Below are 57,671 nucleotides of genomic sequence, written 5' to 3'. Positions count from 1 at the left end.
AATTGGTAACTGCATTGTTGATGTACGACATGAAGTAATTGGCTGCTGGCGATTGGCTTTTGGCTTATTGCTTACCATTCGAAGCGAAAAATTGAAATATAATATTTCCTCAAAATTATTAATAGTTTTGAGGATTTTTTTTATCATGAAATTTTTATTTAAATTAAAATCTTCGTGGTCTTTGCCAAGTAGAACGCCTTAGCGAACTTAAAAACAGTTAGTAGTCAAAAAATCTTCGAACTTTGCGTTAAAATATACAACCAAGATCAAAATTTAAAATACTTACTTAATTTTTCTTTATTTTTATGCACCGAAAAGAAAAGGTCAGTACAATGAAAAAAATTCTGCTCATCATATTTCCACTCTTTTTGAGTGGATTTTTATTTTCTCAAAAGAAGCCAGTCAAAAAGCCGAAGCCGATTCCGAAATTTAATTATATCGATGAGTTTAAGAAAATTTCAGATGAAATCATGACCAACGGAACTGCGTACGATAATCTTGGCGAATTGACAAAAGGTGTCGGACCTCGTTTCAGCGCAACTCCTGGTTATGCAAAAGCGACCGAATGGGCAGAAAAAAACCTCAAGGAAGCTGGTGCAGAAAACATCTGGAAACAGGAAGTTAGGGTTCCCATCTGGATTAGAGGCAGAGAATCTCTACAGATTAAAGCCGGAAATGGTGAGTGGAAAAACATCCGTATGGTTTCTTTCGGAAATTCTGAAGGTACGGGTGGGAAAGATATGATTTACGATATTCTTTTGGTAAATGATGTTCAGGAGTTGGTTAATCTTACGAGTGCGCAGGTAAAAGATAAAATTATTTTTGTAAACTATCCTATCGACCAAAAATTGATCAGCACGGTAGATTCTTATCTAATTGCTGCTAAATCTAAATTGCTTTCCGCTTCTGTGATTGGTAAAAAAGGAGCAAGAGGTTTGATTATAAGATCACTTACAACTGCTTCAGACGATATTCCTCATGCAAAACAAATCTATTACGAACCAGACGATAAAGTAAAAATTCCGGCTTTAACAATTGGAGTAAAATCTGCAGACGAGTTAGAAAAACTTTTAAAAAAGCAAAACGTAAAAGCAAAACTGAACATGACTGCCGAATCAAAAGGCGAAACCATCAACCATAATATCATTGGAGAAATTCCCGGAAAAAAAGATGCCAAAGTTATTGTTTTAGGTGCTCAACTCGATTCATGGGATTTTGCAGAAGGCGCTCACGATGACGGTTCGGGAGTTGTTCAATGTCTGGAAGTTTTAAGAGCATTTAAAGCTTTAGGTTACGATAATAATCACACCATACGAGTTGTTTTGTATGCGAACAGTGAAAATGGCGGACAAGGAAGAGAAACATACGCAGCGCAGGTTAAAAAGAAAGAAGAAAAACATATCATTGCTTTGGGTTCAGATTCCGGAGGATATTCTCCGAGAGGTTTTTCTCTTGATATGTCACCACAAAGACGCCGTTTGATTTTCCCTTGGAAAGAGTATTTTCTTCCTTACGGAGTTTACGATTTCGACCAAACCTATGCCATTCAGGATATTGCACCATTGAAAAAACTGGATATTCCATTAATGGAACTGGTAGTCGACACCCAAAGATATTTTGATTATCATCATTCGGAAAAAGATACTTTCGACAAAGTCAACAAAAGAGAGTTGCTTTTGGGTGCAGTTGTTATGACGCAGATGGTTTTTATGATTGATAAGAATTGGTAAATTAATTAAAATCAAACCAAATTTTGGCTATATATAAATCTTTTGAAGAAGTAAATAATTATCAAGCTTGTTAATCTCTTTCTATTATATTTTAACATCAAAACAAAATGGAAATCACGCAATTAAATTTAAATTCAGATAAGATAAATAATCAGAAACTTACAAGTATCTATGCTCAATTTGAAGAACTTTTAGAGAAAATTAAGCAAAAGAAAATTTCTGAGCAGACAATAAACTTTATCAACAGAGAAATTGATCAGGCAAATTCAACAGCTCTGAGAGATACAGCTTTGTTTAAATTGTTGAAGGACAAACAAAATATCATTATCAAACATCTGGAAAAAGAATATAAAATTGTTCCCAAAAACTATTATAGAAATCTATGGTTAGCCATTGGCATGACTGCTTTCGGCCTGCCTATCGGAACTTTGTTTGGCATAATTTCAGGAAATATGGGTCTTCTCGCCATCGGTTTACCTATCGGTTTGGGCATTGGAGTTGCAGCTGGAACATCAATGGATAAAAAAGCACTGCAAGAAGGCAGACAGCTTGATATTGAAATAAAATATTAAGTAAATCTATTTCAATTTTATGAAAAAAATTCTAGCAACAGCTATACTACTTCTAAGCCTAAACTTGTTCTCCCAAACCCAGGAAGACTCCATCCAGTTCAGCAGAATTTCAACGGAAATTTTAAATAAGGGGAAAGCGTACAATGAACTCAGAGATTTAACGAAAAACATCGGTCACCGTTTAAGCGGCTCCGAAGCGTATGAAAAATCGGTTCAGTGGGCAGCGCAGAAACTTCGTGATGCCGGAGCAGATAAGGTGTGGCTTCAGGAGGTAATGATCCCGGTTTGGGAAAGAGGTAAAGAATCTTTACAGATTAAAACCGGCAATGGTAAATGGACGAAGCTCAAAATGCTGTCGCTTGGAAATTCTGAAGGTACCAAAGGAAAAGACGTTTTAGGTGAAATCATTATGGTAAAATCTTTTGCTGAATACGAAAAGCTTCCTGCTGAAAAAGTAAAGGATAAGATTATCTTCTTCAACTACCCTTTCAATCAGTCGTATATTGAAACGTTTAAAGGCTACGGCGATGCATCTGCATACCGTTCAACTGCCGCAATGTTGACCGCACAAAAAGGTGGAAAGTTTGCCATCGTGAGATCGTTGTCTTCTGCTTTTGATGACGTTCCCCACACCGGAGCGATGAGATATAAGGACGATTTGGCGAAGATTCCGGCTGTAGCGATTGGAACTACAACAGCTGATGAACTTGAAAGTCTTTTAAAATCACAAAAGATTACCGCAAAACTCAATTCAAACTGTGGGATGAAAGACGAGAAACTCTCCCACTCTGTTATTGGTGAGATCACAGGGCACAAAGATAAAAGTGTGATTGTGGTTGGCGGACATTTAGATTCCTGGGATGTGGGCGAAGGTGCTCATGACGACGGAGCAGGAATTGTTCAAAGTATTGAAGTTTTAAGAACATTTAAAAATTTAGGTATTAAAAATAATCATACCATAAGAGTTGTCTGCTTTGCCAATGAAGAAAACGGAGTAAAAGGCGGACAGCAGTATGGAAAAAGCGTTAAGGAGAAAGGTGAAAAACATCTTTTTGCCTTAGAATCTGATGCGGGCGGATTTTCTCCCCGCGGTGTTGCTTTGGAAATGGATGATGCTAAAAGAAACCAGATTAAAAGCTGGTCGCCTCTTTTTCTGCCTTATGGCGCTTACGACTTTGAAGGCAGATATTCCGGGACAGATATTTATCCGCTGAAAGATATGGGAGTTCCAACAGCCGAACTAGCTCCCGATTCCCAAAGATATTTTGACATTCATCACACCGAAGAAGATACTTTTGAAAAGGTTAACCGAAGAGAATTATTGCTTGGAGCGACGGTCATGACACAGATGATCTATATGATTGATAAGAATTGGTAGATGTAATTGTAGTCATATGAAAACTTTGTATTTTTTAATAATTATTCTTTCAGTTCAATATTTTAATGCTCAAGAGAAAATTTTTGGTGAGTATAAAAACGAGTTTGGTGAAAAATTAATTTTAAATTCAGATCATACATTAGAATATTATTGGAATTTCGATCTTGCATCAAGCTGGAATATTGGTACATGGAAAATTGAAGGTGGTAAGTATATTTATTTAAAGTTAAATGAAATAAAAGATACTTTAAAATCAGAAAACAAAGTTGAAATGGTTTTATCTTCAGATAAAATATCAAATGAGATAACCAATAATGAATATGCATTAAATGTAATTTCTGGTGGTATTCAGAGTCGGAATTTACCTCCAAAAAAACTCTTATTTAAAGACAATAAACTATTTACTTTTTCTAAAACAGGAAAAATTCAAAATAAAAAAATTAAATCACTAATGAGCCCAATTGTTAATTCAAAACCTTGGTTTGAAAAATAATTAGTGTAGAATCATAAAGATTCTCGATACGGTTTTCTTCTAAAACCTACTCGAATTGACAGGGTGTAAACATTTTTCTCAATTCAAATAGTCCTTCTTATCAAGAGTAAAATCCAGAATCTTACCATCTCTTTTTACTTTTACTTTAATCGAGTTAGTATTCTTTTCAACTCTATTTAAAAGATATTCACACGAAGATATTTCATTTAAATTTTCAAAACTTGTTTCATTGATGCTTAAAATTTCATCATCAATTTGAATGGGAAAATCTTTTTGCCGGAAAACCAAAACTACTTTTGCTTTAAGGTTAACAAAACGATATGCAAAACCAAAAGATTGCATTTTTGAAGGAGTATCTATAATGCGGTGCAGATAAATTTTATTATTTTCCCAATCGATGATAAATTTAAATTTCTTTAAAAATTCGTTTCCAAGAAGGCTTGAATTTCCTGTCGTTACAATTTCATTTTGAAATTTATGTTGAGCTAATTCCAGTTCTTTTGGTCTAAAATGATACGAAGAAACCGGTTTACCTGTACCAAAAGCTCCTACAGAATTTACCCCAAAAAACTCTATAGACTTTACAGTTGCATTTTTAGAATTGTATTCACTATCCGAAATCTTTATACTACCAGTAAATCCTGTATCAAAAGTGAGATTGATTTTTTTGTCTAAAATTTTAGATTCTATAATAGGTGTTTTCTGAGACAGCGAGAAAAATTTAAAAACCGTTTCATAATCTTCAATCCGGAAATTTTTCAAATCTGTCGTTGCTTCCAATGTATTTTCAGAATAATTGATTCTCCAAAACAGTTTTGCCATTTGACTTGCACCAATGACACCGTCAATTTTCAGACATCCAAACTCGTGACCTTGAAGATCCATCACCATTGCACCAATATTTTTAAAAACAACCTGATCAATTGTCATTTCGGGCAACTCAGTAAAAATCTGTTCCTGCTTATTTTTCTGTGAATCTCCTACTTTGCTTTTATGCTTTTTCTTAAGATTCATTTCGTTATAAACAGCATAAGAAATTACCGTAGGCGCACCGGTATCAAATAGAAACTGATAAGATTTTCCGTTAATGATTACACTGACTAATGGTAATTCATTCTCAAATTTCAGATTAATTTTTTCTACGGGGCTTTTGAGAACAGCCTCGCCCTTTTCAAAAAACTTTTTCCCCTGTGCAGAAAATGTGGTGATATAGAATATAAAAATGAGAAGTAAACTTTTCTTCATGCTGATAATTTGTACTAAAATAGGGATTTTTTCTAATACTTACTGCCAAACCCCTTTCTAAGAATACTTCGGTGAGTTCCGGACTACCGTTTAGATTTACGATTAACTTGAATCTGCTTTAAAATTTTTAAAAATAAATACTCCACCAATTAAAAATTTTAATATTTTTGAATAACACAAAAAAACAAAATACGATGAAAAAATGCAACATTTCCTTCCCTGAATTTGGGTTTGCCTTAAATGGTAGCCATCTGAGCATAACCGAAATCAGAACACACCAATTCAACATCCAATTTCTTTCCCCGAAAATCGATTCACTTTAAACGGCCGTCAGATGCTTCCCCCGAAAATTGGGTTGCATCAATCGACCATTATTATATCCACACAATTTAAAATAACAATTTAAAACACAAAATTATGAGCACAGCAAAATTGATCCCAATAGATCAGGCAGCACTGCACAACGCAGAATTTGGTCAGTTAATCGTAAGATTCTTTGAAGATTTCAACGGTTCATCTCTGGATGTCAAAGCTGATTTAGATTTTAAAAAGTTGTATGATGCTTTACAATTGCAGATTCCGACGTATAATGCTGCGCTGGATCAGGTGAGAGCAAGTGAAGAATCGAAACAGATTGCAGAATTTGACCGTATGAGGGATCTCGACGTGAAGGCTTTGCGCAATTCTTTAAGACCATATCGAAATTCAAGAATTCAGTCTGAAATTGATGCTCATGCAGTCTTAAATCTGCTTGTATCCGAGTACAAAGACGTAGAAAATGAGTCTTACGAATCTGAAACCAATAAGCTCAATTCATTGGTGGCAAGATTGCAGTCTTCCGACTACACTTCTCATGTAGCAACGATGGGAATTGTGAAATTCATCAATCAGCTCGCAGATTCTAACATGGCTTTCAACGACCTGTTTGCTCAACGGTCTTATAAAACATCGCAAAAAATAGTTTTGGATGTCAAAATTTTAAGAAAATCTCTCGCAGCCGATTACAGAAAAATGACCGGCTACATCGCAGCTCTCGCGTCAGTAAAAGACGATGCATATTACAAAGACATTCTTGCAATCATCAATAACGGAAGAAGTTATTTCTCGAATGTGGTGTTGGCAAGACGAACCGGAAATAAGAGTAATGTGGAGAAGCTTTAAATGAGAACCGCCCGGTGAAGGGCGGTTTTTTACTGACTTTGCGTAAATTTAAAAAAAGATAATAATGAAAATCGAATTATATTTAGATATTATTAATAAATTGAATCCTCTTGAGGAATCAGAGTTCGCCTACAATGTCAACACATGGAGTAAATTGAATTTAGCATTAAAAAGTAATCTAACTGCTTTTGAAAATCAATCTATTAAGAGGAGGATGATAATTGATAGTTTTAAAGATTATTACGATGGTAAAATTCATTTCTCAATTCCTTTTGGACTTACAATGATTTGGGGATTTGCAGATACTGGTTACGGTACATATAGGACTAACAGCTTCTACGATTCTCCGGAAAAACATTCACTTATTGAAAATTCATTTAAATTTGTTTTAAACAATAATATTGAGAATGCATACAAAGAGTTGCAGAAAATTAAGGGGCTAAATATTAGTTACATTTCAAAACTTCTGTATTTTTCAAGCAAGGCATGTAGTTACGACAATTATTGTTTAATCTACGATATACGAGTTGCAAAATCATTGGTAAAATTAACTTGCCCAGCAGAGATTTATGAGATTTTAGACATTAAGCCATCTAACAAATATATACATTATAACAAGTACAATTCATTAATTCATAAAATTTCAAACGAAAATATGGTTTCTCCAGAAGCTTTAGAAATGTTTCTATTTAAGCAAGAATTTTAAACAATGCTAGCCATCTTAACAAAAAAAAGCGACTCTCACGAATCGCTTTTTCAGTTTATATCTTATCCAAAATCTTCTTTGGAAGAATCTTCTTCAGCTGAGATTTATATTCTTTCTCGGCTAATATAAGCTTCCATGATTTTCTATCTTTCGAAATAACAACCGCTTTCATGGGTGCATTGATGATATAAGAACCTTCTTTGGCATTATACTTCACACTACCCTTGCCATATTTTGCAATCAACATTTCTCCGATCTTATTTTTCATCTCATCACTCATGGAGCTAACGTCACCTTTAAGTTTTAAATAATAACTGGTCAAAGAAAAATATTCGCCATCGATGAGTTCGGGTTTTCCTACGGAGGCAAATTTCATATCCTGCACATCAATCTTTACAAATGGATTATTGTACGTCATATTCAGAAGCTGGGTAACCTGATCTTTAGGAACGACTGTGAAAAATTTAGGATAGATACAGCCGACGGTCTGGTCTAATTTCTTGTATTTAATCGTGTTGGCGAAATAAACTACAGACTTTCTGATTGCCTGATCATCGGTAATCACCTTTGTCTGAGCAAAAGAAATGTAAGAAAATATAATGAATGCTAATGTAAGAAATCTTGTCTTGTACATCATGATTTTTAAAGATTGATTGATAAATTTTACCCTGTAATAAGGCTTTCAAATATATGTAATTTTAAAACTTTAATTCTCATAATTCTTATGCTCTAAATCTATTTTTATACCATCCTCTATCCGATTTATATCTGTAATTTTGCAGGCAGTTATTTTTAAGAATGAAAACATTATTACGTTATTTAAAACCTCACAAGTGGTTGATGATTTTGTCATTGGTTTTGGCGACCATCAATCAGGTTTTTTCTTTATTTAGTCCGGCAATTACGGGAAACATTCTCGATCAGTTGGTGACGCATCCCAATCATTTTGATAAAGAAAAGGTTGTATCCAGAAGCTTAGATGAATATTTATACGGAACCGATATTTACCACGGAGCATTTTACTTTTTAGGATTACTGATAGGAACTGCAATGATCAGCAGAATTGCTAAAGCTTTTCAGGATTATGTGGTGAATGTGATTACCCAAAAGTTTGGAGCTAATATTTTCACTGACGGATTGCAGCATTCGATGGCATTGCCTTATCAGGAATTTGAAGACCAGCGAAGTGGTGAAACGCTTTCAATTCTGACGAAAGTAAGAGAAGATTCTGTGAAGTTCATTACCAATTTCATTAATATCTTTTTTGGAATTTTGGTGAGTATTATTTTCGTTTCTGTGTATGCCATTCGTCTCCACTGGTCAATTATGCCGGTGTATGTGGTGGGAATTTTCCTGATTGCTTTTATTACGAATTTGCTGAGTAAAAGGATTAAAAACATTCAGAAAACAATCGTTACTGAAACTACAGGTTTGGCAGGAAGCACAACAGAAAGTCTTCGTAATATAGAGATTGTTAAAAGTTTAGGTTTAACGAAACAGGAAGTAAAACGTCTGAATAACAACACCTACAAAATCTTAGGGCTTGAACTTAAAAAGGTGAAAAGCATCCGTTCTTTAAGTTTTATTCAGGGGACGATGGTGAATTTTCTACAGCAGTTGATTACCCTTACTTTATTGTATTTAATATTTAAAAATATTGTTACTCCGGGGCAATATTTATCATTGATGTTCTACGGGTTTTTTATTTTTGGACCAATGCAGGAAATCGGAAATATCATTATCTCCTATCGTGAAGCTGAAGCATCGCTGCATAACTTCGATAATTTAATGAAAAAGCAGGTGGAGGAAAAACCACATACTCCTAAACAGATTGGTGCGGTTCAGAAATTAGAGTTTAATCATGTAGCTTTTCAGCATCAAAGTGCTTCTTATAAAGCTTTGAATGATATTTCATTTGAAGTAAAAAATGGAGAAACCATCGCATTTGTCGGCCCAAGTGGTTCAGGAAAAAGTACCTTGGTAAAATTATTAGTCGGATTATACAGACCCAAAGAAGGATCAATTTTTTATAATGGAATTAATGGGAAAGAATTTGATTTTGATGAATTGAGAAATCAGATTGGTTTTGTAACGCAGGACACACAGCTTTTTGCGGGAACAATCAAAGAAAATTTATTGTTCGTAAACCCCAATGCTACCGATGGAGATCTAGATTTAGCTTTAAATAAATCAAGTGCTAAAACATTAATTGAAAGAGCGGAAAACGGAATTGACACCGTCATCGGCGAAGGCGGACTGAAACTGAGTGGTGGTGAAAAACAGAGAATTGCCATTGCCAGAGCTCTATTGAGAAAACCTAATTTATTGATTTTTGATGAAGCAACTTCCGCTTTAGACAGCATCACCGAAGAGGAAATCACTTCAACCATCAAAGAAATTTCTGAAGAAAAAGAGCAAATTACTGTATTGATTGCCCACCGATTGAGCACAATTATGCACGCAGACAGAATTTATGTTTTGGAGCGTGGGAAAGTAATTGAAACAGGATCACATGAGAATCTTCTGGATTTAAAAGGATTGTATTATGCGATGTGGAGACAGCAGATTGGGGAAAGAAAGGTGATTAAACCTGGTGTTTAATATTTAAACTAATATGATATATAGCGTTCCTACGGAACGCTTTTTTTTGCAATTAAAAATTCTCAACAAAAAAGCCGTCTCTTGCGAGACGGCTTTCCTATTTTATATCAATTCGATTAAGGAACTTTTACCAATTCCACATCGAAGATTAACCATGCATTTGCTGGGATAACTCCTCCTGCACCTCTTTCTCCGTAAGCCATTGCCGGCGGAATCAAAAGTGTAGCAGTTTCTCCTTCTTTTAACAAAAGAATTCCTTCGTCCCAGCCTTTGATTACTCTTCCTGTTCCTACAGGAAATTCAAGAGGCTCACCTCTTTTGAAAGATGAATCAAACTCAGTTCCGTCAACTAGTTTACCTGCATAATGTACAGAAATATTATCACCAGCCTTGGGAGCTTTACCTTCAGTTTTCTTAGTGATTTTATAGTAAAGACCAGATTCAGTTACCTGCATTCCTGCTTTTGCATCATCAACCATTTTCTGCTGATTTGCTTTGAACTCTTCTTCTTTTTTCTTCTTTTCGGCCTCTTCCTTAGCGATGAAAGCTTTGTTGTTTTCAGCGATTTTAGCTTTACCTTCAGTGAAAGTTTTTGCAGCATCATAACCTTTGTACTCATCGCCTTTGCTGAAAATGCTTACTTTCTCAAGTACGATATCCGTTTTTGGTTTATCCTGAGCACCTTTTTCAACAGCAGCAATTGCATCAATCACATCGTCACCTTTTACAACTTCTCCGAAAATCGTGTGTCTACCGTCTAACCAAGGAGTAGCGATTTCTGTAATGAAGAACTGAGAACCGTTAGTGTTTGGTCCTGAGTTAGCCATTGACAAAATACCTTTTCCTGTATGTTTAAGGTCGTTTTTCTCGTCTTCAAATTTGTATCCTGGATCTCCCATTCCTGTTCCCTGAGGATCTCCTCCTTGGATCATGAAATCTTTAATTACTCTGTGGAAGATAGTTCCGTCATAGAAAGGAACACCTTTTGCTTTCGCTTTGTTATCAATTTTACCTTCTGCAAGACCAACAAAGTTAGCCACAGTCACTGGTGATTTTTTGTCTTCAAACTTTACAATCAAGTTACCTTTTGTAGTTTGTAGATTAGCATAAAGTCCGTCTTTAAGCCCTTCGTAAGTTTCTTTGTCTACGTTCATTTTCTTATAAATTGGTGTACAACTTAGCAGCGAAACACTTGCTGCTGCCAGAATTATATTTTTGTTAAACAATTTCATTCTATAGAACTTTTAATTTTATAATTAAAGGAATATCGTTATCTATTTTATTTTCGTCTCCGAAAGTTCCGTACGCTAATGTTGATGGTACAAGAAGCGTTACTTCTTCGCCGTCATTCATATATCTCAATGCATTTTCTACCGCTTTCAACTCGTCAAAATGCCCGAATCTCGCATCGTTTCTCTGAATAGATTTGTCATAAATTTTAGTCTGATCAAAATCATACAGATCATAAGAATACGAAATCGGAGAATCATCCGGTCTTCTTTGTCTTTTGTCAAAACCTTCTACGGTCGTCCAGTAATTAAGCTGAGTAGGATAAAATTTAATATCCTGACCATTCACCCAATCCTGAATCTGCTGTCTTTCTAAAGTATTCAGATTTTTCATTCTGTTTCTGGAAACATCAAGATCACTCTGGCTCAATACACCACCCACCGGAGGATGCACCTGTGGAGTATTTCTTTTACAGCTTAAAAGTCCTAATACGGAGATGAGAAGTATTTTTTTCATAAAACTTTTGCGAAAATACGCATTTCGGGAATGATTAACAAAACTTGAGGAATTTATTAAAATAAAGTTTGAATATTTCTTTGAAATTTTAAAATGTCGAATGTTTTTAAATATCAAAAATAAATGTGAACTAATAAAAACATTCTTTGCTTCTCGCTGATTTTGTAGATTACATAGATCAATGCGCTTGAAAAAAAATCTGCTAAATCGGGTTTGATCTGCGAGCGAATAAATTTAAACTTTAAATTAAAAACAAAAAAAGCCAAGAAAAATCTTGGCTGATATAATATAAAATTGATTGAAATTAAGCTGTTTCTAAAACATCTTTTTCAACCAAAACTCTCCATCCGAAAGGATCTTCTGAGTGGTTGGTTTGTAAATTAACTAAATCATTTTTAAGTGTTACTGCAAAGCTTTCTTCGTCTGAAAGTCTTGGTAATTCTAACTTATCACCGTTGTAGCCTAAAGCCTGGAAAACTGTAGTAACAACCGCTGTACCTACTCCCCACACTTCTTTTAAAGTTCCATTTTTCTGAGCTTCAACAACATCTTTTACTTTAATAGGTTCTACTTTTATTTCAAGACCTCTTTTCTTAGCCAACTGAATGAAACTGTCTCTGGTAACTCCGTCTAAGATTTTTTCCGAAGTAGGAGGCGTAAAAATCGTATCGTTGATTCTTACGAAAACATTCATCGTTCCGCTTTCTTCGAAGTATTCGTGAGTAGCATCATCTGTCCAGATTATTTGATCATAACCTTCTTCAATCGCCAGCTGAGTCGGGTAGAAAGAAGCAGCGTAGTTTCCTGCTGCTTTTGCTGAACCTACTCCACCGCTTGCTGCTCTTGAGTAATGATCAGAAATTTTCACAGATACAGGTTCTGTATAGTACATTTTTGCAGGTGTTGCCACAATTGCAAACATATATTTATTCGCAACTCTTGCTTTTAAAGCTTCTTCTGTAGCAAAAATTAGCGGTCTTATATATAAAGAATTACCTTCACCTTGAGGGATCCATTCTCTATCGATATTTACTAATGCTTTAAGACCATCCAAAAATATTTCTTCAGTAACTTCCGGCATTGCAAGACGTTTTGCAGATTTATTGATACGCTCAAAATTCTTTTCGGGCCTGAAAAGGAAAACCTGTCCGTCGTTGTCTTTGTAAGCTTTCATACCTTCAAAGCAAGCCTGTCCGTAATTTACCCCCATCATTGCAGGCGTAAACAGCAAAGGACCGTAAGGAACCAATTTCACATCGCCCCATTTACCGTCTTCATATTCACAGATAATCATGTGATCACTGAAAGTATTTCCAAACGAAAAATTATTGGGATCGAAAGTAGAAATTCTAGAGTTTTCTGTTTTTTGAATTATCATTTCTTAAAATTTTTATGATGTTCTACAAATTTAACATAATTTTTCAAATATAAAAATTTTACATTAAATTTGAAAAAAAATACTTTGGAAAGAGAAATCAGAACCACAAACGACGGTAGTAAAACATTGTTTATCAATGAATTAAACGAAAACTATCATTCACACCATGGTGCGTTACAAGAAGCCGAACACGTGTTTATTAAAAACGGATTAAATCTGATAAATGATTGCGAAATTAACATTTTAGAACTCGGTTTTGGAACAGGTTTAAACGTTTTGGTAACAATTAATGAATATTTAAAAACTGACAAAAATCATATTATCAACTATTTTACACTTGAAAAATACCCGATAAATGAATCTGAAATCGAAAATTTAGCCTACTTCGACCTTTTTGACAACCCAGAATTAAAAAATATTTATCAAAAAATTCATCAAACTGAATGGGAGAAATCAGAAGAAATCATTAAGGGTTTTCATTTAAAAAAGATACAATGTGACTTTTTTGACCTGAAAAACATTGATTTACCGAAGATTAACCTGGTTTATTACGATTGTTTCGGTGCGCGAGTACAGCCCGATCTTTGGGAAAAGCCTTTATTCGAGATGGTTTCAGATAAAATGAGTGTCAACGGATTGTTAACGACCTACTCCTCAAAAGGAAGCGTAAGAAGAATTCTGAAAGAACTCAATTTTAATGTGGAAAAAAAGCAAGGTCCACCCGGAAAAAGGGAAATGATCAATGCTGTTAAGTTAGAAGATTTGAAGCAGGAAGCTGAAAGTTAATTGTAATATAGAATCAGACTCATTCTTCCGATAGAAATTCTTAAATTAGCTTTACAAAATATTAAATATGATTGATAAGATTAACGTGAGAGTTTATGCCTGTGCAGTAAAAGATAATAAAGTTCTCACGCTTTTTGAAGAACATGCAGGACAGCCTTTATTGAAATTTCCCGGTGGCGGATTAGAATTTGGAGAAGGATTAACTGAATGTCTTCACCGTGAGTTTGACGAAGAGCTCAACGTAAAAATAGATATAGTAGAACATCTTTACACGCAGGAAGATTTTTTAGTTTCAAGATTCAGAGAAAATGAGCAACTCCTTACTATATATTATATAGTGAAAATTACCAATGAAGAAGATTTTCTGATTCTCGACCCTTGCATAGAAAAAACAGAATGGCTTCCTATAGATACAGAAGTAAATCCTTTTACGTTACCTGTAGATATTATCGTTTTTGAAAAATTAAAAGAAAAATTCCTGTAAAATATTTTTACAGGAATTTTTATTATTTGGAAACTTTAAAATCTCTTGCTCCGGGATAAGGTTGCAAATAACCTGAATTCCAATTGGATTGTAGTAAAGATTCTAAAAACTCATCGGTTCTATTTTTATGTGGATTGTATCGGTCTTTTAAATCGATATCTGCCAATTTACCTTTTACGTTCCACCAGAAGGCACTCCAGCCACCACGCATTTCTTTAATGATTTCGAAAACATTTTTCCCTGTCGCTCTGTTCATTAATTTTGCAAAAACCTGACCTTCTGTTGTCGTTAAATCTCTCAGTTGCTTTTCATATTGATCTGCAAGCATATTTTGACGGTCTTTGATATATTTCCTTTTGGCAGCGGTATCCATAATCTTCATTTCAACCTGAATATCTCTGTATTGCTGCAATGCCGTTAGAAATAAAGGATATACTCTGTACAATTTTTTATTGAGGAAGAAATAATAATTCTTATCTAGTTGATTATTAAACTTAGGTTTATTAAGCAAAACCAATTCATCCATCACTACTACAGTCTCACCATTAATCTCATAGATTTTAGCCTTTTGTCTTTCATCATAATAATATTTATTGCCAAATTCATCAGTTTTCAGTTGATCTTGAGGATATTGGCTTAAAGGTTTAGCAATAATAGAATCCCTTTGCTGCCCGAGTGCAACAACACCAAAAAAGAACAGAAAAAGAAAGGTGATTTTATGAAATTTCATTATTTTTACACGTATTATAACGAAACTTAACTACAAAAATCATTCCTTAAATATGAAATTCGAGAAGAAATCTTTGAAATTTTTAGAAAAATATTTAAACACTTCATCACCAACCGGATACGAACACAAAGGCCAGGAAGTGTGGATGGATTACATCACTCCATACGTTGACAAAATCGAGGTTGATCACTACGGAACCTGTTACGGAATCATTAATCCCGAAGCCGAATTCAAAGTGGTGATTGAAGCTCACGCTGATGAAATTTCTTGGTACGTCAATTACATTACAGATGACGGATTGATTTATGTTATCAGAAACGGAGGTTCTGATCAAACGATTGCCCCTTCAAAAATCGTCCATATTCATGGTGAAAAAGGAATTGTAAAAGGTGTTTTCGGCTGGCCTGCGATTCACACAAGAAGCGCAAACCAAAACGAACCTACCCCAAAAATTGAAAATATATTCATTGATTGTGGAGCAACTACAAAACAGGAAGTTGAAGATTTAGGAATTTTCGTTGGATGTATGATTACTTATCCAGATGAGTTTTTCGAAATGAATGACCGTTATTTTGTCTGCAGAGCTTTAGACAACAGAATCGGCGGATTTATGATTGCTGAAGTTGCAAGACTTTTAAAAGAGAATAAAAAACAACTTCCCTTTGGCTTATATATTACCAATTCTGTTCAGGAAGAAGTTGGCTTGTATGGCGCAGATATGATTGCTGACACCATCAAGCCAAATATTGCCATCGTAACAGACGTTACGCATGACACCACAACTCCAATGATTGAAAAGAAAAAAGAAGGAGATCAAAAATGTGGTGATGGCCCGGTAGTTTTCTTTGCACCAAGTGTTCACCATGTGATCAGAGAATTGATTATTGACACTGCAAAAAAGAAAGAAATTCCTTTCCAAAGAGCTGCCGCAAGCAGAGCGACAGGAACAGACACTGACGCGTTTGCACATTCAAACGGAGGCGTACCAAGCGCATTGATTTCATTGCCTTTAAGATACATGCATACAACAGTAGAAATGGTTTCAAAAGAAGATGTCGGAAATGTGATTCAATTAATTTACGAAACACTATTGAAGATTACACCAGAAATGAAACTGAAGTATCATTAAGATGAAAAGTTTTTTCAGTCATTTAATACGAAAGCCAACTTTTATATCAGTTATAGTGACATTATTTTTCGCTTACGTATTATTTTTAATGATATATAAAATTTTTAATCCTCCAAAAATAGGATCTGCCTACAATATGATTCTTGAAACACTATTAATTATAAGTATTTTTCCACTAATATTGTTTGTTATTGATAGATTATTGGTAATGAAAATAAATAATATTAAGCTAGCAATTATAGAAGCGATATTGATTGTAGGCATATTTTCGTATTATTTTCTATTTGTCAATCCATTTTAAAAAAATAAAAGAAATATAAGTAAAAATGAAAACTAAACTCATCGCTCCTTCCCTATTATCAGCAGACTTCGGGAATCTACAAAGAGATATTGAAATGCTCAACAATTCTCAAGCCGATTGGCTACATGTTGATGTAATGGATGGAAGATTTGTTCCCAATATATCTTTTGGTTTTCCGGTTATGAAAACTATTCAGCAGCACGCAAAAAAATTCGTGGATGTGCATTTGATGATTTTAGAACCAGAAAAGTATGTTGAAGAATTTATTGAGTACGGAGCTGATTTAGTTTCTATACATTACGAAGCGTGTACACATCTTCACAGAACCATTAATTTGATTCAAAGCAAAGGTGCAAAAGCTGGTGTTGTACTTAATCCTTCTACGCCTGTTTTAATGCTTGAAGATATTATTGCCGATGTAGATTTGGTTTTATTGATGAGTGTAAACCCGGGATTTGGTGGTCAGAAATTTATCGAAAATACCTACAAGAAGATTGCAGAGACTAAAGATTTAATTTTAAGCAATAATTCTACAGCTTTAATCGAAATTGACGGCGGTGTAAATTTAGATAACGCTTCCAAATTATTTGAAGCAGGTGCTGATGTTTTAGTTGCTGGTAATGCAGTTTTTTCTGCTGAAAGTCCGGAAAGAACAATAGAGCTTCTAAAAGTATAATCAGTCTCTGTTTTTGATATTAATTTATAGATGCAAAGCTCTGATTTTTTTAAATTAAAGCCATCGATGGAAACACGGAATTTTTCACAATAACAATATATTCACGCCAACTAAATAATTATATCAAAACATATTTGCGAAATTGACAATGTAATTTTAATTATTTATTCTTATTTTTAATTAAAGTTATAATAATATTAATGATTGATTGAGATATCTTCAGTGACGAAATGGCAGATAAATTTCAATTAATCACTTAAAAACGAAAAAATCCGGAAATTATCCGGATTTTTTTATTTCTAAGAGTTTTGATTAGAAAATCTCTCTTCCTGCAAAATGAAATTGTGCTTCAATAAGAGCATTCTCATCAGAGTCAGATCCGTGCACAGCATTCTCTCCGATGCTTCTAGCAAACATTTTTCTGATAGTTCCTTCAGCAGCATCAGCAGGATTTGTAGAACCAATTAAAGTTCTGAAATCTTCAACAGCATTATCTTTTTCCAAAACAGCAGCAACAATTGGCCCTGAACTCATAAAGTCAACCAATTCTCCATAAAATGGTCTTTCAGCGTGAACTTCATAGAATTTCTTAGCATCAGCAACAGTAAGCTGAGTTAATTTTAAAGCTTTAATTTTGAAACCTCCTTCTGAAATTTTCCCTAAAATAGCTCCGATGTGCCCATCAGTAACTGCATCAGGCTTAATCATAGTAAATGTAATGTTAGACATAAATGTATATTTTTTTTAATGCTGCAAAATTACGAAAAATATCTAAATATATTTTCAAATTAATTTTAACACAAAATAACATTTATTAAGAAATATGACATGTGTTTTTGGCACACAAATTGCAATTATAAATTCGATTCTCATGTTTAATTTGAGTTTTCATGGTTATTAGTTTTTACCCAGCTTCGGCTGGGTTTTGTATTTACAATAATCTAATGATTTTATTATATATTTCGCAATAAGAAAATATAAATATTAAGACGCAAATAAATTATCTATTCAATTTGAATCAATAAAGCAAACCAACGATGAATTTTTAAAACAGTAAAATTTAGTTTTGAGAATTTTCTTCAGCCTCTTCCATCAGTTTGATGTACGTAGAATATCGTGAATGTTGAATTTCTCCCGTCTCTAAAGAATCAAGAACGGCACATTTTGGCTCATTGATATGCATGCAATTATGAAATTTACACTCTTTTCTCTTTCTGAATATTTCAGGAAAATAATGCTGAACTTCTTCTTTTTCAATATCAATCATGGCAAACTCCCTCACACCGGGAGTATCAATTACATTTCCACCGAAATGCCAAAAATGCATCTGAGCAAAAGTAGTTGTATGTTTACCCTTAAGATGAGTGTCTGAAATTTCTGATGTACGTAGATTCAGGTCAGGCTGCAATGCGTTAACCAAAGTAGATTTTCCACATCCGGAATGCCCGAAAAATACAGAAGTCTGATCTTTTAAAAGATCTTGTAAACCTTCAAGATTAAGTTTAGAATAAGATGAAATTTCTAAACTGTCATATCCAATTTCCTGATACAAAAACTGAATATCTTTTACCACTTCTATTTCTTCCTCATTCAAAACATCCATTTTATTGAAAAGAATAAGTGGTTTGATGTTGTAAGCTTCACAACAAGCAAGAAAACGGTCGAGAAAACCAAAAGATGTTTCAGGATGTTTTAGTGTAAAAATAAAACAAGCAATATCAATGTTTGAAGCAATGATATGCGCTTCTTTAGAAAGGTTGACGGCTTTTCTGATCAGGTAATTCCTACGTGGATCAATCTTTGTAATCCATGCAATATCATCCTGCTCCAATTGAAATTCGACAAAATCACCCACAGCAAGAGGATTGGTCAGTCTGGTTTTGATCAGCTTGAATTTTCCACGAATTCTCGCCTCAAAAATTTTATCGGTTCCTGTTTCCAAAACCTGATACCAGCTTCCTGTAGATTTAATGATTTTTCCTTTCATATATATGACTGCAAATATAAGGAATTAGGATTTAGGTAAAAGGATTTAGTTTGAGCTATTGCAAAGCATTTTTCAATTCTAAATCCTTACACCTGTTTCCTACTTTTTACTTTCTGTCGATCATAATATTATTTTGCTTTTCAATAGACTCTTCGTGAATTGCTTTGAAAACCTTTTCAATAAAATCCTGAGACATTCCTGTTTCTTTTGCTTTTTGAACGGCATATTCTGTAATTACTTTCCAACGTTCCGGCTGGAAGATGGCGATGTCATTTTCTTTCTTCAGCTTTCCGATTTGTTCAGAAATTTTCATACGCTGAGATAGCAATTCTATCATTTGAAAATCAAGATCAGAAATCAACGTTCTGTGTCTTCCCATTTCGTTATCAAAACCCGCTATTCCTGAATTTCTTACTTTTAAGTTTAAAATTAATTTAGCTAAAACTTCAGGGGTAATCTGCTGAGAAGCATCACTCCAAGCTTCATCAGGATTAGAATGTGATTCAATGATAGCTCCTTGGTAACCAACATTTAAAGCCTCTTGCGTAATATCTGCCAAACCTGTTCTGTTACCACAAATATGTGAAGGATCGATCAACATCGGAATATTCGGGAATTGACTTTTAAAATCTAAAGCAATCTGCCAATTGGGATTATTTCTGTATTTTGTCTTTTGGTATGTAGAGAAACCTCTGTGAATAACACCAAGATTATTAATATCTTGTCCTAAAAGTCTCTCCAAAGCTCCAATCCAAAGAGCCAAATCTGGATTTACAGGATTTTTCACTAAAACTGTTTTCTTAGTTCCTTTCAAAGCTTCAGCAATTTCCTGAACTGTAAAAGGGTTTACCGTTGATCTTGCACCAATCCAAAGAATATCAACATCGGCTTCCAAAGCTGCAGCAACGTGATGAGCATTAGCAACTTCTGTAGCAGTTTTAAATCCATATTCTTGTTTTACTTTTTTTAACCAGTTTAAACCGATAACTCCAACTCCCTCAAAACCATTAGGTTTTGTACGCGGTTTCCAGATTCCTGCACGGAAAATTGGAACCTGAGCATTGGTATCTTTTATTCTTTTTGCTGTTTCCAACATTTGAGCTTCACTTTCAGCACTGCATGGCCCAGCAATCATCATCGGTTGGGGAAACTCGTTGATCCAGTCGTTTTTTAAATCTATTAAGTTCATATTGTAAAGTATTATTTTATTTAAATTTTATATTCAATGACAAAGCCTTATAAAGTTAATTTATAATTCTTTTCAAAAAATGGATACAAAAATGTAGCGAAATTGAGGATGGGAAATGATAAGTTTTCCCGAATTTTTTGAGAAAGAAATTTAGTTAGCTATACCAATAAAATCGATAATAGTTTCTGAAATTTCTATAATAAATAGTAGCAAAACTAAAATAACTGCTAAAGAAATCAGCAGGTGTAAAAGTAGACAGATATGGGAATAATAATTTTTCCACTTTAATCTTTAAGAATTGTCTATTTCTAGTTTTTAAATGTAAATGATATTGTGGAAAAATGATATTTTCTGCACAAATATTTGACAAAGATATAAAATTAAGTTAAATCAAACTTCATTAAATCATCAAGATCTTTTAATAAAGGATTCATCTCTACAAACCTTTCAAACTTCTTCTTGGTTGTAAGTACCTCAATTTTAAGATTTTGAACATCTTGTTTATATTCAATTATGATTGCGTAATTATTTACTTTTCTTTTAAAATGATTGAAAAATTCACCGCTTATCTTATCGAATTCTGCCTTTGCAGACTCTGAAGGATACTGAACCTGAATTAATTTCTCATCAATCTTTTCAAGTTTGAAAGATTTGATGGCATTATAAACAAATGGATCTTTCGCACGCAGATTCATAAGCATCAAGTTCCATTCAGACTGAAGATCAGTTTCTGTGAAATGATGTTCCTGCAAATTCTCATTTGTTACAACAGCGGTTTCTTCAACTTCTTGTTTTTCTTCTTTATTTAAAAAAGAATTGATGCTGAAACCTGATGAAGATTTAGGTCTTGACAAAGGTTTTGAAGAAGTTTTAATCGTTCTTTCCGCTGATGTTTCTTCTGTAAGCTGTGGGTTTACAACTAATTCCTCTTTTTTTTGTTCGACCTGAACTTTTGAAGGTAATATTATCTCCTGCTTTTCATGAAGGAAGGGAGCTAATATTATAAACTTTTTTTTTTAGCAACATCTCCACCTGCAGTGAGAGAAGCCAATTGCATCAAAGCAATTTCTACAGTAAGCCTCGGGTTCTTCGAATTTTTATAATTGATATCTGCGTGATTGCAAATCTCAATTCCATCGATTAATTGCTGGGCATTCCATTTTTGAGCCTGCTCAACAAATTTTGTTTTGGTCTGCTCTCCCACTTCAATCAAATCAATTGTTGAAGCATTCTGAGCCATCATTAAATCTCTGAAATGATTTCCTAAACCTGCAATAAAAATATGCGGATCAAACCCTCTTTTTACAATTTCATTAAAAGCAAAAAGAACTTCAGGAATTTTATTTTCTTTCGCAAAATCTACAATCTTTAGATATTGATCGTAATCTAAAATATTAAGAACTTCGGCAGCTTTGGCCAACGTAATATTCTTCTGTGAAAACGTAGAAAGTCTGTCAAAAATAGAAAGCGCGTCTCGTAATGCTCCATCTGCTTTCTGAGCAATTAAATACAAAGCATCATCTTCATATCTAATATTTTCTTTTTCAGCAATACCTTTTAAATGGCTCTGAATATCAAGAATTGTAATTCTTTTGAAATCATAAATCTGACAACGAGACAAAATGGTAGGAATAATCTTGTGCTTTTCAGTCGTTGCAAGAATGAAAATTGCATGAGCCGGCGGTTCTTCCAAAGTTTTCAGAAAGGCATTGAATGCTGCAGATGACAGCATGTGTACCTCGTCAATAATATACACTTTGTACTGACCAACCTGCGGTGCAAAACGCACCTGATCAATTAATTCACGAATATCATCAACAGAGTTATTAGATGCAGCATCTAGCTCATATATATTATAAGCAAAACCGTCTTCTGAAACAGAACCGTCTTTCTCGTTTATTTTTCTTGCTAAAATTCTTGCGCAAGTTGTCTTACCTACTCCACGTGGGCCACAGAAAAGCAGAGCCTGTGCTAACTGATTTTCTTCTATAGCATGCTCTAAAGTATCTGTAATATGTGATTGCCCAACAACGGTGTCAAACTGTTGGGGGCGGTATTTTCTTGCAGATACTATAAAGTTTTCCATAGCCCAAAAGTAAGAAATATTGTTCTAATTTGAAAATATAAATTTTCAAATTTAGCTGTATGTAAAGTCAAAATTTTAGAAAATAATTATTTCTTCTGATAAGCGAAATCTATGATATCAACAATAGCTTTCTCAATTTTCTTCCTACCGTCTTCAGATTTTGTGTCTATTCCACAGAAGGTAGTTCCGTTGTGTGCAGTGTAGAGATTTAAGTGATAAATTCCTGCTACAAGTAATGCTGTAATCGCTCTATACTCGTCAGATTTTTCGCCGAAATGCGGATCTGTAATGTTTGTGAATAAACTTTCACCCACTTCTTCACGCTGTTCGAATAATTTTTTAAGAATAGGGCGATTTTCAGAAAGTTCCCAAACGATAATTTTTTGTAGTTCTTTGTTTTTTCTTAAACTTTCATATTGATTAAGCAAAGCCATTTTTGACATCTCTTTACCACCATCTGAAAGATCTACATTCAATTCTTTTTCGTCTACTCTACTCCAGTAGTCCTGAGATTTGATATACTCATCAATAAGTTTATCAGTACTTCCGAAATATTCGTATATTAATTTCTTATCGAAACCGGCAACGGCCGCGATTTTACTAACCATTAATCCTGAATAACCTTTAGTTTTCAAAATTTTCCCAACTGCGTTAAGCAATTTTTGTTTGGTTTTCTCTTTATCCCTGATAGGACCTTGTACAACTTTTCTAGGCATCGTCTATTATTTAAAACTGCATTGAGCAATTAATTATTTTTAATTCGAAATCAATAGGAATTATGAGTATTGAACCCTAAATAACTATCCATTTTCTTTTTAAATATTACTCTTCTCATAAAAAGCTTGTAGAAATTATACGAATTTCCCAATTTCTTGAAAAGATTTATAATAAGTACGATATTAATATTGTTTTGGATTTGGCTTAACTCTAAAATATTATTTCATAAAAAAGTGTAATCTACCTGGTGTGAGGAGCAAAGTTATCAAAAAATAGCTATCATTATCATTTAACGATTACGATTCACCATTTTGAGAAAATTGCTTAAGTAAATTTACATATTAATCTCTTATGTGCAAATATTTTTTTTGTGTAACTAAAACTGTACCAAACAAAGGTAATTTCAAAAGTGCTTTTTTATTTATTTAATGGAAATAACTCCACATTTTTGAAAAATTAAAATACAATTTATTTAGTTTATCATTGATTACATACCGAAAAAATGATTTGATTATGAAATTTAACAAGTAAATTTTATACAAATATAGATTATCTTTTAGTATTTCACAATAAAACATTCGTTATTGAAACTCTAAGGTTTAAAATATTTCAAAACAAAATATTGAATGATCTCTTCAATTGCAAATATCGAAATTATAATTTTCAAAACATAATTCATCTTTATTAAGTTGGATATTTTAGTTCTGATACTTAAAATAGAAATAACTAGCATTTTTGTATAATAAAATTGAATTTTTAACTAAATTAGCACCACACTTCACAAAAATCTACTAAAATCATAATCTAATACCGTAGAATGAGAGGGCTTTTGCTGAAATTTATATCTTTTTCTTTTTTAACTTCGAGTTTTTCTTTACAAGCTCAGCAATCTGCACATGTAGATAAATTAAGACAAAAAATATCTGCAAATTCAAAACTTTTCACAAATAATATTGACGAAGCTTATCTACAATTAGAACCTTTATTAATCAAATCACGCATTCTGAAAGATTCACTTTCTGAGATGAAGCTACTTGATAGAAAGTGCCGTTATTTTTACAACAAAAATTTAACTGACAGTCTCATTGTCACTTCAGAAAATTTACAGCAAAAATCCCGTGAATTCAAAGATTTCTATTACGAAGCAATGGCCAATGTTTATTTGGCCGAAACCTACTCTATCAATAACTTTCATGATAAGGCTATAATATATTTGAATAATGCCTATGAGATTTTGCAAAAAGATCAGTCAAAGTCAAAAAAAATATTTTATGCGAAAGCTAATATCCTGAATAGCTATTCAAATATTTATTTGGATATCAAACAGCCGAGAAAGGCCGCAAAAAAAATTCTTGAAGAAATAGCAACGGGAAAAGAACTTAAAAATGCCAATGAATATTCTGATTTCCAATATTTAAACTATTCAAATCTTGCTAATATTTACATTCAATACAATATAGATTCCGCTGATTATTACGTTAAAAAATCTATGGAATTAATGCCAAGAGAACTTTCTTATGACAAGACAATGGTTTCAAATTACATTGTATTGGGGGAAGTAATGAAATCCAGAGGCGATTATAAAAATTCTGTTGCAAATTTTCATAAAGCGCTTTTCTTTAGTCAAAAGAACGGCATTGAACTCAATAAAAGCAATGTCTATAATGCTTTACAGGAAATTTATACTAAAACAGGAAGAAAAGACAGTGCAGATTATTACCAAGAAAAACTAAAGCAATTGGATCTGAATATTTTGCAGAGTAAATACAATTCTCTTCAAAAAGTAATTGAAAAAGAAAAAATTGAAGACAATCAAAAAGATGCTCAAAAAATTGTTCTTTGGATCATCGTTTTTATTCTTCTTATAGGAACTTTCGGGTTTATTATTTTTAAGTACAAAAGAAAAAGCAAAAAAGCAGAAGATCTCAATTTACAGGAAACATACAACCATCTCATCAATCTTGTGAAGAACAAAGATGAATCTTTCTTATTTGCATTTGAAAATATTTTCCCTCAGTTTTCTAATAAATTATTGAAAATAAATCCTGATTTACAGCAATCTGAAATTGAGTTTTGTGCACTTCTGAAAATCAAATTAACAACTAAAGAAATTGCTCAGTATACTTTTATAGAAACTCGTACCGTTCAAAATAAAAAGTACAGATTAAGAAAAAAATTGGGAATCCCTGCGAATGAAGATATTTATCAATTTATAGATAATATTCAATAAACTCAAAGATTTTCAACATACAAAGCCATTATCATGTAGTAAACGATAATGGCCTTTTTTTATTAATATTTCAGCACAAAACAATTAGATTTCCGACACATTATTTAAAATTAAAAATTTAATGATGATTGAAAAATCCAAAAATCTATTTTGTAAATTAATCATTAATCTTGCATATAGCTCATGGAGTATCTAATGAGTACCCTATTTCATTTCAAATTTTTCAAATTCCCACCGTTTTATCATTCAACATCATACATTTGTTACACATTCTTGATGTAAGATTTGTTCATCTTTTTTCATTTCTGAAAATTAAAAAAAGTAATACAATAATTATAAAATCTAAAATTTGTTATCATGAAAAAAAACTCCTTTTTTACATTTAGAAAAACACTCTTAGCCTTTGGAGTTGCTCTAAATTTTATTTCGTTACAGGCTCAACAATGGGAAAATGTAGGTACATCAGCAAGTGTCTCTGCAGGTAATTCCAGCTATAATAATTTGGTAGTTGACGCTTCCGGAAATTACTTTTTATCATACTACGATGGTTCTGTAGCAAAAGGTTCTGTACAAAAATTTGACGGATCATCTTGGTCATATCTTGGAGGAACTCCGGGAATAACTATAGGCACTGCACTGTACAACTCTCTTTCTGTAGATGCTTTAGGAAGTGTTTTTTACACTAATCAGGGCACAGGATTAGAGGTTCGTAAATTCAGTGGTAATGCATGGTCTTCAATGACAAGTGCTACAACCAATACTGTTAATTATCATGCATCTGCCGTATCACCAACCAACACTTTATTCACCTATGCTTCAGATGGATCAGGAACCGTAAGACGATTAATAAATAATGCATGGGAACAGGTTGGAAATGCAGGGTTTTCTGGCGGTGCAACTTTTGCAGAGATGGTTATCGGTACAAATAATAAAGTCTACACCTGTAATGTCTTGAGTGGAGTAAGAGTTTATGAAAACTCAACTACTGCAACATCTACAGATAACTGGACAATGCTGGGAGGTGCGATTGTAGATGCTTCGTCTTCAGGTGAGCAATACACTTCTGATATTGCAATCGATGGCAGTAATAATATATATGTAGCCTACATATCTACTTCTACTCTCGGAAGAAAAATTAATGTAAAAAAGTGGAACGGTACTGCTTGGTCACAAGTTGGTAATGCTAATTTTTCATTGACGGCTGTACAACATCTTGCGATTGCCGTCACTTCAAGCGGCAATCCTTACGTTGTGGCAAGTCAATGGGATAGCAGTGACGGAAATCACCTAAGAAACACGGTTTATAAATTTGACAGCACATCAAATATCTGGTCTACATTAGGAGGAGATTTTGTTTCGGATGGTCAGGTTACTTACAATGATTTATTTGTTGACTCAGCAAATAACTATTTGGTTTTAGCCTACTCACAAGGTTCAACAAGAGTGAAAAGAATTTCGTTGTCTGCGTTATCAGTAAGTGATACTAGAAAAGAAGTTTCTACAATTTACCCAAATCCTACCACAGGAATTATATATTTCAAAGGGGATGACAAAATAAAATCTGTTGAAATTACCAATACCGTTGGAAGAATAATTAGGTCTCAAAACGATGTAGAAAAGATAGATATTTCAGATGCACCGACAGGAGTTTATTACATAACTATCAAAACATCAGCAGGAAAGACGACAACTAAAAAAATAATTAAAAAATAAATTTCGTATCATAGTTTAGAATTAGTTAGAATTAGGAGAATAAGACTTTGCGTGCAGAGTCTTATTTTTTTTGTAAATAGATCATACAATCACTTTATGGAATCATTTTTGCTACAGAAAAATACATAAATAAACTATTATATTTTAAAATTGATTATTTATATGCAATTAAATCTAATGAAATGAATTTTAATTTAGTAAAAGACACCGTTGCTCTTCTCGAAGAATTTAATTTGAATAACGCCAATTTAGATTATCCTTCAACCATCGAAGGCTTTAAAGCCTGGATTTATAATCAGGAATCTAAAAAACAATCAACACGAGATAACGACACAGATTGGGAAGGAAAGGAAAACGGGAGAACTGCAGAAAGTGCCATCACCACCTTATTAGTACACCTAAATAGATATGCAAAAACATATTCAAAATCTGCAATTTCAGATTCTGATTTTTCTACGCAGGAAGATTTTATTTATTTAATTACGCTTAAATCATTTGGCAAAATGTCTAAAATCGATTTAATCAAAAAAAACATTCACGATAAACCTGTGGGAAATCTTGTGATCAACCGACTTCTGAAACAAGGATGGATTGAGCAAAATGATTCAGCACAAGATAAAAGAATCAAATTAATTCACGTTACAAGAGAAGGTTTGAAAGCTCTTGAAAATCAAATGGAAAAGATTCGTCAGGCAACAAAAATTGTTTCAGGAAATCTTACTCACTCAGAAAAAATAGAATTGATTAGAATTCTTAATAAACTCGATAGCTTCCATCATCCGATTTACAACAAAAATATTGACAGCAAAGATCTTATAAATACTGTTTATAAGGATTTTTCATTTGAAAATAATTAATATGAGTAAGATAGCAATCATTGGTTCAGGATTTTCAGGATTGTCGGCTGCAGCTTACTCTGCAAAGAAAGGTCACGAAGTTCATGTATTTGAAAAGAACAGCAGCTTAGGCGGAAGAGCGAGAAAATTTATTACCGATAACGGCTACACTTTTGACATGGGACCAAGCTGGTATTGGATGCCGGATATTATTGAGAATTTCTTTACTGATTTTGGTAAAAAAACATCAGATTTCTTTCAACTAATACCGCTAAACCCTCAGTTTGAAATGGTTTTTTCTGACGGAAATATGCAGATTCCTCATGATTACAACGAGATGAAAAATCTCTTTGAATCTACAGAAAAAGGAGCAGGCAAAAAGCTCGATGAATTCATGGAAGATGCTCAGTACAAATATGAAGTCGGTATGAAAGATTTCGTTAACAAGCCTTGTCATTCTTGGTTTGAATTTGTTTCTCCAAAGATTGCCAAAAGTGCTTTAAAACTTGATTTATTATCCAATTTCCACAAATTCGTCAGAAAATATTTCAAAAATCCGAAACTGATTATGCTGATGGAATTTCCTGTAATTTTCCTGGGAGCTGCTCCAAAAGACATTCCCGCATTATACAGTCTGATGAATTATGGCGGTTACAAACTCGGAACATGGTATCCGATGGGCGGATTTTCAAAAATTATTGATGCAATGGCAGAAGTTGCGAAAGAACAAGGAGTTCAATTTCATTTAAATTCAAATATAGATTCAATAAAAATCAATCAAAACAAAGCTACGGCCGTTTCTGTGAATGGAAAAGATATTGAATTTGACAGCGTAATTGCATCTTCAGATTATCATCACACAGAAAATAGTTTACTTCCGAAAGAATATAGAAACTACACCGAAGATTACTGGAAAAAAAGAACTTTCGCCCCTTCATGTTTAATTTATTATTTAGGATTTAAAGAAAAAATTCCAAATCTGAAACATCATACTTTGTTTTTTGAAAATGATCTGGATTTGCATACCACCGAAATTTATGACGATAAAAAATGGCCTACGAAACCATTATTTTATGTTTGTTGTCCGTCTAAGACCGACCCAAATGTCGCTCCTGAAAATTGTGAAAACGTATTTCTATTAATGCCGGTTGCGACAGGTTTGGAAGATAATGAAGAAGTGAGAGAACAATATTTTAACGAAATGATCTTCAGACTCGAAAAACAAACTGAAACATCTGATCTAAAATCAAAATTAGAGTATAAAAAAAGCTATTGTATCAAAGATTTTAAAGAAGATTATAATGCCTATGAAGGAAATGCTTACGGATTGGCCAACACACTTTCCCAAACAGCAGTTTTAAAACCCTCATTAAGAAATAAAAAAATAAGTAATTTATTCTATACCGGACAGTTGACGGTACCAGGACCAGGAGTTCCGCCATCGATTATTTCGGGAAAAATTGCAGCCATTGAAGCCACTAAATAACCAAGAATACTATGAAAAAACTATTTGACGATCTCTCTTACAAGATCAGTAAACAGACCACAAAGCAATACAGCACCAGTTTTTCATTGGGTATTTTGGCTTTGTCACCAAAAATCAGAAATTCGATTTACGCTATTTACGGATATGTGCGTTTAGCTGACGAAATTGTCGACAGCTTCCATGATTTTGACCGTTCTACTCTATTGGCACGCTTCCGAGATCAGACGAATCAGGCTTTGGAAGAAAAAATTTCTTTAAATCCTATTTTACAGTGCTTTCAGGAGACGATTCACCGATATGAAATTGATATTAAATTAATTGATCAGTTTCTCAACAGCATGGAGATGGATCTTCAGAAAATTGATTACAATTCAGATTTATATAAACAATACATCTTGGGTTCGGCAGAAGTTGTGGGTTTGATGTGTCTTCATATTTTTGTGGACGGAAATAAAGAACAATATGAAATACTGAAACCTTCGGCGATGAAATTAGGTTCGGCTTTTCAGAAGGTTAATTTTTTGAGAGATTTGAAAGATGATTATCAGGTTTTGGGGCGTACCTATTTCCCGAATGTTGATATTACGTATTTTGATAATACAGTGAAAGAACATATCGAAAATGATATTCAGCAGGAATTTAAAGAAGCTTTAGAAGGAATTAAAAACTTACCAAACTCAGCAAGATTTGGCGTTTATTTGGCATACAGATATTATATTTCATTATTCAGAAAAATTAAAAGAACTCCGGCAAAAAAAATTATCAATCAAAGAATCAGAATTTCAAACGGAAGAAAATTTTCGCTGATGATGAGCAGTTACGTTCAATACAAAATGTCTTATTTATAGAATCTTAAATTTACTTTAAAACAAAAAGATGGTACACCAACTTAAAAGAGAACAACAATTAGACTGCGATATAGAAACTGCCTGGAAATTCTTTTCATCAGCCAATAATCTTTCTAAAATCACTCCGAAAGACATGAATTTCATTGTCAGAACAAAATTAGAAAACGATGAGATTTACGAAGGAATGATTATCGACTACTATGTTTCACCACTTTTAGGGATTAAGATGGATTGGCAAACTAAAATTACACAAGTCGACCAGCGAAGAAGTTTCACAGACTTTCAAATGAAAGGACCTTACAAATTGTGGAATCATTATCATGAATTTATCCCTAATGAAAAAGGTGTTTTAATAAAAGATACCGTAGACTATGAACTCCCCATGGGTTTTTTAGGAGAAATTGCCCACAAACTTTTTGTAAAAAATAAATTGGAGCATATTTTCAGTTACCGTTTTAATATTCTGGAAGAAATGTTTAATTCTAAAAAGAATAAATAATGAATTTTCTAATTGTAGTTGCAACATTTTTCATCATGGAAGGCATCACGTGGATGGTTCATAAATATATCATGCATGGTTTTTTATGGACGCTACATCGAGATCATCACGACCACAGCAACGAAGGAGATTTAGAAAGAAATGATTATTTCTTTGCCATTTTTGCAATCCCAACGATTGCTTTGATGTATTACGGCACAATCAATAATTTCAATGCTTACTTCTATATCGCTATCGGGATTACATTATACGGAATGGCATATTTCTTCGTTCATGATATCTTTATCCATCAGCGTTTTAAATTTCTCAGAGACACCCAAAATCCTTATTTATTGGCTATAAGACGTGCTCACAAGCAACATCACAAGCATACCGAGAAGGAAATGGGAGAATGTTTCGGGTTTTTGTGGGTTCCTGTGAAATATTTTAAAATGTATTTTAATAAAAACAAAAAGTAATCATGTGGCAATACACGTATTTGGCGATCAATTTTTTCACGGTGATTATCTGTTTTTTATTTTCATTTCATCCGAAGATAAAGTTTCATAAGCATTTTAAAGCGTTTATTATGGCTTCGTTTTTAGTGGCCATATTTTTTATTACTTGGGATGTTTGGTTTACTGATATTGGAGTTTGGTGGTTTAATGACCGATATTTAATCGGAAAAAGATTATTCGGACTTCCGATTGAAGAGTTGATGTTTTTTATCTGCATTCCTTTTTCTTGTGTGTTTACTTATTTTTGTTTAGACAAATTCTTCAAACTCGATTGGAAAGAAAGTGTTGAAAAGATATTTGTAATCATTTCAATCACTTTTTTACTTTGCTTAGCAGTTTATTTTGAGAACAAAATTTATCCTTTCATTACATTTTTCACCACAGCAATCAGTCTTTTCATTCTATATTTTATTTTGAAAGCAAGGTGGATTGGTAAAGCTTCTCTTATTTATTTAATATTAATGCCCGGATTCCTCGCTGTTAACGGAATTCTCACAGGAACCGGGCTCGATTCTCCTATTGTCAACTATAATCCTGAGAGAATAATTGGATTAAGAATTTTAACAATCCCAATTGAAGACACCGTTTATGGTTACGAAATGATTCTGTGGAATATCTTTTTATTTTACAGATTTAAAAAAGAAGAAAAGAATCCTGACTTGATCTAAAGAAATCATATTTGATGCACATCAAAGGCCTTTTTCAACCAAAAAATGGTCGATATTCTAGTTAACAAATAATTTACATCAAATTTCAAATTATTTATCATAATACATACCACATGAGTAATGCGAGGCATAGTATTTGCAAACTACTAATCAAACCACACAATTATTATGAAAGTAACAGATTTGAAAATTAAAAATCTGGTAGACTATAGAGGCCAGATTTTCACAATTACAGAGATTTTTCACAATGAGAATAATGATTATTCTGTAAAGATTGAAAATGATTATCAATCTTTGGCTGTACCTGCAGATTCCATTAACCCCATTACCATCAATGAAGATTGGTTAGTAAAATTCGGGTTTTCTAGAACTTATAGTTCAGATCACAGAATCAGATACGAAAGACCGGAATCATTTATCAAATATGATATTGATTTAAGTTCTAAGAAAATCGTTGAAGGTTTGAAGATTTATGGAAATACAATTAAATGCAAGTACATTCATGAATTTCAAAATATATTCTCTTGTCTTTTCGGAAAAGAAACAGGAGTTTCTATGAAGAATATATTTAAAAACGAAGCAGTAGCTTAGAAACCACCGCCCAAATCAAATTATATATTCTTAAAACAGAAAATCCCCAGCTTATTTTAAGTTGGGATTTTTCATATTGATATTATGTTATTCGTTTTTTATTGCTCGCCTCGACCCAATTTTCTTTATTACAATTTTTACAGGTTCCTGCATTTCCGATTTGTTTTTCTTCTGTATATCCGCAAAATGTACAAGAGTAGTGATCTTCTTTCGAAATATTTTTTAAAGGATGATCTAAAGAATTTGGCATTACCGGCAGACCAAATTTGATATCTTTCTCATCATAAAAAAACACACTGATATCTCCCGAAGTCTCTTCAATAGCTGTTTCTATCTGACCCAAATGCGAAATTCCTTTCAACCGTAATTCAGAAAAAAATTCGTCGCTACCTAAATTTTCTTTTTTGAAATTATCAACTAAAAAGACACCGTCTTGTATAAGACATATCGGTTTTCCTTCGAGTAAATTTTCAAGCTTTTTAAATCTTCCGATAAGATAAGTTAAAAGACTGTAAACCAAAATAATAACAATAAAAACAATAATCGAAGAAATGATTCCCACATCTTTATAAAACATAGGATCGCCTGCTGCAGAACCTAACCCGATAATAACGACCAGCTCAAAAACAGATAATTGTTTCACCCCTCTTTTCCCTAAAATCCTTAAACCAATAATAATGGTAAGAAACATGATGATGGTACGCAAAACAATTTCAAGTAGAAAGATCCATTCTTCGCCGCCTAAAAAAAATTCTTTCCAGCTAAAATTTAAAAATATTGAGAGAAACATAGTGATATAATTTCGCTTGTAAGGTCAAAAAATAAGCCAATGAAAAATTAATTAAATTAAAAAACCTCCGAATCTGACAATTCAAATTCGAAGGTTCTCACTTTTAATATAAAATTACTTAAAAAATTTATTAAAGTTTAATGTGTAAATTTCTGAAAATTTATTTCAAATCGAAATAACATCCATATTTACTCTCCTGTATTTTAGATGTAAAATCATCAAATGCCGGATAACGTATTCCTGTTGCAATATCTATAACAATTTTATTAAGATTTGGTTTTAATTTTAACCGAATCTGATCAAAGCTGTAGTTATCAGCTTCGCATAAAAATTCTTTTATTTCATTAAAATTAATACCATTGTCAACAATCGTTTTCTTTGCCTTCTGAAACGGCATATCGTCTAGAAAAAATTTAATTCGTTCCATAAATTTTAGATTTGGTAGTGATTGCTAATATACGAATTTTAATTGATATAATTATGATTACAATCACATTATCAACACGATATAATTATTTACTCAAGTAAATATTGAATTTAATTAATGATCAGTCAATTTCCTTTAAATGGTCTCGATTTTGTCTTTATTAAAAAATAAAATATTCATTATGAACACCAAAAACATATCAAGAATTGCTCTCGGAACTATGCTTATCACAGCAGGAATTGCTCACCTCACTTTTGCCAGAAAAGATTTTCAGGCTCAGGTTCCAGATTGGGTTCCATTAGAAAAAGATGACACAGTTGTATATTCCGGAGTTGTTGAAATTGCTTTAGGCGCAAGCATTATTGCTACCCCGAAAAAACACCGTTCAACATTAGGTAAAATCACTGCAGCTTTTTTTACTGCGGTCTTTCCGGGAAATATTTCTCAATACAAAAACAGGAAAGACGCTTTCGTTTTGGACACCGATAGCAGAAGAATGGCAAGACTATTCATGCAGCCACTTCTTATTGCCTGGGCTCTGAAATCTTTGGGTAAATAATTTCAAAATTAAGCTATAAACTAAACCGCAAAAATAGATTTAATTCAACTATTTTGCGGTAAAATTTGTATTTGCCGGATTGGAAGTAAATTAAAATCTTAAACTAAAAAAACTGATCCGGAGTAATCGGTAAATTTCTGAAACGTTTTCCGGTTGCATTGTAAATTGCATTGGCAAGAGCCGGCGCAGCACCAATGATTCCTACTTCACCCAAACCTTTTGCACCACTTGGGTTAAGATTTAAATCTGGTTTATTGATAAAAGCCACTTCGATAATCGGTGCGTCAGCGTTGACAGGGAAATGATATCCCGCCAAATCGTTGGCAATAAGACTTCCTAGTCTTTCATCAACCGACATTTTTTCCATCAAAGCCATTCCTATTCCGCCAACTGCAGCGCCTGAAATCTGATTTGCAGCGGGTTTTTGATTAATGATTTTTCCGCCGTCTACAACAACAACCATTTTATCGACAACTATTTTTCCGGTTTTGGTATTTACTTTTACCTTACAAAAATGCGCAGCTGACGAACAAAAAGAAAACTTCTTCTTCTCTTCGCCTGGTTCTGATGAAGCCTCCACTTCAATTAGATTTAAATTATTTTTAGCGAAAATATCCTGATAAGAAAGGAAATTATCACCTTCTTTCTGAAAAGAAACTCCTTTATCTGAAAGTATGATATCTGCAATGACCGCATTTTTAAACTTTTGATTTGAAACCGAAGCATATTCCGCAAGTTTCAACTTCAAAGCATCACACACTGCAGCCACAGCACCACTGATTGATGATAAACCTGTACTTCCGCCCTGACTTCCAGCAGGTGGTAAATCTGAATTTCCTAATTCAATTTTTATTTTATTTCGTGAAATACCTGAACGCTCATGCAAGATATTCATCATTCCTGTTCCTGTTCCCGTTCCGATGTCGGTCATTGCGGTTTGTAAAACGACATTTCCATCCTTTGTCATCCTAATTCCTGCTCCGGCTTTGTTTCGTCCGGCATTCCACATTCCGACTGCCATTCCGTAGCCAATTTTCCAATCGCCTTCGGTGGTTGCTCCCGGTGTAGGTTTGCGTAAATTCCAGCTGATCATTTTAGCACCTTTTTCTATGGCTTCTTTCAGGAAATTTGTAGACCAAGGCAATCCCGTTTCAGGATTTTTTTCAATGGCTAAATTTTTATATCTGAGTTCAACAGGATCCATTTTCAACTGATAACTCAATTCATCCAAAGCAGATTCCACAGCAAAATCACCAGTGCAGTCGCCGGGGCCACGCATCCATGTTGGTGCACTAAGATTTAAAGGAACGACTGCATTTTCAGTTTTAAGATTGTCAAATTGATAGATTAATCTCGTCACTCTTGTTATTCCATCACTAAAAGAATCATAAATAGCACAACCATTTTTTGCCTGATGCAAAACTCCTGTGATTTTACCGTCCTGATTGGCACCTAGCTTTATTCTCTGCCAAGACGCAGGTCTGTAACCTACCGAGTGAAACATTTGAGGTCTTGTCAGCATCAATTTAACTGGTCTATTCACCTGTTTAGCTCCCAAAACTGCTGCTAAAGCATGCGGCCAGACCTTTAAGCCCGAGCCAAAACCGCCACCTACAAACTCACTGATAACTTGTATATTATCGACAGGAATTCCGAATAATCCGGAAAAAGTTTTCTGAACACCATTTACTCCCTGATTTTTATCGTGTAATCTTAATTTATCTTCTGCATACCAATGTGCAATAGTTGCGTGCATTTCCATCGGATTATGAATTTCCGCTGCAATATTGTATTGTTGGTCTATCGTAAATGGTGAATTGCTCCAACTTTTTTCGTCACCTCTTTCCTTTCCGGCAGGTTTTAATTCGACTTTATTTTTAGCCTGATTAAAATCGACTTCAAAAGGAGCAGTTGTATATTCTACTTTCACCAAAGATGCAGCGTAAGTCGCTTCTTCCAAAGTTTCAGCAATCACTAAAGCGACAGGCTGTCCTTTAAAATAAATTTTATCGGTATGGAAAACCGGAAGTCCGAATTTTGATTCTTTTATCTTCGCTTCATCCGCAAATCCCGGAACTGAAGGTTTTTTCAGGTGAGAAATAATATCGAGTAATCCTTCAGCCTGTTTTGCATCGTCTGTATTGATTGATTTAATTGAACCCGATGCAATTTCACTCGTTACCAAAACTCCATAACAGAGGTTGTCTACTTTATATTCTGCGGCATATTTCCCTTGTCCTTTTACCTTTGCAATTCCTTCTACTCTGCCTTCAACAGGCATTACAAAATCAGTTTCATTGTCAAAAAATCCCATGTTTTTACTTTTTAAAATTTGTTAGAAATAAAACTGTTTATAATTTGGAAGCATTTTGCAAAGCCAGTTCAATTGCACCTTTCAACATCGGAACTTTGTAACCGTTATGAGCCAGAGGCTTTACTTTTTCTGTTGCAATTTCTGAAGCTTTTTTAAATATTTCTTCAGAAGCTTTTTTCCCTTTCAGGTAATCTTCTGCTTCGTACCATCTCCATGGTTTGTGAGCGACACCACCTGAAGCTAATCTTGCATCTTTGATTATATTTCCTTCCATCTGCAAGGCTGATGCTGCAGAAATCATTGCAAAAGCATAAGAGGTACGTTCACGCAACTTTACGTAAGCATATTTTTTATGAAATTCATTTTTCGGAACTTCAATATGAGTAATTAAAGCGTTTTGAGGTAAATTATTATCTAACCACGGCGTATTTTCCGGTAATTTATGGAAATCTTTAAATGGAATCATAAACTTTTCGTTTTTAGCATTAAGTCCGTGAACCGTTGCATCCAAAGCGCTCAAAGAAATACACAGGTCTGAAGGATGAACTGCAACACATTGGTCATTGTAACCCACAATAGCACTCATTTTATTATCTCCATTCAAAGCACTACAACCACTTCCTTTTTTTCTTTTATTGCAAGGGGTTGTCACATCATAAAAGTATGGACATCTGGTTCGCTGCAATAAATTCCCTGCTGTACTTGCCATATTTCTGATCTGTGGTGAGGCTCCCGCCAGAACTGCTTTTGTAATTAACGGATAATCTTTCAGTAAATCAGAATTTGTCGTCAAAGCTGTATTTCGAACCATTGCACCAATGTTGACTGATTTTTCAGACGGTTTAATTTCAGTTGACAAGGCGGTGGTAATATCCACCATTCCGTCTGGTTGTGCAATATTTTTTTTGAGAAGATCTATAATATTGGTTCCTCCTGCTACAAAATCCCTGGTAGAAATTTTTAATTTTAAAGCTTCAGCAGAATTTTTCGCTTTTTCAAATGTAAATGGTTTCATAATGCTGCAACTTTTTGTATAGATTCTACAATTCCGTTGTAGGCACCACAACGGCAGAGATTTCCACTCATGAATTCTTTAATTTCTTCTACAGAATTGGTATGACCTTCTTTTACGCAGGCAACCGCAGACATAATCTGTCCGGGAGTGCAATATCCACATTGAAAACCGTCACATTCTATAAATGCTTCCTGCATGGGATGAAGCTGATCCCCGGTTGACAAACCTTCAATCGTTGTCACTTCCTTACCGGGAACCATTGCTGCCAAAGTCAGGCAGCTTAATGCTCTTTCACCATCAATATGAACGGTACAAGCTCCACATTGCCCGTGGTCACAGCCTTTTTTAGTTCCTGTAAGATTGAGGTTTTCACGCAAGACATCCAACAATGTAGATCGGCTGTCTGTTTTAATTTCGTGTACTTTTTTGTTGACAGAAATTTTTATGGGTAAGATACTTTTCTTTGGAAGAATAAAGTCTTTTACATCCTGATAAAAAGCTTTTACAGACGTTGGAATTGAAGCAAAAATAGCTACAATGGCTGTACTTTTTAAAAAGGATCTTCTGCTGTGATTGGTAGAGTCAGACATATCTGATATTTTTTTTGAGAAGGCTTGAATTAATTTATTTGAATCTAAAATGTATGAATGATTCAATTATATCAAATATAATGAAAACTTCAGGCAAAAGTTATTAACTCAATTTAAACTTGTACCACATCATTGTAATTTATAATCGAAATAAATTAATAAATTCACAACACAAAAAAATCCGACAGAATATTTCTGTCGGATTGTATTTTTTAAGTTTAAAATGATATTACTGAATCACATAACTCTTTTTGCTGACTGTATGTGCCGAAAAATAACCCAACGCACCGTTGCTAATGTTGCTTGGCGGATTGGAAGGGGTAATTCCGCCACCTGGACCACCACCATCGATAATCTGTAATAATGCGGAAAAATAGGTGAACACGTTGGTATCAATACACTGCATTTCTACATTGATGGTATCTCCCACTTTAGTTTTTTCGCTTACGCCGTCTTCATCATCATTTGGAAGCAACAAAGGTCTTTGATTGAGCATTCCGTTGTTAACATTATCAGTAAAAGCTTCGAAAGTTTTACCTGAATTATTTACAGTATAACTGAAAAGATATCTGTTTCCTAATACCGGAGGATCTGTAAAAATCGGTAAAAGTGTATATGATAATTCACCCGCAACCATGAATGAATCTTGCTGTAAATCATCGAGCAAAACAGCTTCAGGCATTTTGCTTTGGGCTATATATTCTTTACCTTCTGCTGAAACTTTCAAAGTATAAGTTCTTCCCGAAACGGCTGAAAAATTTTTCGTTTCGTAAAAACCTTCTCCGATATATTTCAAAGTTTCGGTTTGTCCGGTGTTATCACTCAATACAACTGTAGCATCTTTTATTGCGGGATAAACATTGTTCTCAGTAAAGGCAACTGACTTTGTAATCTTAACATAATAAGGTCCTGCCTGATCTGTAACATTGGCTTCAATGACGATATTTCCGCTTTGATCATCTAAATCTAAATCAATTTCTTTTTCGCAACCAACTAGTAGAAAGAATGATATGATGATTAAAAATAAGTTTTTCATTATTTTAAAATTTAAAATTATAAGTAATATTCGGAACAAATTTGAAGAGTGAAGTTTGTACCGCTCTCGTTGTTCCGGGTTTGTCAGGATTGTCTTCAAATGCAATCGTGTAAGCATTTTCTCTTCCGTAAATATTGTAAATTCCGAACGTCCAAGAGCTTTTCCAGCGTTTGTTGTTACTTGCTTCATACGTTGCGCTCAAATCCATTCTGTGGTACGCAGGCATTCTGTCAGCATTTCTTTTGCTGTATTGGAAAATCGTTTGTCCGAGCAGATCATACTTCCCGGTTGGGAAAGTCACAGCATTTCCTGTGCTGTACACAAACAATCCCGAAAAAGACCATTTAGGATTTAGCTCGTATGTCGCAACAACTGATAGATCGTGGGTTTTATCTTGTCTCGCATTGTACCAATTGTTATCGTTGATTCCGTTTATTTTTCTTTCAGTTTTTGATAAGGTGTAAGAAACCCAGCCTGTCAGTTTTCCGCTTTTCTTTTTTGCGATTACTTCTAAACCGTAAGCTCTTCCTTTTCCAAATAACAATTCGCCTTCTACATCTGCTGCGGCATCAAAAGTGATTTCGGCACCGTTTTTAAAATCAATCTGATTCTGCATCGTTTTATAATAAACTTCTGCATTAATTTCGTAATTATTGTTGTTGAAATTTCTGCTGTAACCCGCACTGATCTGGTCTGCAATTTCAGGCTTTACCGAATAACTGCTTCCAATCCACTGATCGGTAGGATTTCCGCTGCTGCTGTTGCTGAGCAAGTGAAGATTCTGAGTATTTCTTGCGTATCCTCCTTTGATGCTGCTCACTTCATTGATTCTGTAGTTGGCAGTAATTCGTGGCTCCAGATTAACATACGTTTTTCCGAATTTTCCTTTTTCTAAAAAACGGCTTTCGGTTAAAACTCCGTTGTCATAGGTATTGAAAGTATCTCCACCCAAAACGCTGAACATCGACAGTCTTAAACCATAATTCACCGTCAACTTTTCTGTAGCTTTAAAATCATCATTAATATATAATGCGTTTTCCCAAGAATATCTTGAATTTCTCGGAAAACTACTCACACTCGTTCCCGAAGCGCTACTTGGCGTAATCGTATGATAAATAGACTGTAGACCAAAACGAACTGAATGCTTATTCCCGGCAAACCATGAGAAATCCTGCTTTAGATTCCAATCCTGAATTTGTGAATCTAATCCGAAAGTATTGTCGTTGCTCGTAAGACTGACTTTGTAATCGTAGTTGCTGTAAATAAATGAAGTGTTGGAGAATAATTTACTATTGATGATGCTGTTCCAACGCAAAGTCGCTGTGGTGTTTCCCCAATCGGTAGAAAATGTATTACCTAATCCTAAAACATCCCGTCCGAAATATCCAGAAATATACAAACGGTTGTTTTCGTTAATTTGATAATTGGCTTTTAAATTTAAATCATAAAAATAAAGCTTGCTGTCTTTAAAATCATCAGTAGCTTTCAGGAAAACATCAGCATACGTTCTTCTTCCCGAAACAATGAATGAAGATTTTTCTTTCTGAATCGGCCCTTCTACACTCAATCGGCTGCTAATCAAACCAATTCCTCCGTTGACGTTGTAGTCTTTGTTGTTTCCGTCTTTCATTTTCACATCCATCACCGAAGAAAGTCGACCGCCATATTGCGCCGGACTGTTTCCTTTAATGATACTTGCATCCTTCAGTGCATCACTGTTGAACGTACTGAAAAACCCTAGTAAGTGTGATGCATTATAAACCGGAGCTTCATCTAATAAAATTAAATTCTGATCGGTTGCGCCTCCTCTTACACTGAATCCGCTGCTGCCTTCGCCATTGCTTTTGATTCCGGGTAAAAGCTGAATTGTTTTCAAAACATCTTTTTCACCAAATAAAACAGGAAGCTTTTCGATACTTTTGATGCTCAACGTTTCGGTTCCCATCTGAGCTGACGTAAGATTTTTATCTTTTTTCACTGCTGAAATGATGACTTCGTCAATCTGTGCAGTTCTTTCTTTTTCCTGACTCAGAATCAAATCTAATTTCACATTCTGATCAAGCTGTACGGTCTGTCTGTAATTTTCGTAACCTCCATAAGCGACGGCAATTGTATAATTTCCCTGCGGTAGAGAAAGTGAATAAAAACCATATTCATTGGCTGTGATATTGATCGTGGGATCTTCTTCTACTTTTATGGTGGCTCCTATAACGAGCTCGCCGTTCTTTCCGTCTCGTACCGTTCCACTGATCGTTCTCCGTTCCTGAGCAAAAGCGGTAATGCTGAAAACCGAAAGCCCGATTGTGGTGAAAATTCTACAATAGATTGCTTGCATTCTTCGATGTTTATTAAGAAAATAGTTTATTTGAAAGCCTAAAGATAAGCTTTTATTAAGTGGACTTGAAAGTGAATAAACGGATAAATATACTTTAAATTGTCTTTGTGTATATGAAATTTTGTTCACAAAAAATCCTCAATCTATGAAATTGAGGATTTTACCAATTGAAATCAATAGATATCTTATCAATCTTTAATATGTTTCGCCACTTTCTCCTCCAAATCTTCAAGATTAAAAGGTTTTGCCACATAATCATCAGCCTGCGCACTTTTCGCTAAAGCAACAATATCATTATTTGCAGTCACATAGATTACAGGAATATTTTTGTATTCTTCATGACTTTTCAAAAGCTTCGTTGCTTCTACACCACCGATATTCGGGATCCAATTGTCCATCAAAATGACATCCGGCTGAAACTGTGAAACTTTCTGTATGATGTCGTGCGACGTTTCTGAAATCTCAACGTCAAAACCGCCTTCTTCAAAAATGATGCTGATCACCTCAAGAATCACTTTATCATCATCAAAAATCAAAATTTTCTTCTTGTTCATATATTTAATTTATTTTATTTAATTGAAATTATTTTACTACTTACAACTGATTAATTAACTCCGCCAAATCTTTAGGATCAACTAACAGATCATAATCAACCCTCTCTACTGCCTGCTTCGGCATGTAATCGACTTCTGCGGTTTCCGGATTTTGAATCCAGACGATTCCTTTATTTTTTTTAATATATTTTAAACCTTCCACGCCATCTGCACTGGCTCCTGAAAGCAAAACTCCAATAACGTTTTCACCAAATGTTTCAGCAGCAGATTTGAAAGTCACATCAATCGACGGACGAGAGTAATTCATCTTTTCTGAACTGTCGAGTGAGACTGTATTTTTATTTTCAAACAACAAATGATAATCTGCCGGAACGATGTAAATCTCATTCTTCTCCAGCTCTGTTTTATCTTCAATTTCAAGCACATTCATTGAGGTAAATTGCTGCAGCAAAGTTGGCAGAATACTCGTTGAGTATGCTTTTCTGTGGACAACCAAAACAATCGGAAAATTAATATTTTCGTCAAGCTTTTTAATCATTTCCATAATCACCTGAAGACTTCCTGCAGATCCTCCGATGACAATTAATTCAGTATGGCTCATTTGTGTTTTCATGCTGAATCTATTGGTGATCTACTTTTTTCCAGATTTTCTGGTCTTCAATCTGATGATAAAATTTATCTAAATTAGAAAATCGCAAAGTTTCTTTCGAACCTAAGGCCAGATAACCCAAATTTTCAAGACTGGAATCAAAAAGGTTGAAAACACGTTCCTGTAAAGCTTTTTCAAAATAAATTAAAACATTTCTGCAGATAATCAACTGAAAACTGTTGAATGAGCTGTCTGAAACCAGATTATGTGTCGATAAAATCAGTTTTTCCTGAAGACTTTTATCAAATCTTGCACTGTCATAATTGGCAGTGTAATAATCTGAAAAATCTTCTTTTCCGCCGGAAAGCATATAGTTTTCAGAATATACTTTCATCTGATGCATCGGAAAAACGCCTGATCTTGCCGTTTCTAAAACTGATGGATTAATATCAGTTCCATAAATCAAACATTTATGATATAAGTTAGCTTCTTTCAACAAAATCGCCATCGAATATGCTTCTTCGCCAGTAGAACAACCTGCAACCCAAATTCTGATCAAAGGATACGTGCCTAATTGAGGTAAGATTTCTTCTCTCAATTTTTTGAAAAAATGAGGATCACGAAACATTTCTGTCACATTCACCGTAATTTCTTCTATGAAATGCTTGAGATAATCAGGATCGTTGAGAACTGTGTAGCGCAATTCTGCAAAGCTGGTAAAACGGTCGATCAGACAAATACGATTGACTCGTCTTTTGAAAGATGCTCTGCTGTACAAGGAAAAATCGTATCCGTACAAGTCGTACACATCTTTGATCAGAAATTCGATTTCTTCGTCCTTTACGATACTTGGTTCCAGCATTTAAGACAGTTTTTCTATAGCAGTTAATAGTACATCAACATCAATCGGCTTTTTCACATAATCCTGGGCTCCGGCATCCAGACATTTCTGACGGTCTTCTTCCATTGCCTGAGCGGTCACTGCAATTACCGGAATATGTTTAATGGAGGGCGTCTGGCGAATAATTTTCACAGCTTCATAACCATCCATTTCCGGCATCATCATATCCATCAACACCAAATCAATGTCAGGATTATTTTCTAAAATCTGAATCGCTTCCTGCGCCATCGTAGAAGTTTCCATCTGAAAGCCGCGGGCTTTTAAAGTCAATTTCAGGGCAAATATATTACGTGGATCATCATCCACAATCAAAATTTTCTTTTTCATGAGAGTACCTGTGATTTAACTTTCATACAACCAAACACGCAACAGAGACAGCAACTGATCGATATCCACAGGTTTTGTGATATAATCTGAAGCTCCCGCCTCAATACATTTGTCACGATCTCCAATCATCGATTTTGCCGTTACAGCAATGATTGGAAGTCTTCTGAACTTCGGCATTTTTCTGATTTCCTGAATCGTTTCGTAGCCATCCATATTTGGCATCATCATATCCATCAAAACCACGTCTACATCAGGATGTTCTTTGATTTGTTCCAATGCCTGAACTCCGTCCATTGCAAGCACAACTTCCACTTTGTATTTCTCCAAAGCTTTCGTTAATGAGAATATATTGCGGACGTCGTCATCGGTAATCAGGATTTTTTTACCGCTCAAAACTTCTGTCAATGAACCTAAAGTTTTATTTCTGATGGTTTCTACCGAGCTGTTTTTTTCTTCAACCAAATGTAAAAACAAACCGACTTCATCTAGAATTCTCTGATAAGAATGCGCCGTTTTAACGACAATAGAATCAGCATATTGCTTGATTTTCAATTCTTCAGAAGTTGATAAATTTCGTTCTGTAAAAATAATGATTGGCAGGTTTTCTAAACCTTCATAACTTTTAATAGACTCAATAATTTTGTATGCATTTCTTCTGTTTGCCCCAATATCAAGGATTACACAGTCTACTCCGTCAGTATTAAAGGCTCTTACACTGTCTTCAACGTTATCCTCAACTGATAAAGAAATATCAAAATTGCTCAGGAAATACGAAAGCGCACTTGCATGTTTTGCATTTTCTTCAACAATTAAAACTTTCTGCGGCGACTTTTTCAAGGCATCTTCAATTTTTTTGAAAACATCTGTCATTTGTTCCATTGCAACAGGTTTATTAATGAAGTCGATCGCTCCTTTCATTAAACTTTCCTTTTTTACATGTAGCGACGACATCATATGTACCGGAATTGGTTTTGTCTGAGGATTAGATTTCAACTCGTCCATTACTTTCCAACCGTCTTTTACAGGAAGCTGAACATCCAGTAAAATCGCAGCTGGATGGTATTGCATCGCTGCAGATAATGCCTGGTCGCCTCTTACCACCACAACACCTTTGTAATTTTGCATTCTGGCAAATTTCAATAAGGCGATAGCAAAGTTGGTATCATCTTCAACGATTAATATTACTTTATCGTCTTTTGAAATGTTGTTTCGGTCGTCATCAACGTCTTCTGGAATTTCCAAATGTTTGAATGCAATTTCAATCTCATTTTCCTGATAATCAATAATCTGTTTAATTTCTTCAACATCTTCTAAAATAACGTCAACCAAATTCTGATCTGAATTTCCAGTTGAAACAGTCTGATTTCCTTTCAGACTTTCGCTCATCGGAATGATCAAACTGAATTCGCTTCCTTCGTTGACTTTGCTTTTTAAATCTAAATATCCACCCAATAATTTAGCAATTTCCCGGCTGATAGATAATCCTAAACCGGTTCCTCCAAATTTACGCTGCGTAGACCCGTCTGCCTGCTGGAAAGCTTCAAAAATAATTTTCTGCTTGTCTTCCGGGATTCCAATTCCTGTGTCTTTTACAGAGAATGTGATGAAATCTTTATTTTTAGGATCTTTTTTAATGTTTAAATCTACGCTTCCTTCTTTTGTAAATTTCAAAGCATTGGACAAAAGATTTCTCAAAACCTGATCCAAACGCAGACGGTCTGTTTCAAGGCTTTTTGCTAAATCTTCTTCAATATTGATATTAAATTCAATTCCTTTTTCTTTAACCAAAGGATTCATTAAATTTTTCAAATCTTTTACGACTTCATCAATCACAACATCCTGATATTCCAGAGACATTTTCCCGGATTCTATTTTAGCTAAATCTAAAATTTCATCAATCAAAGTCAACAAACTGCTACCGGAACTCTGAATCACTTTTGCAGATTCAATCTGATCTTCATTCAGGTTTTCATCAGGATTTTCTGCCATCAAACGTGATAAGAGAAGAATTGAATTCAATGGTGTACGCAGTTCGTGCGACATATTTGCCAGGAATTCAGATTTGTATTGTGTACTTAAAGCCAACTCTTCAGCTTTTCTTTGAATTTCAATATTTCTTTCAGCAATCAGCTGATTTTTTTCTTCTAATAATTTTGAACGTTCTTCCAATTCAGTATTGGTTTGCATCAGTTCTTCCTGCTGCACTTTCAGTTCTTCTTCTGAAGCCTGTAATTTTTGAGTCTGTGCTTCTAGTTCTGTATTCAGATTTTCTAGCTCTGAATGTTGAACTTGCAATTCTTCAGACTGAGCCTGAGTTTCCTCCAATAAACGCTGTTCTTTCTCACGACTTTTTGCAGATCGTAAAGCAATGGCAATATTTCTGGAACTTTCTACAAAATAATCGATTTTGTCCTGATCAAAGTTTTCATTTGAACTTACCTCTAAAACCCCAATCGTCAAACGATCAGACATGACGGGAACCAACAAAATAGCATTGATTTTCACTTTACTGCTTGCAAAAGTAACTGCAAAATCATTTTCATTTAAGTCATTGAATGCTTTCGGCTTTTTCTGTGCAAAAACCTGCCCCACCATTCCTTCTCCGGAATCGAAGATCTGCTTCATACTGTTTTCTAAACCAAACGAACTGCTCAACTTCAATTTTCCATCATCCATCAGATAAACTGCACCGTTGATACAGTTTCCGTAATCGATCAATTGGCTGAGAGCATCATTGGTTACTTGCTTCACCGACTTATTTCCCACCAAAGATTCATTTAATAAAGCTAAACCTTTCTGTCTCCAGTCGCTTTTATTGATCTTATCAAAAGATATTTTCAGAGAGTCGGTCATGTGATTTAATGAATCTACCAGATCACCTAAGTCTCCGTCGTATTCATCTTCCACTCTTTGGTTGTAATCACCGTTAGAAACTCTGTTCGCAACCTGCTGAATTACGTTTACTCGTTTTGAAATTTCAATATCTTTTGCTTTTAATTCTTTTTCCAGTTTATCTCTTCTGATCAAATCATTACGTAATTTAATATAGAAAAATATCGTCACGATCATTGCTGCCAGAGATGAAAAAACAATAAACAGAACAGTTGTATTGGATGATTTGTCGAGATCTTTATTTTTTTTCTCAAGTCCGCTTTCCTCAAACTGTACAAAGTCCTGTACAAGTGAACGGCATTTATCCATGTACAATTTGCTCATTTCAATCTGCTCCTGCGTCATCGCAATTCCTTTCCGTCTGTTCTCAACAAAAAGTTTCAGATTGTTGATATTCCCATCAACATTTTTTTCCAAATCTTTAAGACGAGCCAACTGAGAAGGCTCTGTGATATCAAGCGATTTTGCCTTTTCTATTGACTGAGAATATGCTTCTAAACTTCGGTTATATGGATCGAGAAAACTTTCTTTTCCGGTTAATTGATAACCACGGTTTCCGGTTTCCGCATCTAAAAGTGCGATCAGAACGTCTTTCACAGCGGTAACTGATCTTCTGCTTTTAGAAACGCTTTCGCGGTGCTGCATCTGATTTTGGATGCTTAAATATGATGCGACCGAACTCGCAATTAAAATCAATAGAGAAAACCCGATTCCGAACTGGAGGTTTCTTATCACTTTTTTCGGCATAAAATTAATTTAAAGGTAATGTGAAATAAAATGTAGAACCTTCTTCTACTTTACTCGAAAGACCAATGGTTCCGTGGTGTTGCTTGATGATTTCAGAACAAATGTACAAACCGATGCCCATCCCCTGAAACTGTACAGAAGATTCTTCCACACGGTAAAACTTACGGAAAACCGCATCCTGCTTAAACTCAGGAATCCCAATTCCGAAATCGGTGACGCTCACTTTCACTTCGTCGTCATCCACAAATGTGGTAACAATCACCTGATTGTTTTCCGGTGAATATTTAATAGCGTTGGTTAAAAAATTAATCAAAACCTGTTCAATACGGATGGCATCGAAGTCAATCAACTGGTCAATTTTTCCGATGTGGCGATCGATTTTCACATTCGGATTATCATTGGTCTGTAAAATGGTATCAATCGTATTGTTGATCAGTTTTTCTAAATCTGCAGGTTTTTTATTGATTTTAAGCTTACCGTTTTCGATTTTAGAAACATCTAACAGATCGGTAATCAATGTGTTTAGCTTTTCTATCTGATCTAAAGCTTTAGTGACGAAAACTCCTTCACTATTTTCTGTATTGCGTTTCAGTTTACGATCCAGCAACTGCATGTATGCTTTAATGCTGGTTAAAGGAGTTTTGAGTTCATGGCTGGCAATACTCAGGAATTCATCCTTTTCTTTTTCCACTTTTTTCTGGTCTTCAATATCAGTGAACGTTCCGACCCAGTTTTTTAATTTTTCATTCTGATAAACAGGCGACATTCTTAGTAAATGATATCTGTAATCGTCGGTAATTCTATTTTTAATTCTTACTTCTAACTCGAGTGCTTTTCCTTTTTTTCTACAACGCTGAAACTCTTCTTCAATATTCAGATCATCGATATGGGTTTCGGGAAAATGCTGGTCAGATTCAGAATATTCAAACCATTTTCTGTTGACGAAGTTCACTATTCCATCCTCATTTAAAGTAAATGCAATCTGTGGCAAAGCTTCGAGCATTAGCTGAAAATGATCAATTTCAGACTTCATAGAAACCTGTGCTTCTCTTCTTCCCTTTACCTCCAATTCCAGACTTTGCTGAGCTTTCTTCATCGCAAGATTATTCTCCTGAAGATTGTAGAAAGTTTTTACTTTCAGCATCAGAATATCCGGATCGATGGGTTTTGTCACATAATCTATCCCTCCCGACTTATATCCTTTGGTAATAAATCTTTTATCGGTATTGACTGCGGATAAAAATATAATAGGAATTTCTTTGGTTTTGCTGTATCCGGCAAAAGTTTCGGCGACTTCAAAGCCATCCATTCCGGGCATCTGAACATCCAAAATAATCAATGCATAATTATTTTTCAATGCCTTACCCAAAGCTTCTTCTCCTGAACTTGCAGTATCAACCTGGAAGTCTTTAGACTCTAATAATTTTTTTAGCGAAAAAATATTGTTTTGGTTATCATCAACAATTAAAATCATAAGACGTAAAATAATCTGGTAAACAGGTTACACTTTTATTAAGCTACCAAAAATACTTACAAATTTTTAAAAAACACAGGATTATTTTAGGAATATTCACGTCGTAAATACTAAAACAAGAAAACAAACAATATATAATATTTTACTGATAAAGTATTAATACTGCGCATTCTCAATAGTTTCGATACCACAAGAACTAAATTAAATTAGAAATTCGCCTTTTAAATTATCAATCATTAAAACAAAACTCTGCCTGAAAGTTTTTACAACAATAAATTTGGCACAGTTTGTTCTATGATTTCACCATAAAAAATTGAAATTATGACTTACCAAGAAGCCGTTCAGCATAAAAAAGAATCCTTGAAAAATGCAGATGAATCTCTGCTAAAATTATATCACATCGTCATCACTCCTGCCAACACTGACGAAAGTTTCAAACACATTGAAGACTTTTCAAAAAATCCTGAAGCCTTCGATGATGAAAGTTGCAAAAAGTATTGTACTGATGACGAATATCAGGTGGTAAGCTTTAAGAAAGAAGAAGAAAATTAAAGGTTTTCGTATTTCATTTTATTGATTACCGGATTTGCATACATCGCCAAAAAACCTTCTTTTAGAACATCATCAGAAACATCGATTCTCATTTCGAGCCTTCTTTCAAATAATTGCTTTTCTTTTTCGGTGTAGTTTTTCGAAAACTGATGGGTTTCATGGAGCAAATCGTAAGCGATAAAATTCGTTGGCCAAAGCTGATAGTTTTGAATAATAGAATCATCGATCACCTGCGCAATAGCTTGTAATTGTCGGTTTTTATGATCGTATTGAGTTGCAATTTCATCATATTCTGACTCTAGAACTTTTCCTGCATGAAGGTGGATACGTTTTTTCTGACCCAATACTCCACTCATCATTGTGTTGAAATCTTCATCTTTGGCTTTTACATAAATCTCGTCATTATGCTTTGCTAAAAGTTGAGGCATTTTCAAAACATCCGTCGGATCGTATTCATAAGAAATTGATAACGGAACAATTTTAACTTTCTTGAAAAATTCTGCGAGTGAAATTCCTTCAGAAGCCATTGCAAGCATTTTTAGAATACCTTGCTGCGTTGAGTCGTTTCCATCTTTGGTACGACCTTCACGCTGGGCAATCCAAACTGAACGATTTTCTAAAAATAAAAGTTGAAAAATGTATTCAGACATCAATTTTGAACTCTTCAGTTGTTCACGTAGCGGCAATCCTCTTTGTACCAAAAAATTACGATTGAGCTTTGCTAATTTGTGAAGGAAAGTTTGTTGAACCAGATTATCTCCAATCGCAGAAGCGGTCATCACATGACCATTTTCCAACAAAATCAAGTTCAGCAATGATGTATCTAAAATAATATCCCGATGATTAGAGACAAACAGATAAGCAGTATTTTTATCCAATTGATCAAATCCCGAATGAGTTAATCCTTGAGAACTCGTTTCTAAGATTTTCCGAATCGTATGTGAAATAAAATTCTTCTGAAAATCGTGTATTGAATGTGTTTCTTTCAAATTTTCTGACCAAATTTTTTCATCAGTTTCAGGAAATGTGAAATTCATCAGCGCTTTCATCATGGGATGGCGGACTATACTTTTCACTGCTTCATTGACTTCGCAGTCATCAAAAGATCTGATATCATCAAACTTCGACATGGAATTTCTAAGGTTTAAAAAACAATTTGCAAAAGAACAAAAAATTATTGACGTGTCCTTACTAAGTTCAAATGACATTTGTATGTGACGAATACCTTTCTATTTTTTGAAAAAATTAAAAACATCAAAGGCGTTTTTTCCAACTCAAGTATTTTAATTAAATTAGATTTTCAGAAAGTGAATTCGTAATTTGTTTATGAATGCGCCCAAAAAACCAAATGAATTTAAAAAAGTGAGTCAGCAAACAGCCAATTTTTATAATAGATTTTCAGTTTTATACCCTTTGATAGATGTATTTTTAAAACCGCAAAAAAGAAAACTTTTTGATGAAATCAACACTCTTCCGTTTGGCAAATTGCTTGAAATAGGCGTTGGAAACGGAGCTCATCTGCCTCTATACAAGACCCATGACATCACAGGCATCGACACATCATTAAATATGCTTGAAATTGCCAGAAAACAAAATATAAGCAATATCAATCTGCTACAGATGAACGGAGAAACACTTTTATTTGAAGACCAAAGTTTAGATTATGTCGTTTTATCTCACACTATTGCTGTAGTAGACAATCCCGAAAAATTACTGGAAGAAAGCTACCGGGTTTTAAAACCAAATGGGAAAATATTCATCCTCAATCATTTTACTCCTAAAAATTGGCTGAGAATGATAGACTACTCTTTTCATTTTTTTTCAAAAATATTTCACTTTAAATCTGTTTTTCATATTGAAGAATTAAAAACTTTAGAGAAGTTCAGACTAGATAAAGAGGTTGATTTTGGTACTTTTTCTTATTTTAAACTTTTAATTTACTGCAAGTCGTGAAAAAGAAATATTTTTTAATCATCATATCTTTATCAATCAGCTTGTTCATCTACTTGTTTTACCGAACAGAAAAAACTGTGGCTACAGATCTTTTTATTTCGCTAATTTCATTGGATAGATATGTTGGTTTGAAAGAAAGCATTGTGAGTAATTTAACGCTGAACGAACACATCATCAATTCGTTGCCTGAAGGTTTGTGGGTTTTCTGCATCACCTTAACCTCTAAAAATTTATTCTTAAAAATCGGAAATAGAGAAATTAATCTCCTTTTTTTACCATTAATATTCTCAATAGGTTTAGAATTTTTTCAGTTGTTCAAATTGACTAACGGACGGTTTGATTTTTGGGATATTGGTTTCTCCATTGCTTTTTGGGCGATTGCAAATTATGTTGTGAAACATGAAAACGTAAGGCAAAACATTCTTCGTCCGTTAAATACAAACAGCTTGATTTGTGTTTTGAGTTATCTTATCGTTTATTTAGCTCACGTTTGGGAATAGATTATGGAAAAGAAAATCATTATTGCCTGTTGTTTTATTTTAGGTCTTACTTTTTATTATTATCCTGTTTTTGATCATAATGGAATTACTTATTTAATAATTTTCACATGCTTTGTTGGAATTTGTTTTGCCGGCGCAAAACTTTATAACCCAAGTGATGAAGTTACTGATTATGATACCATAGAAAAAGAAATTACTGAGCTTGAAAATTTCAACGGAATTTTTGAGTACAAAATAGAAGGATTTTATTTTACCCAAAATGAATTGACTAATTTTGTACGGTGGGACGAGATTACAGAGGTTAATTCTTTCAGTATTCAGTTACAATATCGGGAAAGACAAAACGGAATCGAAATTATAACCAATCAAAAAAGCTATGAGTTTGTCTCCGAAAATACGTTGGGAATTGAAAAATTAAGCAATCAGCTTTTTTATCATCTGCCAAATTGGAAATTGGATGCATCAGTGAATACCATCAACAATCATGGTCTCCAAAAAGCAAACTTGTTTACAAAAATACAAGAGTAATCAATTAGTTTCAAAGCTCTTTGATCTTATAGATCAAACTAAAAATTTAAATAGAATATTATGTCCATAACAAACGAATCAGAATTAATCGGAATGCAAAAAGCCAGTCATGCTGTTGCATTTACTTTAAAGCAGATGATTGAATACGCTCAACCGGGTATGACAACAAAAAACCTTGACGAATATGGAGCAAAAATACTATCAGATCTGGGAGCAAAATCTGCTCCTTTTTTAACTTACGGATTTCCGGGGCATACCTGCATAAGTGTTGACAACGAATTTTGTCACGGCATTCCTTCAGAAAAGAGAATTTTAAAGGAAGGAGATTTAATTAATATTGATGTTTCCGCAGAACTCGATGGTTATTGGTCAGACAACGGTGCTTCATTTGTAGTTGGTGAAGATATTCACCACCATCAGAAATTGGTAAATGCTTCTAAAGATATTTTAAGGAAAGCCATTAGCAACATCAAAGGCGGTGTGAAAATTTCTGAAATAGGACATTTGATGGAAACCGAGGCTAAAAAAAGAGGTTACAGAGTAATCAGAAATCTTGGCGGGCATGGTATAGGAAGAAGTTTGCACGAGCAACCGGAAGAACTAATGAATTATCGAAATCGTTTTGACCAAAGACGATTCAGGAAGAATTCTGTGGTGGCCATTGAAACATTTATTTCGACAGATTCATCGTATGCAACAGAACTGAACGACGGCTGGACAATGGTTGGCGATAAAGGCGGATATATGGCGCAACACGAGCATACTATCGTGATCACAGACGGAAAACCAATTATTCTTACAGAAGAAAATGAAATATTTAATTAAGATTAATCTTTTATTTGAATTAAATTTTCACTAAATTTTATTTACTTTTAAAAAATTATAATCCATAAATCGTTTTAATAACGATATTTACGTGAATTGGAATACGTTTTGTTTAGCTAACAAATCTGAACTAATCACTGATGGAAAAAAACAAGCCTAGCCAGAAAAGTAACCGCAAAAAATGGCTGATAAGAATTTCGGTCGTAATTGTTGTAATTTTTGCGGCGTTCCCTTTTGCACTGGACTTTTTTTTGCAAAGAAAGCTTCCTGATTTAATCAATAAAAAAACACCGTACCAGCTTCAATTGAAAAACTTCGATCTGAGCTTGGTTTCCGGTGATTTTTCGGCAACCGATTTAAAAATTTCTACAAAAAATCCGAATGATAAGAAAATTACACAAATACAAGGAACGATAAAAAAAATTGAGATTCATGATTTCAGCATCTGGAAAGCTTTGTTCAATAAATCGTATCACGCCGATCAATTTCTGTTGTCGGATTCTGATGTAAAAATTAAACTCGCTCCAAAGACTGATAAAGAAAAAAAATCTACAAAAAAAACAGATTTACACATTAATAACATTGTGTTTAGCAATGTTTTTGCTGATATTACGAGTTCTGATGGCAAACCCGTCTTCATGGGGAAAAACATCAACATTAAACTAAAAGACATTGAGCAGAATGACGATGATTCAAAAATCCCTGTAGCTTTTAAAGAATTTAAAATTGATGCCAAGGAAGTGCATATTGGTGTCAACGAATTCTATCAAATCAATGCAGATCAGATATTTGCGGCTAATAAAACGTTAGATTTAAGAAAATTTCATCTTCAGCCCATTCAGAAGCCTGAGAATTACAATGCAAAAAACATCTTTGATTTTTCTTCGGAACGTCTTCTGGCAAAAGATTTTAACATCAGTAAAGACTCTCTGATTGTTTCAGATATCATTTTCACAAGTCCCGATTTAAAAGTTACTTCTACAGGAAAGAACATTGTAGAAAAAGATAAGAATCCAAAAGAAGTTGAAATGAAAATCGGATTGAAAAATATCGATTTTAAAAAGGGTAAAATAGCTGTTTTGCAAGCCAATAGAGATAAAACGGCTTCGGTTGAAAACTTTAATTTTAAACTGACCAATATTGTTTTTGATAAAAACACGGTGAAAGAAAAGATACCTTTCAGATTTACCAATCACGATATTGAAGCAGACAATATTTATTTTAAAGCCAACAATCTTCAGGCATTAAAAATTAAGAAAATTTCTTCCCGTAATTCAAATATTATTGTTGAAAAATTCCAGATGATTGCGTTGGGAAAAAGTGACAATAAGGATTTATTTAACGTAAAAACGGATGAAATTAAGATCATCAACAACAAAACTAAATATATCGGTCAGAAACTGAATATTCAGTTTGACGGTTTGGAAGTCAAAACTCCGGAAATTAAAGTAATTTCAGCTGCTCAAAAATCGAAGCCGAAAAAAGGAAAATCTGAAACTCCTGAATTCAATGCAAAACTTGGTTTTATTAAAATTTCAAATGGTAAAATTTCACAAAGCAGCTTAGGTAAAGAAAAATTATCGGTGGGTAAATTTGATATTCATCTGAATAATATTGTTTCAAACAATGAGCAGCTGAAAAAAGATTTGCCAATCAATTTCTCAAGTCATTTAATAACTGCTCAGAAAGTATTTTTAGATGCAGGAAAATACTACACTTTAAAAATAGGTGATGTGAAAAATTCCGGAAAACAGACGGAGATTAAAGATTTGAAATATCTTCCAAAATACTCGAGAGCAGGTTTCAGTAAAGTGATTGCGAAAGAAAGTGATTTGTATACGATTACAGTGAAAAAAATCGGAGTTACAGATTTTAATTCAAAACTATTTAAAAATCAACAAATTGACATCAGCAAGGTTGATATTGATGGTCTGGACTGTAATATTTATCATGATCTGGCACCACCCGATGATACCGAAGCACGATATCTCTTCAGCAAAAAACTGCGTGGAATGAAAATGCCGATGTTTGTAAAAAATGTAGCCATCAAAAATTCTAGTTTGGAATATGAAGAGAATGCTGAAAACAGTAACATTCCAGGGAAATTAACTTTCGACAAATTTGGAATTAATATCACGAATGTTAACAACGGAAAGATAAAAGGCAGACCAACCGTAATTAACGCTGAAGCTCGATTCGCTTTCTACGGAAAAGCAGATACACAAGTCAATTGGAAATTTGACGTGATGAATATGGAGGATAAATTTACCATTAATGGAAAAATCCTAAAACTGTCTGCGGAAAATGTAAATCTCTTTGTACGACCGTATCTGAACGTAACTTTAGACGGAAACATAGATTATCTGAAATTTGATTATTACGGAAACAATGCCGGTATTGCAGGAAATTTCTACTTTAAGTACAATGAAATGTATGTGAATTTTCTGAATAAAAAAGGCAACGAAAGAAAGCTTCTCTCAAAAGTTGCCAACTGGTTTGTGAAAAACGAATCAACAGGCGAACCTGACCATGTCGTGATTGAGAAAAAACGAGAATCCGACAGAAGTTTTTTCAGTATGCTTTGGCAAGGAATTATGGAAGGATTGAAAAAATATCTAATTTAAAATTTATTAAAAACCTATCTTAATTTGAGTTAAGATAGGTTTTTATTGTTTGCATTACTCCAAAATTGTTGTTACACAAAGCCTCAAATTTTGCTGCTTCTTTTACTGAAGGATGAGCATTTTCCATTGCATAAGAATATTCTGCTTTTTTGAGCATTTCGATATCGTTCATATAATCTCCAAAAACCATGGTCTGTTGCGGAGTTATATTTAATGTTTTCTGAAGTTTTTCCAATGCATTTCCCTTGTTGATATCTTTATTCATAATATCTAACCAAAATTTACCTGAAACAACAACCTCAAGATTATATTTTTCAAATTGTTTTAGTGTAGAATACAAATGTTCCTCTGAACCTTCGGGATGATAAACTGCTATTTTAAAGATGCTGTCATCCACACTTTTTGTAAGATCTTCTACATACTGATTTCCAGTGTAGAATTGAGCGATATAATCAATGAAATCCTGATTGGTAGATTCATAATAAGCTTTCTTTTTACCGGAAACCACAACGGTAGCTCCTTCAATTCCTCTTACGGTTGTGATGATTTCCTCGACATATTGCTCTTCCAGTTTATCGGCAAACAATTCTTCATTTTTATAAATCATGTAGCCACCGTTTTCAGCGATGAAAGCCATTTCATTTTCTTTGTCGCCAAAATATTTGGTAATTCCTAGCATCTGCCTTCCGCTTGCGGGAACGAAAAGAATATTTCTTTTTTTGAGTTCTTCATAGATTTCCGGAAATTCCGGACTTACTTCATGTTTTGAATTGAGAAAAGTCCCATCCATATCGGTCACAATCATCTTTATATCCTTCATAAATCATTTATTTTCTTTGCAGAAACATTCTTTAAATATCAAATATAGTGGATAATAGCTGAAATATTGCCCATCAAAGAAAATGATAACATTATTTTAACAATAAACAGCTTGAATTTATTTGATAAGTTTATCTTATATATTTTAGAATTAAACTTATAAGATCTTGTGGTTCGATGTGCAACATTCGTTTCAGTTTCTTCTAAAGGAATGATGTAGCTGAACATTGATAGTTTAATACATTTGTAAAAACAATGATAATCGTCGGATGAAATTTAATATTACCAATATAAAGTTGACTTGATTTAAGGATTTATTTATAAATTTTTCCTAAATATTTTTCATTGAAACTAATAATTAAAAATAAAAAATCATTGTCTGAACATCCTTAAAAGCCGTTTTAAAGAATTTTTACGTAAGAATTTATAAATCATGACAGCACAAGTTTGCTAATTGAACCAAACGAATCTATCTTTGAAATAAGAAAAATGACAAGAAAAATACACCAATCAAATAATTACTTATAAATAGACACCACACCATTTCACTTTATATTAACAAAGGCAAAACTTCACTGTTTTGCCTTTTGTTTTTTCTTCGATTTTACATTCTCGAGATCATTCTATGATTTAAAAATATTTTTATTGTTTTTTTATTATCTCTGTGATATGTTGGCTTTGTTTTTGCCAAGCAACGGTATATGAAAACAATATTTATCGTAGAAGATGAGACAGGCATCAGAGATGCATTACAGTTGCTCCTGTCATTCGAAAATTATGATGTAAGATCTTTCTCAACTGTGGAAGCATTCAACAACAGAGACCAATCTGTAGTTCCGGATATCTTTATATTGGAT

56 protein-coding genes (2 of these 56 running past the window's edge) are annotated in these 57,671 nt (G+C 33.9%); 29 read left to right on the top strand and 27 right to left on the bottom strand.

Features of this window, described 5'->3' with window-relative positions; genetic code table 11:
- The 5 genes from LNP04_RS01420 to LNP04_RS01400 form a co-directional block, all read left to right on the top strand.
- Nucleotides 1-38 carry the end of a DUF1015 domain-containing protein gene (locus LNP04_RS01420; protein ID WP_229984812.1) on the top strand. It extends 1,204 nt beyond the left edge of the window, so 38 of the gene's 1,242 nt are visible here — the last part of the coding sequence; its start codon lies beyond the left edge, outside the window; the stop codon is at nucleotides 36-38.
- Between the two features lie 294 nt (nucleotides 39-332).
- On the top strand, nucleotides 333-1,730 hold the full coding sequence (locus LNP04_RS01415) for a M28 family peptidase (RefSeq protein ID WP_229984811.1): 1,398 nt from the start codon (nucleotides 333-335) through the stop codon (nucleotides 1,728-1,730).
- Nucleotides 1,731-1,837: 107 nt separating this feature from the next.
- Complete coding sequence (locus LNP04_RS01410; protein WP_229984810.1) at nucleotides 1,838-2,302, top strand: hypothetical protein; 465 nt, start codon at nucleotides 1,838-1,840, stop codon at nucleotides 2,300-2,302.
- A 19-nt stretch (nucleotides 2,303-2,321) separates the two neighbouring features.
- On the top strand, nucleotides 2,322-3,680 hold the full coding sequence (locus tag LNP04_RS01405; protein WP_229984809.1) for a M20/M25/M40 family metallo-hydrolase: 1,359 nt from the start codon (nucleotides 2,322-2,324) through the stop codon (nucleotides 3,678-3,680).
- Between the two features lie 16 nt (nucleotides 3,681-3,696).
- Nucleotides 3,697-4,173: a hypothetical protein gene (locus LNP04_RS01400; RefSeq protein WP_229984808.1), complete on the top strand. Its 477-nt coding sequence runs from the start codon at nucleotides 3,697-3,699 to the stop codon at nucleotides 4,171-4,173.
- Nucleotides 4,174-4,251: 78 nt separating this feature from the next.
- Here LNP04_RS01400 and LNP04_RS01395 read toward each other — a convergent pair whose 3' ends face one another.
- Nucleotides 4,252-5,418 (bottom strand): aspartyl protease family protein, encoded by a 1,167-nt coding sequence (locus LNP04_RS01395; RefSeq protein WP_229984807.1) that lies wholly within the window; start codon nucleotides 5,416-5,418, stop codon nucleotides 4,252-4,254.
- A gap of 417 nt (nucleotides 5,419-5,835) precedes the next feature.
- On the opposite strand from LNP04_RS01395, the gene LNP04_RS01390 reads away from it, so the two are divergent.
- Both LNP04_RS01390 and LNP04_RS01385 read left to right on the top strand, forming a co-directional pair.
- The gene (locus LNP04_RS01390) at nucleotides 5,836-6,579 is read left to right on the top strand and encodes a DUF6261 family protein (protein WP_229984806.1); all 744 of its coding nucleotides are present in this window, start codon (nucleotides 5,836-5,838) and stop codon (nucleotides 6,577-6,579) included.
- A 64-nt stretch (nucleotides 6,580-6,643) separates the two neighbouring features.
- Nucleotides 6,644-7,285: a hypothetical protein gene (locus LNP04_RS01385; RefSeq protein ID WP_229984805.1), complete on the top strand. Its 642-nt coding sequence runs from the start codon at nucleotides 6,644-6,646 to the stop codon at nucleotides 7,283-7,285.
- Between the two features lie 55 nt (nucleotides 7,286-7,340).
- Here LNP04_RS01385 and LNP04_RS01380 read toward each other — a convergent pair whose 3' ends face one another.
- Nucleotides 7,341-7,922, bottom strand: a complete 582-nt coding sequence (locus tag LNP04_RS01380) for a hypothetical protein (RefSeq protein ID WP_229984804.1) — start codon at nucleotides 7,920-7,922, stop codon at nucleotides 7,341-7,343.
- A 161-nt stretch (nucleotides 7,923-8,083) separates the two neighbouring features.
- Here LNP04_RS01380 and LNP04_RS01375 point away from each other — a divergent pair, with 161 nt between their 5' ends.
- A complete protein-coding gene (locus tag LNP04_RS01375) occupies nucleotides 8,084-9,886 on the top strand; it encodes an ABC transporter ATP-binding protein (protein ID WP_229984803.1) in 1,803 nt (600 codons plus the stop codon).
- A 116-nt stretch (nucleotides 9,887-10,002) separates the two neighbouring features.
- On the opposite strand, the gene LNP04_RS01370 is transcribed toward LNP04_RS01375, so the two are convergent.
- The 3 genes from LNP04_RS01370 to LNP04_RS01360 all read right to left on the bottom strand — a co-directional run bounded on the left by LNP04_RS01370 (nucleotide 10,003) and on the right by LNP04_RS01360 (nucleotide 13,010).
- Complete coding sequence (locus tag LNP04_RS01370; RefSeq protein ID WP_229986331.1) at nucleotides 10,003-11,040, bottom strand: peptidylprolyl isomerase; 1,038 nt, start codon at nucleotides 11,038-11,040, stop codon at nucleotides 10,003-10,005.
- Between the two features lie 79 nt (nucleotides 11,041-11,119).
- Nucleotides 11,120-11,632 carry an FKBP-type peptidyl-prolyl cis-trans isomerase gene (locus LNP04_RS01365; protein ID WP_229984802.1) on the bottom strand — a complete coding sequence of 171 codons (513 nt, stop codon included), beginning with the start codon at nucleotides 11,630-11,632 and terminating at the stop codon, nucleotides 11,120-11,122.
- 304 nt (nucleotides 11,633-11,936) lie between these two features.
- Entirely contained in the window at nucleotides 11,937-13,010 is a 1,074-nt protein-coding gene (locus LNP04_RS01360; protein ID WP_229984801.1) for a branched-chain amino acid aminotransferase, read from the bottom strand.
- An 84-nt stretch (nucleotides 13,011-13,094) separates the two neighbouring features.
- Here LNP04_RS01360 and mnmD point away from each other — a divergent pair, with 84 nt between their 5' ends.
- Nucleotides 13,095-13,796, top strand: a complete 702-nt coding sequence (gene mnmD / locus LNP04_RS01355; protein ID WP_229986330.1) for a tRNA (5-methylaminomethyl-2-thiouridine)(34)-methyltransferase MnmD — start codon at nucleotides 13,095-13,097, stop codon at nucleotides 13,794-13,796.
- A 67-nt stretch (nucleotides 13,797-13,863) separates the two neighbouring features.
- On the top strand, nucleotides 13,864-14,280 hold the full coding sequence (locus LNP04_RS01350) for an NUDIX domain-containing protein (protein WP_229984800.1): 417 nt from the start codon (nucleotides 13,864-13,866) through the stop codon (nucleotides 14,278-14,280).
- A gap of 22 nt (nucleotides 14,281-14,302) precedes the next feature.
- Here the strand turns inward: LNP04_RS01350 and LNP04_RS01345 are convergent, their stop codons facing one another.
- The gene (locus tag LNP04_RS01345; RefSeq protein ID WP_229984799.1) at nucleotides 14,303-15,010 is read right to left on the bottom strand and encodes a DUF4294 domain-containing protein; all 708 of its coding nucleotides are present in this window, start codon (nucleotides 15,008-15,010) and stop codon (nucleotides 14,303-14,305) included.
- A 52-nt stretch (nucleotides 15,011-15,062) separates the two neighbouring features.
- On the opposite strand from LNP04_RS01345, the gene LNP04_RS01340 reads away from it, so the two are divergent.
- Both LNP04_RS01340 and rpe read left to right on the top strand, forming a co-directional pair.
- Nucleotides 15,063-16,139 (top strand): M28 family peptidase, encoded by a 1,077-nt coding sequence (locus LNP04_RS01340; RefSeq protein ID WP_229984798.1) that lies wholly within the window; start codon nucleotides 15,063-15,065, stop codon nucleotides 16,137-16,139.
- A gap of 326 nt (nucleotides 16,140-16,465) precedes the next feature.
- Nucleotides 16,466-17,116, top strand: a complete 651-nt coding sequence (gene rpe / locus LNP04_RS01335; protein WP_229984797.1) for a ribulose-phosphate 3-epimerase — start codon at nucleotides 16,466-16,468, stop codon at nucleotides 17,114-17,116.
- Nucleotides 17,117-17,428: 312 nt separating this feature from the next.
- On the opposite strand, the gene LNP04_RS01330 is transcribed toward rpe, so the two are convergent.
- The 6 genes from LNP04_RS01330 to LNP04_RS01305 all read right to left on the bottom strand — a co-directional run bounded on the left by LNP04_RS01330 (nucleotide 17,429) and on the right by LNP04_RS01305 (nucleotide 23,094).
- A complete protein-coding gene (locus LNP04_RS01330) occupies nucleotides 17,429-17,845 on the bottom strand; it encodes a nucleoside-diphosphate kinase (protein ID WP_229984796.1) in 417 nt (138 codons plus the stop codon).
- Nucleotides 17,846-18,176: 331 nt separating this feature from the next.
- The gene (gene rsgA, locus LNP04_RS01325) at nucleotides 18,177-19,103 is read right to left on the bottom strand and encodes a ribosome small subunit-dependent GTPase A (RefSeq protein WP_129536992.1); all 927 of its coding nucleotides are present in this window, start codon (nucleotides 19,101-19,103) and stop codon (nucleotides 18,177-18,179) included.
- Between the two features lie 106 nt (nucleotides 19,104-19,209).
- A complete protein-coding gene (locus tag LNP04_RS01320) occupies nucleotides 19,210-20,292 on the bottom strand; it encodes a chorismate mutase (RefSeq protein ID WP_229984795.1) in 1,083 nt (360 codons plus the stop codon).
- 380 nt (nucleotides 20,293-20,672) lie between these two features.
- Entirely contained in the window at nucleotides 20,673-21,146 is a 474-nt protein-coding gene (locus LNP04_RS01315; protein WP_229984794.1) for a hypothetical protein, read from the bottom strand.
- Nucleotides 21,147-21,292: 146 nt separating this feature from the next.
- Nucleotides 21,293-22,378, bottom strand: a complete 1,086-nt coding sequence (dnaX, locus tag LNP04_RS01310; protein WP_229984793.1) for a DNA polymerase III subunit gamma/tau — start codon at nucleotides 22,376-22,378, stop codon at nucleotides 21,293-21,295.
- A gap of 86 nt (nucleotides 22,379-22,464) precedes the next feature.
- A complete protein-coding gene (locus LNP04_RS01305; RefSeq protein WP_229984792.1) occupies nucleotides 22,465-23,094 on the bottom strand; it encodes a TetR/AcrR family transcriptional regulator in 630 nt (209 codons plus the stop codon).
- An 818-nt stretch (nucleotides 23,095-23,912) separates the two neighbouring features.
- Between LNP04_RS01305 and LNP04_RS01300 the strand changes: the two genes are divergently transcribed.
- The 9 genes from LNP04_RS01300 to LNP04_RS01260 all read left to right on the top strand — a co-directional run bounded on the left by LNP04_RS01300 (nucleotide 23,913) and on the right by LNP04_RS01260 (nucleotide 32,463).
- Nucleotides 23,913-25,325 carry a hypothetical protein gene (locus LNP04_RS01300; protein ID WP_229984791.1) on the top strand — a complete coding sequence of 471 codons (1,413 nt, stop codon included), beginning with the start codon at nucleotides 23,913-23,915 and terminating at the stop codon, nucleotides 25,323-25,325.
- Between the two features lie 357 nt (nucleotides 25,326-25,682).
- Nucleotides 25,683-27,038, top strand: a complete 1,356-nt coding sequence (locus tag LNP04_RS01295) for a T9SS type A sorting domain-containing protein (RefSeq protein ID WP_229984790.1) — start codon at nucleotides 25,683-25,685, stop codon at nucleotides 27,036-27,038.
- 182 nt (nucleotides 27,039-27,220) lie between these two features.
- Entirely contained in the window at nucleotides 27,221-27,895 is a 675-nt protein-coding gene (locus tag LNP04_RS01290; RefSeq protein WP_229984789.1) for a MarR family winged helix-turn-helix transcriptional regulator, read from the top strand.
- A 1-nt stretch (nucleotide 27,896) separates the two neighbouring features.
- A complete protein-coding gene (locus tag LNP04_RS01285; RefSeq protein ID WP_229984788.1) occupies nucleotides 27,897-29,360 on the top strand; it encodes an NAD(P)/FAD-dependent oxidoreductase in 1,464 nt (487 codons plus the stop codon).
- A gap of 11 nt (nucleotides 29,361-29,371) precedes the next feature.
- The gene (locus LNP04_RS01280; RefSeq protein ID WP_229984787.1) at nucleotides 29,372-30,208 is read left to right on the top strand and encodes a phytoene/squalene synthase family protein; all 837 of its coding nucleotides are present in this window, start codon (nucleotides 29,372-29,374) and stop codon (nucleotides 30,206-30,208) included.
- A 28-nt stretch (nucleotides 30,209-30,236) separates the two neighbouring features.
- A complete protein-coding gene (locus LNP04_RS01275) occupies nucleotides 30,237-30,707 on the top strand; it encodes an SRPBCC family protein (RefSeq protein ID WP_229984786.1) in 471 nt (156 codons plus the stop codon).
- Nucleotides 30,707-31,165: a sterol desaturase family protein gene (locus LNP04_RS01270; protein ID WP_229984785.1), complete on the top strand. Its 459-nt coding sequence runs from the start codon at nucleotides 30,707-30,709 to the stop codon at nucleotides 31,163-31,165. The genes LNP04_RS01275 and LNP04_RS01270 overlap by 1 nt, the downstream gene beginning before the upstream one ends.
- 2 nt (nucleotides 31,166-31,167) lie before the next feature.
- Nucleotides 31,168-31,872 carry a lycopene cyclase domain-containing protein gene (locus LNP04_RS01265; RefSeq protein WP_229984784.1) on the top strand — a complete coding sequence of 235 codons (705 nt, stop codon included), beginning with the start codon at nucleotides 31,168-31,170 and terminating at the stop codon, nucleotides 31,870-31,872.
- Between the two features lie 168 nt (nucleotides 31,873-32,040).
- Complete coding sequence (locus LNP04_RS01260) at nucleotides 32,041-32,463, top strand: hypothetical protein (RefSeq protein ID WP_229984783.1); 423 nt, start codon at nucleotides 32,041-32,043, stop codon at nucleotides 32,461-32,463.
- Between the two features lie 82 nt (nucleotides 32,464-32,545).
- Here the strand turns inward: LNP04_RS01260 and LNP04_RS01255 are convergent, their stop codons facing one another.
- Complete coding sequence (locus LNP04_RS01255) at nucleotides 32,546-33,253, bottom strand: DUF421 domain-containing protein (RefSeq protein WP_229984782.1); 708 nt, start codon at nucleotides 33,251-33,253, stop codon at nucleotides 32,546-32,548.
- A 160-nt stretch (nucleotides 33,254-33,413) separates the two neighbouring features.
- On the bottom strand, nucleotides 33,414-33,680 hold the full coding sequence (locus tag LNP04_RS01250) for a hypothetical protein (protein ID WP_229984781.1): 267 nt from the start codon (nucleotides 33,678-33,680) through the stop codon (nucleotides 33,414-33,416).
- Nucleotides 33,681-33,861: 181 nt separating this feature from the next.
- Here LNP04_RS01250 and LNP04_RS01245 point away from each other — a divergent pair, with 181 nt between their 5' ends.
- Complete coding sequence (locus LNP04_RS01245) at nucleotides 33,862-34,239, top strand: hypothetical protein (protein ID WP_229984780.1); 378 nt, start codon at nucleotides 33,862-33,864, stop codon at nucleotides 34,237-34,239.
- 103 nt (nucleotides 34,240-34,342) lie between these two features.
- Here the strand turns inward: LNP04_RS01245 and LNP04_RS01240 are convergent, their stop codons facing one another.
- The 11 genes from LNP04_RS01240 to LNP04_RS01190 all read right to left on the bottom strand — a co-directional run bounded on the left by LNP04_RS01240 (nucleotide 34,343) and on the right by LNP04_RS01190 (nucleotide 49,013).
- Nucleotides 34,343-36,553, bottom strand: a complete 2,211-nt coding sequence (locus LNP04_RS01240; protein ID WP_229984779.1) for a xanthine dehydrogenase family protein molybdopterin-binding subunit — start codon at nucleotides 36,551-36,553, stop codon at nucleotides 34,343-34,345.
- A 37-nt stretch (nucleotides 36,554-36,590) separates the two neighbouring features.
- Nucleotides 36,591-37,568, bottom strand: a complete 978-nt coding sequence (locus LNP04_RS01235) for a xanthine dehydrogenase family protein subunit M (RefSeq protein WP_229984778.1) — start codon at nucleotides 37,566-37,568, stop codon at nucleotides 36,591-36,593.
- Nucleotides 37,565-38,158, bottom strand: coding sequence for a (2Fe-2S)-binding protein (locus LNP04_RS01230; RefSeq protein ID WP_229984777.1), 594 nt, complete (start codon nucleotides 38,156-38,158; stop codon nucleotides 37,565-37,567). The genes LNP04_RS01235 and LNP04_RS01230 overlap by 4 nt, the downstream gene beginning before the upstream one ends.
- A 229-nt stretch (nucleotides 38,159-38,387) precedes the next feature.
- Complete coding sequence (locus tag LNP04_RS01225) at nucleotides 38,388-39,194, bottom strand: DUF4249 domain-containing protein (protein WP_229984776.1); 807 nt, start codon at nucleotides 39,192-39,194, stop codon at nucleotides 38,388-38,390.
- Nucleotides 39,195-39,198: 4 nt separating this feature from the next.
- Complete coding sequence (locus tag LNP04_RS01220; protein WP_229984775.1) at nucleotides 39,199-41,529, bottom strand: TonB-dependent receptor; 2,331 nt, start codon at nucleotides 41,527-41,529, stop codon at nucleotides 39,199-39,201.
- Nucleotides 41,530-41,717: 188 nt separating this feature from the next.
- Nucleotides 41,718-42,083, bottom strand: coding sequence for a response regulator (locus LNP04_RS01215; RefSeq protein WP_229984774.1), 366 nt, complete (start codon nucleotides 42,081-42,083; stop codon nucleotides 41,718-41,720).
- A 40-nt stretch (nucleotides 42,084-42,123) separates the two neighbouring features.
- Nucleotides 42,124-42,696 (bottom strand): chemotaxis protein CheB, encoded by a 573-nt coding sequence (locus tag LNP04_RS01210; protein ID WP_229984773.1) that lies wholly within the window; start codon nucleotides 42,694-42,696, stop codon nucleotides 42,124-42,126.
- A 7-nt stretch (nucleotides 42,697-42,703) separates the two neighbouring features.
- Nucleotides 42,704-43,534, bottom strand: a complete 831-nt coding sequence (locus LNP04_RS01205; RefSeq protein ID WP_229984772.1) for a protein-glutamate O-methyltransferase CheR — start codon at nucleotides 43,532-43,534, stop codon at nucleotides 42,704-42,706.
- Nucleotides 43,535-43,900, bottom strand: a complete 366-nt coding sequence (locus LNP04_RS01200) for a response regulator (RefSeq protein ID WP_229984771.1) — start codon at nucleotides 43,898-43,900, stop codon at nucleotides 43,535-43,537.
- A 15-nt stretch (nucleotides 43,901-43,915) separates the two neighbouring features.
- Complete coding sequence (locus LNP04_RS01195; protein WP_229984770.1) at nucleotides 43,916-47,539, bottom strand: response regulator; 3,624 nt, start codon at nucleotides 47,537-47,539, stop codon at nucleotides 43,916-43,918.
- A 4-nt stretch (nucleotides 47,540-47,543) separates the two neighbouring features.
- Nucleotides 47,544-49,013 carry an ATP-binding protein gene (locus LNP04_RS01190; RefSeq protein WP_229984769.1) on the bottom strand — a complete coding sequence of 490 codons (1,470 nt, stop codon included), beginning with the start codon at nucleotides 49,011-49,013 and terminating at the stop codon, nucleotides 47,544-47,546.
- 321 nt (nucleotides 49,014-49,334) lie between these two features.
- On the opposite strand from LNP04_RS01190, the gene LNP04_RS01185 reads away from it, so the two are divergent.
- Nucleotides 49,335-49,565, top strand: coding sequence for a hypothetical protein (locus tag LNP04_RS01185; protein ID WP_229984768.1), 231 nt, complete (start codon nucleotides 49,335-49,337; stop codon nucleotides 49,563-49,565).
- Here the strand turns inward: LNP04_RS01185 and LNP04_RS01180 are convergent.
- Nucleotides 49,562-50,695 carry a 1-acyl-sn-glycerol-3-phosphate acyltransferase gene (locus LNP04_RS01180; RefSeq protein ID WP_229984767.1) on the bottom strand — a complete coding sequence of 378 codons (1,134 nt, stop codon included), beginning with the start codon at nucleotides 50,693-50,695 and terminating at the stop codon, nucleotides 49,562-49,564. The two genes, LNP04_RS01185 and LNP04_RS01180, sit on opposite strands and share 4 nt — an antisense overlap.
- Before the next feature lie 232 nt (nucleotides 50,696-50,927).
- On the opposite strand from LNP04_RS01180, the gene LNP04_RS01175 reads away from it, so the two are divergent.
- The 5 genes from LNP04_RS01175 to LNP04_RS01155 all read left to right on the top strand — a co-directional run bounded on the left by LNP04_RS01175 (nucleotide 50,928) and on the right by LNP04_RS01155 (nucleotide 55,995).
- Nucleotides 50,928-51,518, top strand: a complete 591-nt coding sequence (locus LNP04_RS01175) for a class I SAM-dependent methyltransferase (RefSeq protein ID WP_229984766.1) — start codon at nucleotides 50,928-50,930, stop codon at nucleotides 51,516-51,518.
- 77 nt (nucleotides 51,519-51,595) lie between these two features.
- Nucleotides 51,596-52,018, top strand: coding sequence for a hypothetical protein (locus tag LNP04_RS01170; protein WP_229984765.1), 423 nt, complete (start codon nucleotides 51,596-51,598; stop codon nucleotides 52,016-52,018).
- 3 nt (nucleotides 52,019-52,021) lie between these two features.
- The gene (locus LNP04_RS01165; RefSeq protein ID WP_229984764.1) at nucleotides 52,022-52,546 is read left to right on the top strand and encodes a hypothetical protein; all 525 of its coding nucleotides are present in this window, start codon (nucleotides 52,022-52,024) and stop codon (nucleotides 52,544-52,546) included.
- Nucleotides 52,547-52,606: 60 nt separating this feature from the next.
- Nucleotides 52,607-53,371 (top strand): type I methionyl aminopeptidase, encoded by a 765-nt coding sequence (gene map, locus LNP04_RS01160; protein WP_229984763.1) that lies wholly within the window; start codon nucleotides 52,607-52,609, stop codon nucleotides 53,369-53,371.
- 140 nt (nucleotides 53,372-53,511) lie between these two features.
- On the top strand, nucleotides 53,512-55,995 hold the full coding sequence (locus LNP04_RS01155; RefSeq protein ID WP_229984762.1) for a hypothetical protein: 2,484 nt from the start codon (nucleotides 53,512-53,514) through the stop codon (nucleotides 55,993-55,995).
- Nucleotides 55,996-56,014: 19 nt separating this feature from the next.
- On the opposite strand, the gene LNP04_RS01150 is transcribed toward LNP04_RS01155, so the two are convergent.
- Complete coding sequence (locus tag LNP04_RS01150) at nucleotides 56,015-56,815, bottom strand: Cof-type HAD-IIB family hydrolase (protein WP_229984761.1); 801 nt, start codon at nucleotides 56,813-56,815, stop codon at nucleotides 56,015-56,017.
- Nucleotides 56,816-57,515: 700 nt separating this feature from the next.
- Here LNP04_RS01150 and LNP04_RS01145 point away from each other — a divergent pair.
- Nucleotides 57,516-57,671, top strand: the 5' portion of a protein-coding gene (locus tag LNP04_RS01145; RefSeq protein ID WP_229984760.1) for a response regulator. It continues 204 nt past the right edge of the window; only the first 156 of its 360 coding nucleotides appear in the window; the start codon lies at nucleotides 57,516-57,518; its stop codon lies beyond the right edge, outside the window.

This window comes from Chryseobacterium sp. C-71 (genome assembly GCF_020911865.1).
Classification (GTDB): Bacteria; Bacteroidota; Bacteroidia; order Flavobacteriales; family Weeksellaceae; genus Chryseobacterium.
This window is presented reverse-complemented; position numbering and strand designations above follow the sequence as displayed.

Excerpts from the sequence above, each read along its gene's own strand:
- LNP04_RS01415 (WP_229984811.1), top strand. The coding sequence starts at position 333 with ATGAAAAAAATTCTGCTCATCATATTTCCACTCTTTTTGAGTGGATTT.
- LNP04_RS01410 (WP_229984810.1), top strand. The coding sequence starts at position 1,838 with ATGGAAATCACGCAATTAAATTTAAATTCAGATAAGATAAATAATCAG.
- LNP04_RS01405 (WP_229984809.1), top strand. The coding sequence starts at position 2,322 with ATGAAAAAAATTCTAGCAACAGCTATACTACTTCTAAGCCTAAACTTG.
- LNP04_RS01400 (WP_229984808.1), top strand. The coding sequence starts at position 3,697 with ATGAAAACTTTGTATTTTTTAATAATTATTCTTTCAGTTCAATATTTT.
- LNP04_RS01395 (WP_229984807.1), bottom strand. The coding sequence starts at position 5,418 with ATGAAGAAAAGTTTACTTCTCATTTTTATATTCTATATCACCACATTT.
- LNP04_RS01390 (WP_229984806.1), top strand. The coding sequence starts at position 5,836 with ATGAGCACAGCAAAATTGATCCCAATAGATCAGGCAGCACTGCACAAC.
- LNP04_RS01385 (WP_229984805.1), top strand. The coding sequence starts at position 6,644 with ATGAAAATCGAATTATATTTAGATATTATTAATAAATTGAATCCTCTT.
- LNP04_RS01380 (WP_229984804.1), bottom strand. The coding sequence starts at position 7,922 with ATGATGTACAAGACAAGATTTCTTACATTAGCATTCATTATATTTTCT.
- LNP04_RS01375 (WP_229984803.1), top strand. The coding sequence starts at position 8,084 with ATGAAAACATTATTACGTTATTTAAAACCTCACAAGTGGTTGATGATT.
- LNP04_RS01370 (WP_229986331.1), bottom strand. The coding sequence starts at position 11,040 with ATGAACGTAGACAAAGAAACTTACGAAGGGCTTAAAGACGGACTTTAT.
- LNP04_RS01365 (WP_229984802.1), bottom strand. The coding sequence starts at position 11,632 with ATGAAAAAAATACTTCTCATCTCCGTATTAGGACTTTTAAGCTGTAAA.
- LNP04_RS01360 (WP_229984801.1), bottom strand. The coding sequence starts at position 13,010 with ATGATAATTCAAAAAACAGAAAACTCTAGAATTTCTACTTTCGATCCC.
- LNP04_RS01350 (WP_229984800.1), top strand. The coding sequence starts at position 13,864 with ATGATTGATAAGATTAACGTGAGAGTTTATGCCTGTGCAGTAAAAGAT.
- LNP04_RS01345 (WP_229984799.1), bottom strand. The coding sequence starts at position 15,010 with ATGAAATTTCATAAAATCACCTTTCTTTTTCTGTTCTTTTTTGGTGTT.
- LNP04_RS01340 (WP_229984798.1), top strand. The coding sequence starts at position 15,063 with ATGAAATTCGAGAAGAAATCTTTGAAATTTTTAGAAAAATATTTAAAC.
- rpe (WP_229984797.1), top strand. The coding sequence starts at position 16,466 with ATGAAAACTAAACTCATCGCTCCTTCCCTATTATCAGCAGACTTCGGG.
- LNP04_RS01330 (WP_229984796.1), bottom strand. The coding sequence starts at position 17,845 with ATGTCTAACATTACATTTACTATGATTAAGCCTGATGCAGTTACTGAT.
- rsgA (WP_129536992.1), bottom strand. The coding sequence starts at position 19,103 with ATGAAAGGAAAAATCATTAAATCTACAGGAAGCTGGTATCAGGTTTTG.
- LNP04_RS01320 (WP_229984795.1), bottom strand. The coding sequence starts at position 20,292 with ATGAACTTAATAGATTTAAAAAACGACTGGATCAACGAGTTTCCCCAA.
- dnaX (WP_229984793.1), bottom strand. The coding sequence starts at position 22,378 with ATGGAAAACTTTATAGTATCTGCAAGAAAATACCGCCCCCAACAGTTT.
- LNP04_RS01305 (WP_229984792.1), bottom strand. The coding sequence starts at position 23,094 with ATGCCTAGAAAAGTTGTACAAGGTCCTATCAGGGATAAAGAGAAAACC.
- LNP04_RS01300 (WP_229984791.1), top strand. The coding sequence starts at position 23,913 with ATGAGAGGGCTTTTGCTGAAATTTATATCTTTTTCTTTTTTAACTTCG.
- LNP04_RS01295 (WP_229984790.1), top strand. The coding sequence starts at position 25,683 with ATGAAAAAAAACTCCTTTTTTACATTTAGAAAAACACTCTTAGCCTTT.
- LNP04_RS01290 (WP_229984789.1), top strand. The coding sequence starts at position 27,221 with ATGAATTTTAATTTAGTAAAAGACACCGTTGCTCTTCTCGAAGAATTT.
- LNP04_RS01285 (WP_229984788.1), top strand. The coding sequence starts at position 27,897 with ATGAGTAAGATAGCAATCATTGGTTCAGGATTTTCAGGATTGTCGGCT.
- LNP04_RS01280 (WP_229984787.1), top strand. The coding sequence starts at position 29,372 with ATGAAAAAACTATTTGACGATCTCTCTTACAAGATCAGTAAACAGACC.
- LNP04_RS01275 (WP_229984786.1), top strand. The coding sequence starts at position 30,237 with ATGGTACACCAACTTAAAAGAGAACAACAATTAGACTGCGATATAGAA.
- LNP04_RS01270 (WP_229984785.1), top strand. The coding sequence starts at position 30,707 with ATGAATTTTCTAATTGTAGTTGCAACATTTTTCATCATGGAAGGCATC.
- LNP04_RS01265 (WP_229984784.1), top strand. The coding sequence starts at position 31,168 with ATGTGGCAATACACGTATTTGGCGATCAATTTTTTCACGGTGATTATC.
- LNP04_RS01260 (WP_229984783.1), top strand. The coding sequence starts at position 32,041 with ATGAAAGTAACAGATTTGAAAATTAAAAATCTGGTAGACTATAGAGGC.
- LNP04_RS01255 (WP_229984782.1), bottom strand. The coding sequence starts at position 33,253 with ATGTTTCTCTCAATATTTTTAAATTTTAGCTGGAAAGAATTTTTTTTA.
- LNP04_RS01250 (WP_229984781.1), bottom strand. The coding sequence starts at position 33,680 with ATGGAACGAATTAAATTTTTTCTAGACGATATGCCGTTTCAGAAGGCA.
- LNP04_RS01245 (WP_229984780.1), top strand. The coding sequence starts at position 33,862 with ATGAACACCAAAAACATATCAAGAATTGCTCTCGGAACTATGCTTATC.
- LNP04_RS01240 (WP_229984779.1), bottom strand. The coding sequence starts at position 36,553 with ATGGGATTTTTTGACAATGAAACTGATTTTGTAATGCCTGTTGAAGGC.
- LNP04_RS01235 (WP_229984778.1), bottom strand. The coding sequence starts at position 37,568 with ATGAAACCATTTACATTTGAAAAAGCGAAAAATTCTGCTGAAGCTTTA.
- LNP04_RS01230 (WP_229984777.1), bottom strand. The coding sequence starts at position 38,158 with ATGTCTGACTCTACCAATCACAGCAGAAGATCCTTTTTAAAAAGTACA.
- LNP04_RS01225 (WP_229984776.1), bottom strand. The coding sequence starts at position 39,194 with ATGAAAAACTTATTTTTAATCATCATATCATTCTTTCTACTAGTTGGT.
- LNP04_RS01220 (WP_229984775.1), bottom strand. The coding sequence starts at position 41,529 with ATGCAAGCAATCTATTGTAGAATTTTCACCACAATCGGGCTTTCGGTT.
- LNP04_RS01215 (WP_229984774.1), bottom strand. The coding sequence starts at position 42,083 with ATGAACAAGAAGAAAATTTTGATTTTTGATGATGATAAAGTGATTCTT.
- LNP04_RS01210 (WP_229984773.1), bottom strand. The coding sequence starts at position 42,696 with ATGAAAACACAAATGAGCCATACTGAATTAATTGTCATCGGAGGATCT.
- LNP04_RS01205 (WP_229984772.1), bottom strand. The coding sequence starts at position 43,534 with ATGCTGGAACCAAGTATCGTAAAGGACGAAGAAATCGAATTTCTGATC.
- LNP04_RS01200 (WP_229984771.1), bottom strand. The coding sequence starts at position 43,900 with ATGAAAAAGAAAATTTTGATTGTGGATGATGATCCACGTAATATATTT.
- LNP04_RS01195 (WP_229984770.1), bottom strand. The coding sequence starts at position 47,539 with ATGCCGAAAAAAGTGATAAGAAACCTCCAGTTCGGAATCGGGTTTTCT.
- LNP04_RS01190 (WP_229984769.1), bottom strand. The coding sequence starts at position 49,013 with ATGATTTTAATTGTTGATGATAACCAAAACAATATTTTTTCGCTAAAA.
- LNP04_RS01185 (WP_229984768.1), top strand. The coding sequence starts at position 49,335 with ATGACTTACCAAGAAGCCGTTCAGCATAAAAAAGAATCCTTGAAAAAT.
- LNP04_RS01180 (WP_229984767.1), bottom strand. The coding sequence starts at position 50,695 with ATGTCGAAGTTTGATGATATCAGATCTTTTGATGACTGCGAAGTCAAT.
- LNP04_RS01165 (WP_229984764.1), top strand. The coding sequence starts at position 52,022 with ATGGAAAAGAAAATCATTATTGCCTGTTGTTTTATTTTAGGTCTTACT.
- map (WP_229984763.1), top strand. The coding sequence starts at position 52,607 with ATGTCCATAACAAACGAATCAGAATTAATCGGAATGCAAAAAGCCAGT.
- LNP04_RS01155 (WP_229984762.1), top strand. The coding sequence starts at position 53,512 with ATGGAAAAAAACAAGCCTAGCCAGAAAAGTAACCGCAAAAAATGGCTG.
- LNP04_RS01150 (WP_229984761.1), bottom strand. The coding sequence starts at position 56,815 with ATGAAGGATATAAAGATGATTGTGACCGATATGGATGGGACTTTTCTC.